General features: G+C 71.2%; 57 protein-coding genes, 2 tRNA genes and 1 other RNA gene (1 of these 60 cut by a window edge). 23 read left to right on the top strand and 37 right to left on the bottom strand.

The annotated features are described in order from the left end of the window. Positions 1–101: 101 nt before the first annotated feature. The 11 genes from AB0A65_RS25565 to AB0A65_RS25615 form a co-directional block, all read right to left on the bottom strand. Positions 102–1,379 carry a thymidine phosphorylase gene (locus tag AB0A65_RS25565; RefSeq protein WP_359955322.1) on the bottom strand — a complete coding sequence of 426 codons (1,278 nt, stop codon included), beginning with the start codon at positions 1,377–1,379 and terminating at the stop codon, positions 102–104. Positions 1,380–1,407: 28 nt separating this feature from the next. Continuing rightward, positions 1,408–1,800, bottom strand: coding sequence for a cytidine deaminase (locus AB0A65_RS25570; RefSeq protein WP_359955325.1), 393 nt, complete (start codon positions 1,798–1,800; stop codon positions 1,408–1,410). Between the two features lie 2 nt (positions 1,801–1,802). Then, the gene (locus AB0A65_RS25575; protein ID WP_359955328.1) at positions 1,803–3,071 is read right to left on the bottom strand and encodes an ABC transporter permease; all 1,269 of its coding nucleotides are present in this window, start codon (positions 3,069–3,071) and stop codon (positions 1,803–1,805) included. Between the two features lie 5 nt (positions 3,072–3,076). Beyond that, positions 3,077–4,363, bottom strand: coding sequence for an ABC transporter permease (locus AB0A65_RS25580; protein WP_359955331.1), 1,287 nt, complete (start codon positions 4,361–4,363; stop codon positions 3,077–3,079). After that, positions 4,360–5,922, bottom strand: a complete 1,563-nt coding sequence (locus tag AB0A65_RS25585; protein WP_359955334.1) for an ABC transporter ATP-binding protein — start codon at positions 5,920–5,922, stop codon at positions 4,360–4,362. The genes AB0A65_RS25580 and AB0A65_RS25585 overlap by 4 nt, the downstream gene beginning before the upstream one ends. A 40-nt stretch (positions 5,923–5,962) precedes the next feature. Then, on the bottom strand, positions 5,963–7,066 hold the full coding sequence (locus AB0A65_RS25590; RefSeq protein ID WP_359955337.1) for a BMP family ABC transporter substrate-binding protein: 1,104 nt from the start codon (positions 7,064–7,066) through the stop codon (positions 5,963–5,965). A 198-nt stretch (positions 7,067–7,264) separates the two neighbouring features. Continuing rightward, positions 7,265–7,612: a hypothetical protein gene (locus AB0A65_RS25595; protein WP_359955340.1), complete on the bottom strand. Its 348-nt coding sequence runs from the start codon at positions 7,610–7,612 to the stop codon at positions 7,265–7,267. Between the two features lie 125 nt (positions 7,613–7,737). Beyond that, positions 7,738–8,877 carry a galactokinase gene (gene galK, locus AB0A65_RS25600; protein ID WP_359955343.1) on the bottom strand — a complete coding sequence of 380 codons (1,140 nt, stop codon included), beginning with the start codon at positions 8,875–8,877 and terminating at the stop codon, positions 7,738–7,740. After that, positions 8,864–9,835 carry a UDP-glucose 4-epimerase GalE gene (galE, locus tag AB0A65_RS25605; protein ID WP_359955345.1) on the bottom strand — a complete coding sequence of 324 codons (972 nt, stop codon included), beginning with the start codon at positions 9,833–9,835 and terminating at the stop codon, positions 8,864–8,866. Before galE ends, galK begins: the two co-directional genes overlap by 14 nt. Next, complete coding sequence (gene galT / locus AB0A65_RS25610) at positions 9,832–10,941, bottom strand: galactose-1-phosphate uridylyltransferase (protein ID WP_359955348.1); 1,110 nt, start codon at positions 10,939–10,941, stop codon at positions 9,832–9,834. Before galT ends, galE begins: the two co-directional genes overlap by 4 nt. Continuing rightward, complete coding sequence (locus tag AB0A65_RS25615) at positions 10,938–11,729, bottom strand: DeoR/GlpR family DNA-binding transcription regulator (RefSeq protein WP_106363212.1); 792 nt, start codon at positions 11,727–11,729, stop codon at positions 10,938–10,940. Before AB0A65_RS25615 ends, galT begins: the two co-directional genes overlap by 4 nt. 104 nt (positions 11,730–11,833) lie before the next feature. Here AB0A65_RS25615 and trpS point away from each other — a divergent pair, with 104 nt between their 5' ends. Genes trpS through AB0A65_RS25635 form a run of 4 tightly spaced genes read left to right on the top strand, consistent with a single transcriptional unit; the run spans position 11,834 to position 14,008 of the window. Beyond that, positions 11,834–12,850: a tryptophan--tRNA ligase gene (trpS, locus tag AB0A65_RS25620; protein WP_359955351.1), complete on the top strand. Its 1,017-nt coding sequence runs from the start codon at positions 11,834–11,836 to the stop codon at positions 12,848–12,850. Beyond that, on the top strand, positions 12,850–13,434 hold the full coding sequence (locus tag AB0A65_RS25625) for a 2'-5' RNA ligase family protein (protein WP_359955353.1): 585 nt from the start codon (positions 12,850–12,852) through the stop codon (positions 13,432–13,434). The genes trpS and AB0A65_RS25625 overlap by 1 nt, the downstream gene beginning before the upstream one ends. Positions 13,435–13,466: 32 nt before the next feature. Continuing rightward, positions 13,467–13,691, top strand: coding sequence for a hypothetical protein (locus AB0A65_RS25630; RefSeq protein WP_359955356.1), 225 nt, complete (start codon positions 13,467–13,469; stop codon positions 13,689–13,691). Continuing rightward, positions 13,688–14,008, top strand: coding sequence for a type II toxin-antitoxin system PemK/MazF family toxin (locus tag AB0A65_RS25635; protein ID WP_359955359.1), 321 nt, complete (start codon positions 13,688–13,690; stop codon positions 14,006–14,008). Before AB0A65_RS25630 ends, AB0A65_RS25635 begins: the two co-directional genes overlap by 4 nt. Here the strand turns inward: AB0A65_RS25635 and AB0A65_RS25640 are convergent. Next, complete coding sequence (locus AB0A65_RS25640) at positions 14,005–14,373, bottom strand: zf-TFIIB domain-containing protein (RefSeq protein WP_359955362.1); 369 nt, start codon at positions 14,371–14,373, stop codon at positions 14,005–14,007. The two genes, AB0A65_RS25635 and AB0A65_RS25640, sit on opposite strands and share 4 nt — an antisense overlap. 195 nt (positions 14,374–14,568) lie before the next feature. Between AB0A65_RS25640 and AB0A65_RS25645 the strand changes: the two genes are divergently transcribed. Further along, a complete protein-coding gene (locus AB0A65_RS25645; RefSeq protein WP_359955365.1) occupies positions 14,569–14,901 on the top strand; it encodes a hypothetical protein in 333 nt (110 codons plus the stop codon). Between the two features lie 89 nt (positions 14,902–14,990). On the opposite strand, the gene purH is transcribed toward AB0A65_RS25645, so the two are convergent. The 4 genes from purH to AB0A65_RS25665 all read right to left on the bottom strand — a co-directional run bounded on the left by purH (position 14,991) and on the right by AB0A65_RS25665 (position 19,249). Further along, positions 14,991–16,532 carry a bifunctional phosphoribosylaminoimidazolecarboxamide formyltransferase/IMP cyclohydrolase gene (purH, locus tag AB0A65_RS25650; RefSeq protein WP_359955368.1) on the bottom strand — a complete coding sequence of 514 codons (1,542 nt, stop codon included), beginning with the start codon at positions 16,530–16,532 and terminating at the stop codon, positions 14,991–14,993. Between the two features lie 118 nt (positions 16,533–16,650). Then, positions 16,651–17,283, bottom strand: coding sequence for a VanZ family protein (locus AB0A65_RS25655; RefSeq protein ID WP_359955371.1), 633 nt, complete (start codon positions 17,281–17,283; stop codon positions 16,651–16,653). A 5-nt stretch (positions 17,284–17,288) separates the two neighbouring features. After that, a complete protein-coding gene (purN, locus tag AB0A65_RS25660) occupies positions 17,289–17,894 on the bottom strand; it encodes a phosphoribosylglycinamide formyltransferase (protein WP_359955374.1) in 606 nt (201 codons plus the stop codon). Beyond that, complete coding sequence (locus AB0A65_RS25665; RefSeq protein WP_359955377.1) at positions 17,891–19,249, bottom strand: DUF6350 family protein; 1,359 nt, start codon at positions 19,247–19,249, stop codon at positions 17,891–17,893. The genes purN and AB0A65_RS25665 overlap by 4 nt, the downstream gene beginning before the upstream one ends. A gap of 96 nt (positions 19,250–19,345) precedes the next feature. On the opposite strand from AB0A65_RS25665, the gene AB0A65_RS25670 reads away from it, so the two are divergent. Continuing rightward, positions 19,346–19,774 (top strand): thermonuclease family protein, encoded by a 429-nt coding sequence (locus AB0A65_RS25670; RefSeq protein ID WP_359955380.1) that lies wholly within the window; start codon positions 19,346–19,348, stop codon positions 19,772–19,774. Between the two features lie 56 nt (positions 19,775–19,830). On the opposite strand, the gene AB0A65_RS25675 is transcribed toward AB0A65_RS25670, so the two are convergent. From AB0A65_RS25675 to AB0A65_RS25685, 3 genes are all read right to left on the bottom strand, one after another. Continuing rightward, entirely contained in the window at positions 19,831–20,535 is a 705-nt protein-coding gene (locus AB0A65_RS25675) for an MIP family channel protein (RefSeq protein ID WP_359955383.1), read from the bottom strand. A 113-nt stretch (positions 20,536–20,648) separates the two neighbouring features. After that, positions 20,649–21,296 (bottom strand): response regulator transcription factor, encoded by a 648-nt coding sequence (locus tag AB0A65_RS25680; RefSeq protein WP_359955386.1) that lies wholly within the window; start codon positions 21,294–21,296, stop codon positions 20,649–20,651. Next, positions 21,284–22,594 (bottom strand): sensor domain-containing protein, encoded by a 1,311-nt coding sequence (locus AB0A65_RS25685; protein WP_359955388.1) that lies wholly within the window; start codon positions 22,592–22,594, stop codon positions 21,284–21,286. Before AB0A65_RS25685 ends, AB0A65_RS25680 begins: the two co-directional genes overlap by 13 nt. A gap of 213 nt (positions 22,595–22,807) precedes the next feature. Between AB0A65_RS25685 and AB0A65_RS25690 the strand changes: the two genes are divergently transcribed. After that, the gene (locus AB0A65_RS25690; RefSeq protein ID WP_359955391.1) at positions 22,808–23,530 is read left to right on the top strand and encodes an ATP-binding cassette domain-containing protein; all 723 of its coding nucleotides are present in this window, start codon (positions 22,808–22,810) and stop codon (positions 23,528–23,530) included. 71 nt (positions 23,531–23,601) lie between these two features. Here AB0A65_RS25690 and AB0A65_RS25695 read toward each other — a convergent pair whose 3' ends face one another. After that, entirely contained in the window at positions 23,602–25,056 is a 1,455-nt protein-coding gene (locus AB0A65_RS25695; RefSeq protein WP_359955393.1) for an MFS transporter, read from the bottom strand. A gap of 140 nt (positions 25,057–25,196) precedes the next feature. On the opposite strand from AB0A65_RS25695, the gene AB0A65_RS25700 reads away from it, so the two are divergent. From AB0A65_RS25700 to AB0A65_RS25725, 6 genes are all read left to right on the top strand, one after another. Beyond that, positions 25,197–25,529, top strand: a complete 333-nt coding sequence (locus AB0A65_RS25700) for a MarR family transcriptional regulator (RefSeq protein WP_359955396.1) — start codon at positions 25,197–25,199, stop codon at positions 25,527–25,529. Positions 25,530–25,671: 142 nt separating this feature from the next. Then, on the top strand, positions 25,672–26,715 hold the full coding sequence (locus AB0A65_RS25705) for a hypothetical protein (protein WP_359955399.1): 1,044 nt from the start codon (positions 25,672–25,674) through the stop codon (positions 26,713–26,715). A 111-nt stretch (positions 26,716–26,826) separates the two neighbouring features. Continuing rightward, the gene (locus AB0A65_RS25710) at positions 26,827–27,258 is read left to right on the top strand and encodes a cobalamin B12-binding domain-containing protein (protein WP_359955402.1); all 432 of its coding nucleotides are present in this window, start codon (positions 26,827–26,829) and stop codon (positions 27,256–27,258) included. 618 nt (positions 27,259–27,876) lie between these two features. Next, a complete protein-coding gene (sucC, locus tag AB0A65_RS25715) occupies positions 27,877–29,055 on the top strand; it encodes an ADP-forming succinate--CoA ligase subunit beta (RefSeq protein WP_359955405.1) in 1,179 nt (392 codons plus the stop codon). A 4-nt stretch (positions 29,056–29,059) separates the two neighbouring features. Then, positions 29,060–29,947, top strand: coding sequence for a succinate--CoA ligase subunit alpha (gene sucD, locus AB0A65_RS25720; protein WP_359955408.1), 888 nt, complete (start codon positions 29,060–29,062; stop codon positions 29,945–29,947). Positions 29,948–30,031: 84 nt separating this feature from the next. Further along, the gene (locus tag AB0A65_RS25725) at positions 30,032–30,754 is read left to right on the top strand and encodes a hypothetical protein (protein ID WP_359955411.1); all 723 of its coding nucleotides are present in this window, start codon (positions 30,032–30,034) and stop codon (positions 30,752–30,754) included. Here AB0A65_RS25725 and AB0A65_RS25730 read toward each other — a convergent pair. Continuing rightward, on the bottom strand, positions 30,751–31,239 hold the full coding sequence (locus AB0A65_RS25730; protein WP_359955414.1) for a cupin domain-containing protein: 489 nt from the start codon (positions 31,237–31,239) through the stop codon (positions 30,751–30,753). The genes AB0A65_RS25725 and AB0A65_RS25730 overlap by 4 nt on opposite strands. Before the next feature lie 108 nt (positions 31,240–31,347). Between AB0A65_RS25730 and AB0A65_RS25735 the strand changes: the two genes are divergently transcribed. The 6 genes from AB0A65_RS25735 to AB0A65_RS25760 all read left to right on the top strand — a co-directional run bounded on the left by AB0A65_RS25735 (position 31,348) and on the right by AB0A65_RS25760 (position 34,933). Then, a complete protein-coding gene (locus AB0A65_RS25735; protein WP_359955417.1) occupies positions 31,348–32,577 on the top strand; it encodes an amidohydrolase family protein in 1,230 nt (409 codons plus the stop codon). Between the two features lie 92 nt (positions 32,578–32,669). Beyond that, the gene (locus AB0A65_RS25740; protein ID WP_359955420.1) at positions 32,670–33,098 is read left to right on the top strand and encodes a YbaB/EbfC family nucleoid-associated protein; all 429 of its coding nucleotides are present in this window, start codon (positions 32,670–32,672) and stop codon (positions 33,096–33,098) included. Then, entirely contained in the window at positions 33,098–33,430 is a 333-nt protein-coding gene (locus AB0A65_RS25745; RefSeq protein WP_359955423.1) for a hypothetical protein, read from the top strand. The genes AB0A65_RS25740 and AB0A65_RS25745 overlap by 1 nt, the downstream gene beginning before the upstream one ends. Beyond that, entirely contained in the window at positions 33,430–33,924 is a 495-nt protein-coding gene (locus tag AB0A65_RS25750; RefSeq protein WP_359955426.1) for a hypothetical protein, read from the top strand. The genes AB0A65_RS25745 and AB0A65_RS25750 overlap by 1 nt, the downstream gene beginning before the upstream one ends. A 9-nt stretch (positions 33,925–33,933) precedes the next feature. Beyond that, on the top strand, positions 33,934–34,458 hold the full coding sequence (locus tag AB0A65_RS25755; protein ID WP_359955429.1) for an EndoU domain-containing protein: 525 nt from the start codon (positions 33,934–33,936) through the stop codon (positions 34,456–34,458). Between the two features lie 31 nt (positions 34,459–34,489). Next, a complete protein-coding gene (locus AB0A65_RS25760) occupies positions 34,490–34,933 on the top strand; it encodes a hypothetical protein (RefSeq protein ID WP_359955432.1) in 444 nt (147 codons plus the stop codon). Between the two features lie 83 nt (positions 34,934–35,016). Here AB0A65_RS25760 and AB0A65_RS25765 read toward each other — a convergent pair whose 3' ends face one another. The 8 genes from AB0A65_RS25765 to AB0A65_RS25800 all read right to left on the bottom strand — a co-directional run bounded on the left by AB0A65_RS25765 (position 35,017) and on the right by AB0A65_RS25800 (position 44,121). Next, positions 35,017–36,078 (bottom strand): oligopeptide/dipeptide ABC transporter ATP-binding protein, encoded by a 1,062-nt coding sequence (locus tag AB0A65_RS25765; protein ID WP_359955435.1) that lies wholly within the window; start codon positions 36,076–36,078, stop codon positions 35,017–35,019. Next, positions 36,075–37,160: an ABC transporter ATP-binding protein gene (locus AB0A65_RS25770; RefSeq protein ID WP_359955438.1), complete on the bottom strand. Its 1,086-nt coding sequence runs from the start codon at positions 37,158–37,160 to the stop codon at positions 36,075–36,077. The genes AB0A65_RS25765 and AB0A65_RS25770 overlap by 4 nt, the downstream gene beginning before the upstream one ends. Further along, positions 37,160–38,122, bottom strand: coding sequence for an ABC transporter permease (locus AB0A65_RS25775; protein WP_359955441.1), 963 nt, complete (start codon positions 38,120–38,122; stop codon positions 37,160–37,162). The genes AB0A65_RS25770 and AB0A65_RS25775 overlap by 1 nt, the downstream gene beginning before the upstream one ends. Then, a complete protein-coding gene (locus AB0A65_RS25780) occupies positions 38,119–39,126 on the bottom strand; it encodes an ABC transporter permease (protein WP_359955444.1) in 1,008 nt (335 codons plus the stop codon). Before AB0A65_RS25780 ends, AB0A65_RS25775 begins: the two co-directional genes overlap by 4 nt. Before the next feature lie 21 nt (positions 39,127–39,147). Next, complete coding sequence (locus AB0A65_RS25785; RefSeq protein ID WP_359955447.1) at positions 39,148–40,890, bottom strand: ABC transporter substrate-binding protein; 1,743 nt, start codon at positions 40,888–40,890, stop codon at positions 39,148–39,150. 212 nt (positions 40,891–41,102) lie between these two features. Next, a complete protein-coding gene (gene recR / locus AB0A65_RS25790; protein ID WP_359955450.1) occupies positions 41,103–41,699 on the bottom strand; it encodes a recombination mediator RecR in 597 nt (198 codons plus the stop codon). Positions 41,700–41,735: 36 nt separating this feature from the next. Continuing rightward, positions 41,736–42,062 carry a YbaB/EbfC family nucleoid-associated protein gene (locus AB0A65_RS25795; protein ID WP_359955496.1) on the bottom strand — a complete coding sequence of 109 codons (327 nt, stop codon included), beginning with the start codon at positions 42,060–42,062 and terminating at the stop codon, positions 41,736–41,738. Positions 42,063–42,174: 112 nt separating this feature from the next. Continuing rightward, positions 42,175–44,121 (bottom strand): DNA polymerase III subunit gamma and tau, encoded by a 1,947-nt coding sequence (locus AB0A65_RS25800; RefSeq protein WP_359955453.1) that lies wholly within the window; start codon positions 44,119–44,121, stop codon positions 42,175–42,177. Between the two features lie 212 nt (positions 44,122–44,333). Between AB0A65_RS25800 and AB0A65_RS25805 the strand changes: the two genes are divergently transcribed. Next, a complete protein-coding gene (locus AB0A65_RS25805; RefSeq protein ID WP_359955456.1) occupies positions 44,334–45,818 on the top strand; it encodes an RICIN domain-containing protein in 1,485 nt (494 codons plus the stop codon). A gap of 81 nt (positions 45,819–45,899) precedes the next feature. Here the strand turns inward: AB0A65_RS25805 and AB0A65_RS25810 are convergent, their stop codons facing one another. The 4 genes from AB0A65_RS25810 to AB0A65_RS25825 are packed head-to-tail and all read right to left on the bottom strand — an operon-like array spanning position 45,900 to position 49,479. After that, positions 45,900–47,114, bottom strand: a complete 1,215-nt coding sequence (locus AB0A65_RS25810) for an ABC transporter permease (protein ID WP_359955459.1) — start codon at positions 47,112–47,114, stop codon at positions 45,900–45,902. Next, the gene (locus AB0A65_RS25815) at positions 47,115–47,819 is read right to left on the bottom strand and encodes an ABC transporter ATP-binding protein (RefSeq protein ID WP_359955462.1); all 705 of its coding nucleotides are present in this window, start codon (positions 47,817–47,819) and stop codon (positions 47,115–47,117) included. After that, positions 47,816–48,910, bottom strand: a complete 1,095-nt coding sequence (locus tag AB0A65_RS25820) for a peptidoglycan-binding domain-containing protein (protein ID WP_359955465.1) — start codon at positions 48,908–48,910, stop codon at positions 47,816–47,818. Before AB0A65_RS25820 ends, AB0A65_RS25815 begins: the two co-directional genes overlap by 4 nt. Then, positions 48,910–49,479, bottom strand: a complete 570-nt coding sequence (locus AB0A65_RS25825; RefSeq protein ID WP_359955468.1) for a hypothetical protein — start codon at positions 49,477–49,479, stop codon at positions 48,910–48,912. The genes AB0A65_RS25820 and AB0A65_RS25825 overlap by 1 nt, the downstream gene beginning before the upstream one ends. Before the next feature lie 141 nt (positions 49,480–49,620). Here AB0A65_RS25825 and AB0A65_RS25830 point away from each other — a divergent pair, with 141 nt between their 5' ends. Together AB0A65_RS25830 and AB0A65_RS25835 are read left to right on the top strand one after the other, a co-directional pair. Next, positions 49,621–50,277 (top strand): response regulator transcription factor, encoded by a 657-nt coding sequence (locus AB0A65_RS25830; RefSeq protein WP_359955471.1) that lies wholly within the window; start codon positions 49,621–49,623, stop codon positions 50,275–50,277. Beyond that, on the top strand, positions 50,274–51,416 hold the full coding sequence (locus tag AB0A65_RS25835; protein WP_359955474.1) for a HAMP domain-containing sensor histidine kinase: 1,143 nt from the start codon (positions 50,274–50,276) through the stop codon (positions 51,414–51,416). The genes AB0A65_RS25830 and AB0A65_RS25835 overlap by 4 nt, the downstream gene beginning before the upstream one ends. A 46-nt stretch (positions 51,417–51,462) precedes the next feature. On the opposite strand, the gene AB0A65_RS25840 is transcribed toward AB0A65_RS25835, so the two are convergent. From AB0A65_RS25840 to AB0A65_RS25850, 3 genes are all read right to left on the bottom strand, one after another. Further along, positions 51,463–51,535, bottom strand: a tRNA-Thr gene (locus tag AB0A65_RS25840). Beyond that, positions 51,533–51,626: signal recognition particle sRNA small type (ffs, locus tag AB0A65_RS25845), an RNA gene on the bottom strand. Before ffs ends, AB0A65_RS25840 begins: the two co-directional genes overlap by 3 nt. A 236-nt stretch (positions 51,627–51,862) precedes the next feature. Further along, on the bottom strand, positions 51,863–53,017 hold the full coding sequence (locus tag AB0A65_RS25850) for a transposase (protein WP_359955477.1): 1,155 nt from the start codon (positions 53,015–53,017) through the stop codon (positions 51,863–51,865). 162 nt (positions 53,018–53,179) lie between these two features. Between AB0A65_RS25850 and AB0A65_RS25855 the strand changes: the two genes are divergently transcribed. Continuing rightward, positions 53,180–53,267, top strand: a tRNA-Ser gene (locus AB0A65_RS25855). Between the two features lie 96 nt (positions 53,268–53,363). Here the strand turns inward: AB0A65_RS25855 and AB0A65_RS25860 are convergent. Continuing rightward, positions 53,364–54,781 carry the 3' portion of a protein kinase gene (locus tag AB0A65_RS25860; RefSeq protein WP_359955480.1) on the bottom strand. Its footprint extends 130 nt past the window's final position, so the window shows 1,418 of its 1,548 coding nt (coding positions 131–1,548); its start codon lies off the right edge, out of view; the stop codon is at positions 53,364–53,366.

The raw sequence follows: 54,781 nt of genomic DNA on the forward strand, positions 1-54,781 counted from the left end.
CGTCGCTATTGCACAACCGGTTTTTTTTCTCTTCGGTGTCCCCGCGCGATCCGGGGTAGGGGGGGCCGCGCGCGGCGCCCCCCCCCTTCCGGTGGATCGGGTTATGCGGTGACGCGGTCGAGGATGATGGGGCCGCGGGGGGCGGGGCGGGTGCCGATGGACCACTGGCCGGCGAGGGCCTCTTTGGCGGCGGGGATGCGGTCGGGGGTGTCGGTGTGGAGGCGGAAGACGGGGTCTCCGGCCTTGACGGGTTCGCCGACAGCCTTGAGGATCTCGATGCCCGCGCCGAACTGGACGGGCTGGCCCTGGCGCTCGCGGCCCGCGCCGAGGCGCCAGGCGGCGACGCCGACGGCGTAGGCGTCCATGGCGGAGACGAAGCCGTCGGTGTCGGCGGTGATCTCCTCGGTCTCGCGGGCGATCGGCAGGGGCGCGTCGACCTCGCCGCCCTGGGCGGTGATCATCTTGCGCCAGGCGTCCATCGCGCGGCCGTCCTTGAGCGCGGCGGCCGGGTCCGCGTCCGGCTGGCCCGCGGCGGCGAGCATCTCCTTGGCGAGGGCCACGGTCAGCTCGACCACGTCGGCGGGGCCGCCGCCCGCGAGGACCTCCACGGACTCGCGCACTTCGAGGGCGTTGCCCGCGGTGCGGCCCAGGGGGATTGACATGTCGGTGAGGAGGGCGCGGGTGTCCACGCCGTGGTCGGTGCCGAGGCGGACCATGGTCTCGGCGAGCTCGCGGGCCTTGGCGAAGTCCTTCATGAAGGCGCCCGAGCCGACCTTGACGTCGAGGACGATCGCGTCGGCCCCTTCGGCGATCTTCTTGCACATGATCGAGGACGCGATGAGCGGGATCGACTCCACAGTGGAGGTGATGTCGCGGAGCGCGTACAGCTTCTTGTCGGCGGGCGCGAGGTCGCCGGTGGCGGCGCAGATGACCGCGCCGATCTCCTTGAGCTGCTCGATGACCTGGGCCTCGGACATGTCGACCTGGAAGCCGGGGATCGACTCCAGCTTGTCGAGCGTGCCGCCGGTGTGGCCGAGGCCGCGGCCCGAGAGCTGCGGGACGGCCACGTCGAAGACCGCGACGAGCGGCGCGAGCGGGAGGGTGATCTTGTCGCCGACGCCGCCGGTGGAGTGCTTGTCGACGCACTTCTTGCCCACGGCCGCGAGGTCGAGCGTGATGCCCGAGCGGATCATCGCGGCGGTCCAGTCGGCGATCTCGCGGGGCTTCGCTCCATTGAGGAAGATCGCCATGGCGAGAGCCGACATCTGCTCGTCGGCCACATCGCCCTTCGTGTAGGCGTCGATGACCCAGTCGATCTGCGCGGACGACAGCTCCCCGCCGTCCCTTTTGGTGCGGATGACGTCGACGGCGGTGATCATTGGCTTTCCCTCACTACAAGAAACAGGTTCAGTTGGCGGACAGGTGATCCGGGCCGAACGCACCGGGGAGCAGGGCCCCCACGGTGGTCGTCCCGGACTCCTCGTCCACGAGGCAGTCCGGGCCGCCGTGCTCGAACAGGAGCTGGCGGCACCGTCCGCAGGGGGTGAGGGGTTCCCCTGCGCCGTCGACGCATGCGATCGCGACCAGGCGCCCGCCGCCCGTGGCGGCGAGCTCGGAGACCATGCCGCACTCGGCGCACAGGGTCAGGCCGTACGAGGCGTTCTCGACGTTGCAGCCGGAGACGATCCGGCCGTCGTCGACGAGCCCCGCGACCCCGACCGGGTACTTCGAGTACGGCACGTACGCGTGCGCCATGGCCTCGCGGGCCTTGGCGCGCAGCGCCTCCCAGTCGACGTCCATGCCTACTTGTCCCCCGGGTTGTACGGTACGCCGTCGGCCGCAGGGGCCTTGGCCTTGCCGATCAGGCCCGCCACGACCACGAGCGTGACCGCGTACGGGAGCATCTGGAGGAACTCGCCGGGCACGGAGGACCCGGCGGCGGAGAGGTCGCGGGCGATCTGGGTGGTGAACCCGAAGATCAGGGCCCCGGCGAGCACGCCGAGCGGGTTCCAGCGGCCCACGATCATGACGGCGAGCGCCACGAAGCCGAGCCCGGCGGTCATGTTCTTGTTGAACGCCAGGGAGTTCCCGAGCGTGAACCAGGCGCCGCCGAAGCCCGCGAGGAGGCCCGCGGCGACGACGTTCCAGTAGCGGAGGCGGTTCACGTTGACGCCCATGGAGTCCGCGGCGGCCGGGTGCTCGCCGACCGCGCGGGTGCGCAGGCCCCAGCGGGTCCGGTAGAGCAGGAACCAGACGACGGCGACCATGACGATGCCGACGTACACGAACAGCTTCTGCTGGAACAGGACCGGGCCGATCACGGGGATGTCCGCGAGCGGGCCCCAGGTGATGACCGGGACGGAGAACGCGTCGTTGAAGCCCTCGGCCTTCTTCAGCTGGTCGTACATGAAGCTGGTGAAGCCGAGTGCGAGCAGGTTGAGGATGACGCCGACGACGACCTGGTTGACCTGGTACTTCGTGGCGAGGAGCGCGAGGAGCATGGTCGAGAGCGACCCGGCGATCATGGCGCCGAGGAGCCCGGCGTAGATGCTGCCGGTGATGTTCGCGACGAGCACGCCCGTGAAGGCGCCCATGAGGAACTGGCCCTCGATGCCGATGTTGATGACGCCGGAGCGCTCGCAGACGACGCCCGAGAGCGCGCCGAAGATGTACGGCATCGACAGGAACAGGGCCCCGGCGAGGATCGACTCGGCCCGGAAGACCGTGCCCTCCTGGGAGTAGGCCCAGAACAGCAGCGACAGCACCAGCGCAGCGACGCCTACAGTGGACGCCAGCTTGAACTGGCGCTGCGGGAGGCCCACGAGCATCCAGGCGCCCGCGGCGGCGCACAGTAGGCCGAGGACGAGGACGGCGCCGAAGGTCGGGACGGACCAGGAGGCGTCGGTGAGGGTCTTGTCGAACGCGATCACGGTGGTCTTGCCGCCGAGCCACGCGAACGCGACGGCGACGAGCAGGAGCCCCAGGACCGCGTAGACGGTCCCGGCCCTCGCGTGGCGGACCGGGGCGCGGTCGTCGACCAGCGCGGGCGCGGGCGCGGTGTCCACTGCCATGGGGCTCACCAGCCTTTCGCTTCGAGAGTGACCAGGCCGCCGCGCGGGGTGCGCAGGTGGAGGATCGCCTTGACCAGGGCCGGTGCGGCGATGAACAGCACGATGGTGGCCTGGAGCAGGGTCGAGATGTCGACCGGGACGTCGGGCTGCGCCGAGAGGGCGCCGGCCTTGAGCGCGCCGAAGAGGAGCGCGGAGGCGACGATGCCGCCGGGGTTGGCGCGGCCCAGGAGCGCGACGGTGATGCCGCTGAAGCCGTAGTCGAGGGCGGTGTTGGTGGTGATGCCGCCGGAGGAGACGCCGAGCGCGAGCGCGGCGCCGCCGAGTCCGGCGAGGGCGCCCGCGGCGGCCATCGTCGTGGTGTACGTGGAGCCGATGCGCATGCCCGCGGTGGCGGCGGCGTTCTCGTTGAAGCCGACGGCGCGGATGCGGAACCCGAACGTGGACTTGGAGAGCAGCCACCATGTGAAGACCGCGGCGGCGAAGCCGATGATCAGGGCGAGGTTGACGCGCAGGCTCGGGTTGAGCGAGGACAGGAGCCCGGGGAGCATCGCCGAGTCGTCCACGGGCTTGGAGACCAGGTCGGACTTGGTCTCGGAGTGGAGGAAGCTCGTGCCGAGGGCCCAGACGAGGAACAGCGCGGCGATGTTGTTGAGCATGATCGAGGAGATGACCTCGTGCGCGCCGGTGCTGGCCTTGAGGACGCCGGGGACGGCGCCGAACGCGGCGCCCGCGATGCCGCCCGCGATGATCGCGAGGGGCAGGTGGATCCAGATCGGCAGGTCGAGGCTGAAGCCGACGACGAGCGCGCCCACCATGCCGAAGATCAGCTGGCCCTGGGCGCCGATGTTGAACAGCCCGGCGCGGAACGCGAGGCCGACGGCGAGGCCGGTGAAGATGAGCGGCGTCGCGTAGGTGAGCGTCTCGGACAGGGGCCGCAGGAGGTTCCCGAAGTCGGCCTGCCCGGCCTGGTAGGACTCCAGGGTGTTCAGGTTGAGGATCGCGCCCTCGAAGAGCGCGGTGTAGGAGTCGCGCACGAGGTACCAGGAGGCGAGGAGCGCGTCCTGGGGGCGGGCGAAGAAGTAGGAGAACGTGGAGCGGGTGTACTCGTCGGAGACGATGAGGAGGATCGCGCCGATGAGGAACGCCAGCAGCAGCGAGTAGACGGTGACCATGACCGAGTTGGCCTCGGTGAGGTAGCCGCCGAAGACCCGCATGAAGTTGGGCTTCGACTCCGATTCCTCAACTGGCGCGGGCGGTTCGGCCGGGGCCTCGGTGGTGGTGCTGTCGCTCATCGGTCACCTCCGTTGGCGTCCTCGTCGGCGGGGTTCTCAGGGATGCTGGTCTCGGGGGCCGCGGAGGCGCCGACCATGAGCCGGCCGATGACCTCGCGGGGGGTGTCGGGGGCGACCTCGCCGACGATGCGGCCGTTGTAGATGACGGCGATGCGGTCGGCGAGGGCGTAGATCTCGTCGAGTTCGGACGAGATGAGGAGGACCCCGGTCCCGGTGTCGCGCTCGGAGATCAGGCGGGAGTGGATGAACTCGGTGGCGCCGACGTCGACGCCGCGGGTCGGCTGCGCCGCGACGAGGAACCGGCGGGGCCGGGAGAACTCGCGGGCGATGATGACCTTCTGCTGGTTGCCGCCGGAGAGGGACGACGCGCTCTCGTCCGGGGACTGGGTGCGGATGTCGAACTCGGCGATGGAGTCGACGGCGCGCTTGTGGACGGCGGCGGCGTCGACGACGCCGCCCTTCGCGTAGGGCGCGTCGCGGTACTGGTTGAGCACGATGTTCTCGGCGACGGAGAACTCCGAGACGAGGCCGTCGCGGCCGCGGTCCTCGGGGATGTAGCCGAGGCCGTCGGCGATGCGCCGGGCCGGGGAGCGGCCGTGGACGTCGTCGCCGTCCACGGAGATGTGGCCCTCGTCGGGCTTGACGAGGCCGAGGATCGCGCGGGCGAGCTCGGTCTGGCCGTTGCCCTCGACGCCCGCGAGGCCGACGATCTCGCCGGAGTGCACGGTGAGTTCGAGGCCGTCGAGGACCTTGACGCCGGCGTCGGAGACGACGGTGAGGTCCTTGACCTCCAGGCGGGGCTCGCCGGGGGCGGCGGGGGTCTTGTCGACCTGGAGCGACACGGCGCGGCCGACCATGGCCGAGGCCATCTCGGACTCGGACGCGGTGGGCTCCAGTTCGGCGACGACCTTGCCGCGGCGGATCACGGTGATCTTGTCCGCGACGGCCTGGACCTCTTTGAGCTTGTGCGAGATGAACAGGATCGACGTGCCGGACGCGGCGAGGTTCCGCATGATCTGGAGCAGCTCGGTGATCTCGGCGGGCGTGAGCACCGCCGTCGGCTCGTCGAGGATGAGCAGCTCGGTCTTGGGGCCCGAGAGGGCCTTGACGATCTCGACGCGCTGCTGGACGCCGACGGGGAGGTCTTCGCAGACCGCGTCGGGGTCCAGCCGGAGCCCGTACTGCTCCGACACGTCCAGGACGGCTTTGCGCGCGGCCCTGGCCGAGAGCACCCCCGCACCGCGGGTGTGCTCCCGGCCGAGCTGCACGTTGTCGGCGACACTGAAGGGACCGACGAGTTTGAAGTGCTGGTGGACCATTCCGATCCCGGCGGCGATGGCGTCGCCCGGACCGGAGAAGGACACCGGCTCCCCGTCGATGAGGATCTCCCCGCTGGTGGGCTGGAGGATCCCGTAGAGCATGTTCATGAGCGTCGACTTGCCCGCGCCGTTCTCACCGAGAACCGCGTGAATCTGGCCGGGCTCGACCGCGAGGTCGATGTCGTCGTCGGCGGTGAACGAGCCGAACTTCTTCGTCAGGCCCTTCAGTTCGAGTCGCAATGCACGTCCCTTGTGAAATGGAAGCCGGTGTGCTGGATCGCTACGGGGCGACCGGGCTGGCCGGCGACTCGACCACGAGCGTGCCGTCGATGATCTGCTGCGTCAGGGCCTCGACCTCGGCCTTGGTCTCGTCGGAGACCGCGGCGTCGAAGTCGTGGAACGGGGCGATGCCGACGCCGCCGTTCTCAAGGGTGCCGACGTAGGTGCCGTTGCCGGCGTCCCCGTCGTAGGCCGCCTGGACGGCGTCCTGCACGGCCTGCGCGAGGCCCTTCTCGGCGGAGGTGATGAGCTTCGAGCCGTAGTCGGTGGACTCGAACCCGTCGGTGTCGACCCAGATCGCGTTGACCGCGTCGCCCGCTTCCTCGGCAGCCGTCAGCGCGCCGATGCCGGCGGGGCCGGCGACCGGGAAGAGGATGTCCGCGCCCTGGTTGATGAACGTGTCCGAGGTGGACTTGCCGGCGGCGGCGTCCTCGAAGCTGTTCAGGAACGTGCCGGTCTGCGCGGCCTCGTCCCAGCCCAGGAGCTTGACGTCGGTGCCCTTGTCCTCGTTGTGCTTGGCGATGCCCTCGGCGAAGCCGTCCATGAAGATGGTCACCGGCGGGATCTGCATGCCGCCCCAGGTCGCGACGGTCCCGGTCTGGGTCTGCGCGGCCGCGATGTACCCGGCGAGGTACGCGGACTGGGCGGTGTCGAACTGGATCGAGTACACGTTCGAGGTGTCGACCGGGGCGCCCTCGGCGTCGGACGGCGAGCCGTCGACGATCGCGAAGCCGACGCCCTCGTTCGCCAGCGCGGCGGTGGTGACGTTCGCGGACATGAGGCCGCCGACGCCGACGATGAAGTCGCAGCCGTCGTCGACCGACGCCTGGAGGTTCGGGTCGTAGTCGTCGGTGTTCGAGGACTCCTTGTAGGAGACGTCGATGTCCTTGTTCGCGTCGGAGACGGCTTCCATGCCGGCCCATGCGGACTCGTTGAACGACTTGTCGTCGATGCCGCCCGAGTCGGTCACCATGCAGGCTTTGAACGACGCGTCGGCGTTGTCGCCGCCGTTCGAGTCGGACGGGGCGTCGCCGCAAGCGGCGAGGGCGGCGAGGCCGAGGGCGGAAAGGCCCGCCACAGCCAGCTTGAACGGCTTGACAGCCATTACGGTCTCCTTTGACGATTCAAGGGGGTAAGTCGATACCCGCCTAATCATGGCCGCACTTGATGGCCTCTGACACTGACCTTGATGATTTCGTTACCGAAACATCCTATGACTGAGACCAGGAGTGAACTGGTGTTTCGCTCCTAATACGGACGCATTGCGGCGGCGGTCGTTACGGACGGGTGAACGAGGACGGGGCTATTGCCAGAAGACGGCCACGCCCGCGGTCACCGCGATGAGCCCGCCGGTGGCCCAGAAGTGCCCGGCCGCGACCCGGTCGCGCTTCTTCCAGACCGGGATCGCGATCATGACTGCGAGCAGCAGCGCGAGCAGGAACTTGACGCCGAGCTTCGCGTGGTTGGCGTCCCCTGCGGCGGCGACGAGCCCGTACAGCACGATGCCGGTGGCGAGCTGCACCGCGATCCCGTAGAGCATCGCGGTGTTGAAGTTGAACCTGCCCGACAGCCACGACACCAGCCAGCCGCCGAAGACCGCGGCGAAGCCCAGGAGGTGGAGGTAGCGCAGCACGAGGTGTACGAAGTCCATGCCGCGGAGTATTCCAGAGTGCGGGAACCGTGACACCGCAGCGTCACCGGTCCCGAAGCCGCAGTCACATCGGGCGCGGGAAGGGGGGCCGGGCGTGTGCCCGGCCCCCCTTTCTGCATGCGTGCTTATGCGACGCGGTGGGCGCCCTGGGCCGCGCGGGCGGTGAAGATGCGCGGGGCCGGGAGGCCCGCCTGGGCGGCGGCGCCGGTGACGGCGTCCTCGATCTTGGGGATCGCGTCGGCCTCGACGAGGGCGATGGCGGAGCCGCCGAAGCCGCCGCCGGTCATGCGGGCGCCGAGGGCGCCCGCGCCGAGCGCCGCGTCGACCGCGGAGTCGAGCTCCACCGAGGAGACCTCGTAGTCGTGGCGCAGCGAGGTGTGGGAGGCCGTGAGCAGCTCGCCGATGCCGCGGACCTCGCCCGAGCGGAGGATCGCGGCGGTCTTGAGGACCCGCTCGTTCTCGGTGACGACGTGGTGCATGCGCCGGTTGAGGCGCTCGTCGTCGAGCTTCGCGTGCTTGGGCGCGTCGCGCAGGGACGCGACGCCGAGCTGGCGGGCGGCCTCCTCGCAGTCGGCGCGGCGCTGGGCGTACTCGCCGTCGGCGTGCCGGTGCGGCGCCTGCGTGTCGACCACGAGCATCGCGAGGCCCTCGGCGGCCAGGTCGAACGGGACCTGCTCGCGCGAGAGGTCCCGGCAGTCCATGAACATGACGTGCCCGGCCTCGCAGAGCAGCGACGCCGACTGGTCGAGGACGCCCGTGGGCGCGCCCACGTACTCGTTCTCGGCCTTCTGCGCGATGCGCGCGGCCTCCGCGCGGTCGATGTCGTGGCCGTACAGTTCCGCCAGCGCGATGAGCACGGCGCACTCGATGGCGGCCGAGGACGACAGGCCGCCGCCGACGGGCACGTCGGAGTGGAGGGCGAAGCGGGTGGGGCCGACGGGGTAGCCGGACTCGTTCAGGGCCCAGGCGGTCCCGGCGAGGTAGGCGGCCCAGCCTTCGAAGCCGTCGAGGCTCGGGCCGCCGAGGGTCTGGCCGTCGCCGTACGTGGAGTGGAAGGACCACTCGTCGGCTTTGGAGGCGGCGACGACGGCGTAGAACGGCAGCGCGAAGGGCATCACGAAGCCGTCGTTGTAGTCGGTGTGCTCGCCGATGAGGTTGACGCGGCCGGGCGCGGCCCACAGGCCCTCGGGTTCGGTGCCGTAGACGTCGCGGAAGGCGGCCGCGGCGGTCCCGGCGAGTTCGAGGGCGTGGTTATCGGCGGGCATGCTGGTAGTACTCCCAGGCGTCGGCGACCATGCGGTCGAGGGTGTCGCGGCTGGGCTTCCAGCCGAGTTCGGTCTTGGCGCGCTCGGAGGAGGCGACGAGCTCGGCGGGGTCGCCGGCGCGGCGGGGGCCGGTGGTGACGGGGAAGTCGGTGCCGGTGACGTCCTTGACGGTGGCGACGACCTCCTTGTTGGAGAAGCCGTTGCCGTTGCCGAGGTTGTAGATCTTGTGGTCTCCGGCCGCGGCGGCGCCGAGGGCGAGGAGGTGGGCTTCGGCGAGGTCGGCGACGTGGATGTAGTCGCGGACGCAGGTGCCGTCGGGGGTGGGGTAGTCGTCGCCGAAGATCGCGAAGGACTCGCGGCGCCCGGAGGCGGCGTCGAAGGCGATGGGGATGATGTGGGTCTCGGGCTCGTGGTTCTCGCCGTGCCAGATCCCCGACCGGTCCTGGTAGGCGCCGACGACGTTGAAGTAGCGCAGGGAGACCGCGGCGAGGCCGTGGGCGGTGGCCTCGGACTGGATGGCCATGTCGCTGGAGAGCTTGGTGGCGCCGTACGTGGAGGTGGGGGCCTTGACGGCCTCCTCCTTGATGGGGACCTCCGTGGGGTTGCCGTAGACGGCGGCGGTGGAGGAGAACACGAGGGTGCGGACCCCGGCGGTGCGCATCGCGTCGAGGAGCGCGAAGGTGCCGTTGGTGTTGGCCTCCCAGTAGATCTCGGGCTTCTCCATGGACTCGCCAGCGGCGATGAGCCCGGCGAAGTGGAGGACGCCGTCGAACGTGCCGTCGAGGACCTCGGCGACCTGCTGCACGCTCTTGTGCACGAGGTCGGCCCCGGCGGGGACGCGCTCGGCGGCGCCGGTCGAGCAGTCGTCGAGGACGACGACCTCGTGGCCCGCTTCGAGGAGCATGGTGGCGACGATCGAGCCGATGTAGCCGGCGCCGCCGGTCACGAGGTATTTCACTGTGCCTCCTTGAGACTGTTCTTCTGCAACAACGCCGCCGAGGTCTCGGGCCCGAGGTCGTGGACCCATCCGCCCATGACGGACTCGGAGGAGGCCAGGAACTTGACGCGCCCGGGGCCGCGGCGGATCGAGACGAGCTCGAAGCGCAGGCGCCCGAGTTCGCGGTCCTCGCCGACGGGGGCCTGGTGCCAGCCGGCCATGTACGGCATCTGCTCGCCAGGGTAGGCGGCGTCGCAGCGTTTGAGGACCTCCAAGTAGAGCGGCGCGAACGCGTCGATGTACTCGTCGGGCAGTTCGGTGAGGTCGGCGAAGCGCTCGTTCTTTGGGTAGAGGTGGACCTCGAAGGGCCAGCGGGCGGCGTAGGGGGTGAACGCGGTCCAGTGGTCGTTCTCGGCGATGACGCGGGGGCCGCGGCGCTCGGATTCGAGGATGTCGTCGAAGAGGTCGCGTCCGGTGGCGGCGCGGTGGCGGCGGTTCGCGTCGAGGTGCCTGCGGGTCTGGGGGGTGGTGTATGGGTAGCCGTAGATCTGCCCGTGGGGGTGGTGGAGGGTCACGCCGACTTCGACGCCGCGGTTCTCGAAGCAGAAGACCTGCGCGACGTCGCCGCGGGCGTGCAGGGCGGCGGTGCGCTGGGCCTGGGCGCGGACGATGAGGGCGACGCGCTCGGGGCTGAGGTCCACGAGGGAGGAGTCGTGGTCGTCGGAGAAGACGACGACCTCGCAGCGGCCGGAGGCGGGCGCGGAGGTCTCCATGCCGGTGACTTCCGTGGGGGGCAGGGGGCCGGGTCCGCCGAAGCCGCCGAAGGACGGGAAGCGGTTCTCGAAGACCGCGACCTCGTAGTCCGGGGCGGGGACCTCGGTCAGCTCGTCGCCGTCGGAGGGGCACAGCGGGCAGGCGACGGGGAGGTTGGGGCGGCCGGACCGCCCGGCCGAGACGGCCACCCACTCGTCGCGGAGCACGTCGTACCGGATCTCCCCGGCGCTGACGCGGTCGCCGAGGTCGCGCTTGTCGGCGAACGAGGCGCGGCCGGCGTCCGGGGCGGTGTTGAAGTAGAGGATCTCGCGGCCGTCGGCTAGGCCGCCGGTCTCCACGGAGTACGGGGTCATGGTCTCTTCTCGATGTGGACTGGCGCGAGCACGACCTGGTCGACGTGCTCGCCGAGCGTGCGGCGGGCCTCCTCGTCGAGGAGGGAGTCGGTGACGACGACGTCGGCGCTGTCGAGGGACGCGACCGTGGCGATGCCGACGACGTCGAACTTGGTGTGGTCGGCGACGACCACGAGGCGGCGGCCCTTGGAGGCGAGGGTGGCGACGGTCTCGGCTTCGAGGAGGTTCGGGGTGGTGAACCCGGCGCGCGCGGACATGCCGTGGACGCCGAGGAACACGGTGTCGACGTTGACCTTCTCCAGGGAGGCGACGGCGAAGGGCCCGACGAGCGCGTCGGAGGGGGTGCGGACGCCGCCGGTGAGGATGACGGTCTGGTCGGGCCGCCCGGCCCGGTAGAACACGTCGGCGACGGGCACGGAGTTGGTGACGACGGTGAGGTCGGGGACGTCGGTGAGGCGGTGCGCGAGGGTCCACGTGGTGGTCCCGGCGGAGAGGGCGATGGCCTGGCCGGGGCCCACCAGGGTGGCGGCGGCGTCGGCGATGGCCTGCTTCTCGGGCTCCTGGCGGACCTGCTTGACGGCGAACCCGGGCTCGGAGGTGGAGCCGAAGTCGACGGCCGTGGCGCCGCCGTGGACCTTGGCGACCAGGCCCCGGTCGGCGAGGGTTTCGAGGTCGCGGCGGATGGTCATGTCCGAGACGCCGAACTCCTCGACCAGCTCGGCCACGCGGACCGCCCCGGTCCGGTGCACGCGTTCGGCGATCCGGCTCTGTCGCTGCTGCGCCAGCATCGGCGACTCCCCTTCCCTCAAGATCCAACACAATTAAACATCAGGATCGGCGGGGCCGCAATACCGGGTGGCCGCCGTCTCGGCCCGGATGTCAGAATCGGTCCATGACCACTGCCGACCGCAAGCCCCGCGTCTTCTCAGGGATCCAGCCCACCTCGGACTCGTTCCACCTCGGGAACTACCTGGGGGCTCTGCGGCAGTGGGTGGCGATGCAGGACACCACGGACGCGCTCTACTGCGTCGTCGACCAGCACGCGATCACCGTCGATCACGACCCAAAGGTATTGCACGAGCGCTCACGCGTGAGCGCCGCGCAGCTCCTCGCGCTGGGCCTCGACCCCGAGCGGTGCACGCTGTTCGTGCAGTCCCAGGTCCCCGAGCACGCGATGCTCGCGTGGATCCTCGGCTCCGAGACCGGGTTCGGCGAGGCGAGCCGCATGACCCAGTTCAAGGACAAGTCCGCCAAACAAGAACGCACAACGGTGGGGCTGTTCACCTACCCGATCCTCATGGCCGCCGACATCCTCCTGTACCGGACCGACCAGGTCCCCGTCGGCGAGGACCAGCGCCAGCACCTGGAGCTCACCCGCGACCTCGCGATCCGCTTCAACGGCACGTACGGCGAGACGTTCACCGTCCCCGAGCCGTACATCGTCAAGGCCACCGCGACCATCAAGGACCTCTCCGAGCCCGAGAAGAAGATGTCGAAGTCCTCTTCGGGCCCGCGCGGGTGCCTGTACCTGCTCGACGAGCCGAACCAGATGCGCAAGAAGATCAAGAGCGCCGTCACCGACTCCGAGGCCGAGGTCCGGTTCGACCCCGAGCACAAGCCGGGCGTGTCGAACCTGATGAACATCTACACGGCCCTCGCGGGCACGTCGATGGAGAAGCTCGAAGCGGAGTACGCCGGGCGCGGCTACGGCGACTTCAAGGGCGACCTCGCCGAGGTCGTCGCCGACACGCTCGGGCCGGTCGCGGTGCGCACCAAGGAGATCCTCGCCGACAAGGCCGAGCTGGACCGCGTCCTCACGATGGGCGCCGAGAAGGCCCGGCACCTCGCGGTCCGCACGATCGCCAAGGCGTACAAGAAGGTCGGCTTCTATCCCCCGGTGGCGCTTTAGTGGCGGACACCGGCGGGAGGACCGTCACGGTGGGGGTGGCGATCCCGGTGCCCCCGCCGTGGGGCGAGATCCTGGACCGCGCCCGCATCGCCTCCGGCGACGCCCTCGGCGGGATCGTCCCGGCGCACCTGACGCTCCTGGGGCCCACCGAGATCCCGGCCGATGCACTCGACGCGTTCCGCACCCATCTCGCGGCCGTCGCGGGCTCCTGCCCGCGCTTCGACCTGCACCTGCGCGGCACCGGCTCGTTCCGGCCGGTCACCGAGGTCGTGTTCGTGGCCGTCGCCGACGGCATCGCGATCTGCGAGCAGCTCGAAGCGGCCATCCGCACCGGCCCGGCCGAGCGCGAGCGCACGTTCCCGTACCACCCGCACGTCACGGTGGCCCAGAACGTCGGCACCCCGGCCCTCGACCACGCCTTCGCGGCCCTCGCGGGCTTCGAGGCGAAGTTCCGCGTCGAGTCCTTCACCCTCTACACCCACCCGAGCCCGGGAGCCTGGACCTTCGAGACCCTCGCCGGAGCCCCGGTCCCCTGGACCCCCCGAGCGGTCTTCCCGCTCGCCACGCCTGACCAGCGAAGGTAATACTGTATTACATTTCGTGATACAATTGCCGCATGTCGATGCTCAACGTCCGCACCGATGCCGCCATGGATCGGGCACTCGCCGCACTGACCGCCGAAGGACGCACGAAGACCGAGGCGGTCCGCTACGCGTTGCTGCGCGCCTACCGTGAAGACCTCATCGATCAGGCGAAAGCCGACGCCGAACGGCTTGCGGACGATCCTGACGATCGCGCCGAGATGCTGGCCATTATGCGGTACATGGGGACCATGGAGTGATCTTCCGCGGGGCGATCTACGAAATCAGGCCCGCGAAGCAGAGCAGCGGCCACGAACAGCAGGGCCGCCGTTTCGGCGTCGTGATCCAATCCGACGCGTTCGCATGCAGCACGGTCACAGTCGCTCTGACTTCGGCCAGCGCGGGTCAAGCGATCTACCGACCGGAGATCGAGTTCCTCGGGTCGAAATCTCGAATCCTGACCGACCAGGTCTTCTCGGTCGACCACGCCAGACTCGGAGAATTCAAGGGAGCGCTCGACTCCGATGAGATCGACGCACTTGACCGCGCGCTGCTACTGAAGTTCGGCCTGCTCTAGAAGTCGAAGAGGTCCTCGAAGACGCTCTTGCGCTTCTTCTTCTTGTAGTGGTAGTCGTCGCCGTGGTGGCGGCGGTCGTCGTAGTGGTCGTCGCGGCGGCGGTCGTCGTGGCGACGGTCGTCCCTGCGGTCGTCATAGCGGCGGTCGTCGCGCCGGTCGTCGTAGCGGGGCTGATCGCGCGGCGCGGGGCCGGGGGGCGCGACGGGGGCGCCGCGCTGGAAGGACGACTCGGCGGTCATCAGGTGTTCGAGTTCCCCGCGGTCGAGGAAGATGCCCTTGCATTCGGAGCACTGCTCGACGACGACGCCGTTCCGCTCGTACTGGTGCATCGGGTTCTGACATTTCGGACAGAGCATCTGCATCATGACATCAACCTATCGTGAAACGGCCATGGATGCCCAACCGGAAGCGGGCCTCCCACCTGTGAGTTCTCTCAGCTAGAACGCCCTCGGTAAGAATCCCGACCATCGGCGTTCGGGCCTCGACGGGGCCGCCGGTTCCGTGAAAGCGTCATCGTGGCGCGGGCAATCCCCGCGAAACATGACGAAATGGAGTGGAACGTGAAGCGATTGACGACGGCGGTCGCGGCCCTGGCGGCCGCGGCGGCGTTCACGACCGGGTTCGCCGGGGCGGCGCAGGCGGCGGACCTCGACGCCGCCGCGGCCTGCTCGGCCGTGGCGGTCGAGAACCGCTCGGTCTGGGCCGGGCCGGGGGCCTCAACCGGCGAGGTCGGGTCGGTGACCGCCGGGAGCACCTACGACGCGGACTGCGCCCTCGTCCCCGGCGCCTCGTACACCGCGTGCGGCGGGACCACCGACCAGTGGGCCCGCGTCAACTACTCCGGCGACGACTGGGGCTACCTCCCGGGGACCTGCGTCTCCTGGGCCTCGTAGCGACGGCGAAGGGCCGCACGGGTTCCCGTGCGGCCCTTCGGTGTACGTGCTAGTGCGTACTGCGCTTCCCGCTTCCCGCACTTCCTCCGTCAGTGCGTGAAGTGGCGGGTCCCGGTGAAGTACATCGTGATGCCCGCTTCCTTCGCGGCGCTGACGACCTCTTCGTCGCGGACGGAGCCGCCGGGCTGGACCACGGCCTTGACGCCCGCGTCGATGAGGATCTGGAGGCCGTCGGGGAACGGGAAGAACGCGTCCGAGGAGGCGACCGAGCCCGCGGCGCGGTCGGCGCCCGCGCGCTCGACGGCGAGCTTCGCGGAGTCGACGCGGTTGACCTGGCCCATGCCGACGCCCACGGAGGCGCCGCCGGAGGCGAGGAGGATCGCGTTGGACTTCACGGAGCGGACGGCGCGCCAGGCGAATTCGAGGTCCGCGAGCGTCGCGTCGTCGGCGGGCGCGCCGGTCGCGAGCGTCCAGTTGGAGGGCGAGTCGCCGTCGGCGTCGACCCGGTCGGGGCGCTGCGCGAGCACGCCGCCGGAGATCGGCTTCAGCTCGATCGCGGCGGGCGCCCACTCGGGGGCCCGCAGGAGCCGCAGGTTCTTCTTCGCGGTGAGTATCGCGAGCGCCTCGTTGGTGAACGACGGGGCGACGACGACCTCGGTGAAGATCTCGGCGATCTGCGCGGCGGCCTCGGCGTCGACCTCGGCGTTCGCGGCGATGACGCCGCCGAAGGCGCTCAGCGGGTCGCACGCGTGGGCCCGGCGGTGGGCCTCGGCGATCGAGGCGCCGACGGCGATCCCGCACGGGTTGGCGTGCTTGATGACCGCCACCGCGGGCGCGGTGAAGTCGTGCGCGGCGCGCCAGGCGGCGTCGGCGTCGGTGTAGTTGTTGAAGCTCATGGCCTTGCCGTGGAGCTGCTCGGCCTGCGCGAGGCCGGGCGCGCCCGGGACGGCGTACACGGCCGCGTCCTGGTGCGGGTTCTCGCCGTAGCGCAGGTCCGCGAGCTTCGCGGCGGGCAGGGCGAGGAAATCGCCCAGACCATCCGCGGCCTGCTCGGCGAGCCAGGTGGCGACGGCGGCGTCGTAGGTCGCGAGGTGCGCGAACGCCTTGGCGGCCAGGCGAAGCCGCTGCTCGGCGGTGGTGCCCTCCTTGGCGGCGTCGCGGATCCACGAGTAGTCGGCCGGGTCGACGACGACCGCGACGTTCGCGTGGTTCTTGGCGGCGCCGCGGACCATCGAGGGCCCGCCGACGTCGATCTTCTCGACGATGTCGTCGAAGCCCGCGCCGGAGGCGACGGTCTGCTGGAACGGGTACAGGTTCCCGACGAGCAGGTCGAACGCCTCGATGCCCAGCTCGGCGAGCTGATCGCGGTGCGACTCGCGGCGGACGTCGGCGAGGAGGCCGCCGTGGACCTTCGGGTGGAGGGTCTTCACGCGGTCGTCGAGGATCTCGGGGAACCCGGTCAGGTCCTCGACCTTGGTGACGGGGATGCCGGCCTCGGCGATGCGCGCCGCGGTGGAGCCGGTGGAGACGAGCTCGACGCCGGCGGCGTGGAGGTCGCGGGCGAGGTCGATGACGCCGGTCTTGTCGAAGACAGAGACGAGGGCCCGCTTGATGAGCTTCCGCTCGGACATGAATGCACTGCTCCTGGTTGTCTAATGACTGCGGCCCAGGCGTTCGACCGCAGTAACAGGTTCAGCAGTGCCGCTCCCTGGTGGTACTCCACCCGTGGCGTCTTCTGAAGGTTCCCCCTCAACAACGAGCTGCCCGGTCCGTGCCACGGGAAACCTCGAAAGACGTCACTCGCCAGTCGCGACCAGCCGAGCGTAACACGCTCGTCGCGGGCTCCCGGGCGGCGACCGCGCGTGACGCCCGCCACCAGTGCCGCGAGGCCAGGGCGCCGAGCAGCGCGCCGAGGGCGTTGAGGAGGATGTCGTCGACGGAGGCGACCCGTCCGGTGCCGAACGCGAACTGCGCGGCCTCCACGAGCGCGGCCCCGGCCGCGCCGAGCCCGAGGACCGCCCACGGCCCCAGGGGGAACCGGATCGGCAGGAACACCCCGGCGAGGAAGAACAGCAGGAGGTTCCCCACGAGCTGCTCCACGATGGTGCGCGGGTCGGCCCCGGCGAGGTCGACCAGGTCGGCGAACGGGACGAGTTGCAGGCCGCCGTCGCCGCCGCGGGGCGTGAGCACCAGGAACAGCCACGGGAGCGTCCCGAACACCATGCCGACCTCGGCGACGGAGTCGCGCCGGGGGTGCGGGCGGCCGCGGCGGGTGCGCAGCGCGGCGAGGGCCCAGGCGAGGAGGAGCCCGAGCGGGATGAGCGCGAAGGAGGCCCAGACGGTGGCGGTCTCCAGGGCGTCGATGGCGAGAGGGGTGCCCACGGCGCCTACCCGAGGATCACTCTGCGGCCCTGGACCTTCCAGCCGTCGCGCATCATGCGGCCGACCGACTCGACCAGCTGGGCGCGCTCGGCCTCCTTGATGCGCTCGGTGAGCGAGTCGACGGTGTCGTCGTCCTCGACGGGCACGGCGCACTGGGCCACGATCGGGCCGGTGTCGACGCCGGAGTCGCAGACGAAGAGGGTCGCGCCCGCGATCTTGACGCCCGCGGCGAGGGCCTCGCCGGGGCCGTTCATGCCCGGGAACGCGGGGAGGAGCGAGTTGTGGGTGTTGACGTAGCGGCCGGGGAACGCGTCGAGGAACCGCGGCCCGCAGAGCTTGAGGAACCCGGCCGAGACGACGAGGTCCGGCCGGTAGGAGGCGACTTCGGCGGTGAGCGCGGCGTCCCACTCGTCGCGGGTCGCGTAGTCCTTGACCTTGTGCACGAACGTGGGCACGCCGAGCTTCGCGGCGCGCTCGGCGCCGAAGGTCCCGTCGCGGTCGGCGCCGACGGCGGCGACCCGCGCGCCGTAGGCGGGGTCGGCGCAGGCGTCGAGGAGGGCCTGGAGGTTGGAGCCGGAGCCGGAGACGAGCACGACGAGTTCAGCGGTCACGGGTGAAACGGTAACCCGTCGTCGCGGCCGGGCGCGGGTTCGGGGATGACCACCGTGTCTCGCCGCACGAGCTCGGCTTCGGCGGCGCGGCGGTGGACGGCGAACAGGCGTGCGACGAGGGCGGCGCCCACGAGGCCGATGAGGAACTGGACCCCGGCGACGCCCGCGACGGCGACCGGGTCGGGCCCGAGGTCGGCGAGGAGGTCCTGCCCGGCGGCGCCGCCGGAGAGGTACGCCAGGAGCGCGAGCGCCAGGGCCGCGGTCGCGGCGGCGACGATCGACGCGGTGGTGACGCGCGGCAGCCGCAGGTCCGGGGAGCGGTACGTGAGGATCACGCCGAACACGGCCGCGAGCATGAGCGGCAGTCCGACCAGGACGGTGGCGTACTCGGGCAGCGGCGCGGTCGGCACGGCCGCGAACACCGGGAACGCCGGGAGCGGGCCGATCGCCACGAGCTCGGTCTGCACGGCCGTCCCGGCGCCGACGGCGAAGCCGGGGCCGGCGAGGTACGCGGCGGCCCACACGGCGAGGTTCGGCAGGTAGAGCAGGCTCATGAGCGCCACGATCCACGACGCGTTCCCGTACAGCCCCATGGTGTCGGCGACGATCGGGCCGCGGACGGCGAACGCCGCGCCCGTGGCGGCGGCGCCGAACGCGAGGAGCGCCCCGGCCGTGATGAGCCCGGTGCGCAGGCCCCGGCGCAGCCACACCGACGCGGTGTCCCAGGGCAGGACCCCGGCCTCGCGGGCGGACCCGAACGCGGTGGCCGCCACGACGAGCGGCACGGCGTGCAAGAGCGCGGGGAGCATGTCGATCTCGAAGGGCCCGCGGGCGCTCAGCGCGGCGGCCCCGGCGACGAGTCCGGTATAGAGGATCGAGACGAGCCCGGCGGCGGCGCGCACGGCCGCGGCGTCGCGGCCGCCGATCGCGCGCGTGGTCCCGGCGGCGGCCTTCGCGAGCCGCCAGGCGATGAGGACGGTGAGGGCCAGCGGCGTGACGCTCAGGTGGACCGGTCCGATGTCGACGGGCACGCCGTGCCCAGAGAGCCAGGCCGTTCCGGCCGCGGCCGCGACCACGGAGACCGGGCCCTGGGCCCCGGCCTGCCACCAGCCCGCGATGACGCACACCAGGATCGGCGTGAACACCACCGTCGCGCACCACACGGTCGTGGCCAGCGCGGACGCGAACAGCGCGCGGGGGCGCCGGGCGCGGGGGCGCGCGCCGGTGTCGATGACCTCGGTCTCGCGGTCGTTCTCGCTGCGGGGCTGGCGGGGCGGCGCCGAGGCGTCGATGCGCACGGTGTGGCGCTGCGCGGACCCTGTGCTGCCAGGGCGTCGGTTCGGTCGTCGCTCCACGCCGACCAGTCTGTCACAAGGGCGCCGGGCGCAGCGCCTTCCCGGCACTGGCGGGCCGGTGCGAGGATGGGTCGACTTCAGAGTGAGGAGACTGGCATGGATGGTCCGGGCGAGTTCTACGCCACCGCGGAGGCGTACGACGTGATCGACGGCGACACGTTCCGGGTGCGGATCGACGGCGAGGCGATCCGGGTGCGGGTGCTGGGCATCAACGCGCCCGAGTCGGGCGGGTTCCGCGAGGAGCAGGACTGGGGCGAGGAGGCGAAGGACTATGCGCGCGAGAAGCTCCAGGGGCGGACGGTCCACTTGTTCACCGACCCGGGCGCGGAGGTGTACGACCAGTACGACCGGCTGCTCGCGCACGTGGTGATGGAGAACGGGATCAACTACGCGGTGCTGGCGGTGGCCGACGGCATGGCCGAGGCGTACGTGCTGCGGCACCAGGACCTGACGATCGGCGACACGCTGGAGAAGGCCGAGGACCTCGCGCAGGCGGCGGACCGCGGCATGTGGCAGGACGACTGAGACGCAACGGATGAGGGACGGCCCCCGGCGGGGGCCGTCCCTCGTTCGCGTCTCGGTTACAGGGCTTCTGCGGTCTGGTGGTCGGTCTCCTTGGGTTCGCGGCCGTAGAGCCAGGGCTGGACGGCCGCGGCGAGGATGCCGCCGACGAGCGGCGCGACGATGAAGACCCACAGGTGCTCCAGGGGCGCGCCCCCGGCGAACAGGGCCGGGCCGAGCGAGCGGGCCGGGTTGACCGAGGTCCCGGTGAGCGGCAGGCCGACCAGGTGGATGATGACGAGGACCAGGCCGATGGCGGCGCCCGCGGCCGGGGTGGCGCCCTTCTTGCTGGTGACGGCGAGGACGGTGAAGACGAGCAGGAACGTCAGGAGCGCTTCGATGACGATGGCGCCGGTGAGGTTCACGGTGGCGCCGTAGTCGTTGGCGCCGAGCGCGCCGGTCTGGTCGGTGACGTCCCCGGCGGTGGTCATGAACTTGAGGAGCGCGGCGGCGGCGATGCCGCCGGCGAACTGGGCGATCCAGTAGCCGACCGCGGTGGCGGTGTCGACGCGGCCGGTGAGGAGCGCGCCGAGGGTGACGGCGGGGTTGACGTGGGCGCCGGAGATCGGGCCGATCGCGTAGGCGAGTGCGAAGAGGACGAGGCCGAAGGCGAAGGCGACGCCCACGAATCCGATGGCTTCGCCGTTGATGCCGTACACCGCCGCGCCGACGGCGAAGAAGACCAGGCAGAAGGTGCCGACCAGTTCGGCCCAGATCGCGCGCATGACGTCCTCCTCGAAACCGTTTCCTACGTCTGTTCCAGAGGATGGCAGGATTGGGGCGACTTCGTGAGCGTTTGCGCTATTTGGACTGACTTGCGCCGTGGTTCGGGTGCGGGTCAGGCGCGGTCGAGGTAGTGGAGGACGGCGGCGACGCGGCGGTCGGTCTCGTCGTCGGGGGTGAGCCCGAACTTGAGGAAGATGTTGCGGATGTGCTTGTGGACGGCGTTCTCGGTGATGAACAGCCGCTGGGCGATCGCGCCGTTCCCCAGGCCCTCGGCCATGACCGACAGGACCTCCTTCTCGCGGGGCGTGAGGCGTTCGACCGGGTCGTCGGCGCGGCGCTGCGCGAACAGCTGCGCGACGACCTCGGGGTCGATGGCGGTGCCGCCGCCCGCGACGCGGTGCAGGGCCTCGACGAACGCGTCGACGCGGCCGACGCGCTCCTTGAGGAGGTACCCGACGGCCCGGGCGCCGTCGGCGAGCAGGTCGGTGGCGAACGACTGCTCCACATAGGCGGAGAGCACGAGGACCGCGAGGCCCGGGTGGGCGCGGCGGGCCGCGACGGCGGCCTTGATGCCCTCGTCGGTGTGCGTGGGGGGCATGCGGACGTCCACGACCGCGACGTCGGGGCGGTGCTCCTCGACGGCGGCGAGGAACGCGGCCGGGTCCCCCACGGAGGCGACGACGTCGAAGCCCTCCCCGCGCAGGACCAGGTTCAGGCCCTCGCGCAGGAGGGTGTCGTCCTCGGCGATCACGATCCGCACGGCAGCTCCACTCTGATCTCGGTCGGCCCACCGGGTGGGCTGGTCACGGTCGCGGTCCCGTCGAGCGCCTCGACGCGCCGCGTGATGCCCGCCAGGCCCGATCCGGCCCCGGCGTCGGCGCCGCCGCGGCCGTCGTCGACCACGGCCACAGTGAGGGTATTCCCCCGCCGCGTCACCTCCACCGACGCGCTCGTCGCACGGGAGTGCTTGGCCACGTTGGTGAGCGACTCGGCGACCACGAAGTACGCGGTGGCCTCGACGCTCGCCGGGCACCGGCCCGGCACGTCCACGGCCACCGTGCAGGGCACGGCGCAGTCCGAGGCCAGTGCGTTCAGGGCCCCGGCGAGCCCGCGGTCCTCCAGGACCGGCGGGAGGATCGAGCGGACGACGGCGCGCAGTTCGGCGAGCGCGTCCTCGACGGTGTCCTGGGCGCGGCCGAGGATCTCCACGGCCCGGTCGGGGTCGCGGGGGACCTCGCGCTTGGCGGCGCCGACGAGGACGGCAACGGCGACGATCCGGTTCTGGGCCCCGTCGTGGAGGGCCCGTTCGATGCGGCGCAGCTCGACGGCGTGCGCGTCGAGGGCGGCGGCGCGGGTCGCGGTGAGGCGGGCGACGCGCTCGGACAGGTCGATGTCGGGGTCGGGCCCGAGGAGGTTGACGCCGGGCCGGGCCTGGATCTCCAGGAGCTTGGGGCCGAACAGGAGCCACAGCGCGAACACGGCGATGCCGGTGGCGAAGCCGAGGGCCGCGGCGGGCGCGGTGTGCGCGTCGAGCATCCCCGAGAGGATCTGCTGCTCCGAGGCCGGCGCGAACGCCCACCACAGCGGGTAGGTCGCGTCGCGGACGGACACGAACGGCATGTTGATGAGGGTCGCCCCGAGGATGAGGCCCCACGTGCCGTGGAGGAACACCCACATGAGGTCGCGGCGCGCGGTCGGGTCGGCGCGCAGTTCGCGCAGGCTCCGCGGGGCCTCGGCGTCGGGGCCCGAGTACGGGGACTCGACGTCGTGGCCGAGGCGGTGCAGGCGCCGCCGCTCCAGGCCCGCGAGCATCCGCACCCACTGCATGGTCGGGTGGACGAGGAACCGCCCGGCGCCGAGCAGCGAGAGGAAGCCGACGAGGACCGCCACGGGGATCGTGTAGAGCGCGAGGATGCCGAACCCGGCGCCGACGGCGCCGTACCCGGAGGCGCGCAGGGCCGCGGCGAGCACCGAGCCGAGCCCGGACCTTCCCTCGCCGTCCGGGCGCAGCTGCGCGTCGAACCACGCCTGCACGCGCTCACGCCTGCCGATCGCCATCGCTTCCTCCAAGAACTCGCTTGGAAACGTACCCGCGGCGGGCCCGCGCCGTCGCTACAGCCTGCTGTACAAGGCGGAACGGGCCGGTACTACAGCTGGCTGTACCCGCCCGGTTCCGGTTGTCCCCACCCCTGTTCCGGCAGCTGACCGCATTGGAAACGGACACGGAACGCCATAGCGTCGTCGGTACCAAGGAAACCCGGAGGCACACCGATGACCACCACCCTCGCCGCTCCCCCGAGCAGGCGCCCCGCGACCGCCGCACCCGCGCTCGCCCTGAGGGAGATCACGAAGACCTACGACGGCGCGCACACCGTCCTCGACCGCGTCAGCCTCGACGTGCCCGGCGGCGCGCTCATCGCCGTCATGGGGGGACCGGGGGCCGGGAAGTCCACGCTCGTGCACTGCGCGGCCGGGCTCGACGACCCCACCGGCGGGGAGGTCCGCATCGCCGACCGGCGCATCACGGGCCTCGAAGAGGCGAAGCGGACCCTGCTGCGGCAGGGCCGGGTCGGGTTCGTGTTCCAGTCGTTCAACCTGCTGCCGTCCCTCACGATCGAGGAGAACCTGGCGATGCCGCTGCGCCTCGCGGGCGAGGCCGAGGACCGCGACTGGCTGCACCACCTCGCCGAGCGCACCGGCGTCAGCCGGCTCCTCCAGCGCCGCCCCGGGGACCTCGTGCCGGTGCTCCAGCAGCGCGCGGCCGTCGCGCGGGCCTTCGCGTCCCGTCCCGACGTGGTCGTCGCCGACGAGCCGACCGGCGCCCTCGGGCCCGCGGACGCCTCGGAGGTCCTCGACCTCATGCGGTCCCTCGTGGACGAGTGGGCGCCGGGCCTGCTCATGGTCACGCAGGACCCCGCGGCCGCCTCCCGCGCGCACGCGACGTTCGCCCTCGAAGGGGCGCGCCTGCGCCCCGTCCTGACTTCCACTCGGTAGCAAGGGGAAACAGCAGGGCCCGCCGATTCTCGGCGGGCCCTGCTGTGCGGGTGTTTGTTTCTCAGTGGTGCTTACGCGGCTTCGACGACCTCGGGGGCGCGGCGCCCCATGAGGGCGGTGGCGCTGGCGAGGAGGCCGACCGCGGCGACCGCGGTCACCAGGTACAGGCCGGGCCGGTACTGGGCGATGCTGGTGGCGGTGCCCCCGGCGATGAGGCCGGTGACGATCGCGAGGACCACGGCGCCGCCGATCTGCCCGGAGGTCTGGACCAGGCCGGAGGCCAGGCCCTGCTCGTCGTCCGAGATGCCCTCGGTGGCCTGGACCATGACCGACGAGAAGCCGATCGCGAAGCCGAGGCCCAGCAGCAGGAACGCGGGCAGGTAGTCGGTGAGGTAGTTCGGCTGGGCCGAGCCGCCGCGGACGATGAACCACAGGTAGCCGAGGACGAACGCGGCCATCGAGGCGATGATCATCGACTTGGTGCCGTAGCGGTCGATGAACTTGCCCGCGAGCGGCGACAGGATCGCCACGATGATCCCGGCGGGGGCCAGGGCCAGCGCCATCTGGATCGGCTCCCACCGGAGCGTGTTCTGGAGGTACAGGGACACGATCGTCTGGAAGCTGATGTAGGACCCGAAGATCGCAAGCGCGGCCAGGTTGGCGCGGACGATCGACTTGACCTTGAAGATGCTCAGGCGCACCAGCGGGTGGGCGACCTTGTTCTCGATGACGAAGAACGCGCCGAGGAGCAGGACCGCGGCCGCGGTGGTGGCGGTGACGAGCGGCGTGAAGCCGGTCTCGGGGACCGTGACGATCGTGTAGACCGCGGCGAGCATGCCGCCGGTGAGCGTCGCGGAGCCGAGGAAGTCGATGCGCCCCTTCTCGCGCTCGGTGTTCTTGGGGACCACCACGAACGCGGCGATGAGCACGCCGACCACGACGATGACGGGCGCGAAGAACGTCAGGCGCCAGTCGACGCTGGTGAGCAGGCCGGAGGCGATGAGGCCCGAGGCGTACCCGGTGGCGCCGAAGACGGTGAAGATCGACAGGGCCTTGTTGCGGTCGTGGCCCTCCTTGAACGTGGTCGTGATGATCGACAGCGCGGCCGGGGCGGTGAACGCGGCGGCGACGCCCTTGACGATGCGCGAGGCGATGAGCAGGCCCTCGTGCTCGACGAGCCCGCCGATGAGCGAGGCGGCGCCGAAGACGACCAGCGCGGTGAGGAAGACCTGGCGGCGTCCCAGCAGGTCGGCCATGCGTCCGCCCAGGAGGAGCAGGCCGCCGTAGCCGAGGATGTAGCCGTTGACGATCCACTGGAGCGAGGCCGTCTCCAGGCCCAGCTCGGCACCGATGGACGGGAGCGCGACGCCGACCATGGAGACGTCGAGGGCGTCCAGGAACATCGCGAGGCCGGCCACGAACAGGACCGCCCACAGCTTTGGACCCCATCGGCTCGGGGTGTGTGAAGGTGTATCGATGCCGGTCGAAGTCGAGGTGGGGAGGGGTTTCGGTTCGGTGATCGTCATGCCGAGAAACTTACATGCACGTGCATTGGATGTCAACACATCAAATGCGTAGACATTAAATGTCTTGACATGGTAATCTCCTGGTCATGGAGGCCGAAGTATCCGAAGACGTGTGCACCAAGTGGTCTGAAACACTTCGCGTGTACCACACCACATCCTGCGAGCTGGAGAACGAGCTCCAGGACGGGCACGACCTGGGACTGAGCGAGTTCGAGGTCCTCAAGATCCTGTCCAGCAAGTGCTGCGACAGCACCGGCAAGGCCAAGATGAAGGACCTCGAAGCCGAGATGTACCTCAGCCAGAGCGCCCTCTCGCGCACCGTCACGCGCCTGGAGAAGGCCGGCCTCGTCACGCGCGCGACCTGCGACTTCGACCGCCGCGCCATGTTCCTCATGCTGACCCCCGCGGGCCAGGAGCGCTACGAGGCCGCGCAGCCCACGTACCGGGGCGTGCTGCTCCGCCACTTCGCCTGAGCCGCTTCGCGATCCGTCGCTGAAACGGTTCAATGCGCGCGCTCTGGGGCCCGCTTCGGACGGCATACCCCCTTGCGGCGTGACGGTCGGTAAGGTGAGGTGGAGAGCAGTCACAACCGATCCGGCATGGAGAGTGGATGTCATGACTCCCCCAGAGAACGACCGACCCGACGACGAGGACGGCGGCACCTTCAAGCTCAAGCCCGGCGCGCAGCCGCCCGCCGCGGCCCCTGAAGGAGGGGAGGAGGCCGGACTCGACCGCACCATGAAGATCAACCGGGTCGAGGCCCAGCAGGGCACCCCGCCCCCGCCGCCCTCGCCGCTCGGGAACCCGACCGGCCCGTCGGACCCGCCGGCCGCGGAGTACGCCCAGACCACGGTCATGCCGCAGACGGGCTCCCAGACCGGGTTCAACCCGTCCGGGACCCCGCAGCCGCCGCAGCCGAACCCGCTCGGCTCGGGCCAGCTCCCGCAGTCCGCGCCCGGCCAGCAGCCGTACGGACAGCCCGGCCAGCAGCCCGGCGGCTACCCGCCGCCCCCGCCCCAGGCGGGCTTCCCGCAGCCGCAGCAGACCGGCGCCGTCGGCGCGGTCCCCGAGGGCATCAAGCGCATCGGCCTCATGGCCCTCATCGGCGCGGGCATCGGCGTCGTCTCCGCGGTGTTCTCGTTCATGAACCCGTACGGGGCCTTCGCCGGGGTCATCGGCCTCCTCGTCGCCGCCGCGCTCGCCTGGTACGGCTGGGCGCTGCCGAAGGGCCAGGTCACCTCCGGCGGCCTGCGCCTCACCGGCGTCATCCTCATGATGGTCGGCGCGGGCTTCGGGGTCATCGGGGCCCTGTCGAGCCTCGCGGCCATCGCGATCGTCGGCGGGATCATCTTCCTGACGCTCATCCTCAACCTCGCCGCCGCCGGCGCCTACGGCTACGCGTCCTTCATCTACATCAAGGACCCGGAGGTCAAGGCGTACATCAAGGGCGCGCCGACCGCCCCCGCGGGCTACCCGCCGCCCGGGTACGGCCAGCCGCAGCAGGGCTACGGCCAGCCCGGCGCGTACCAGCAGCCCGGCCAGCCCCCGCAGGGCTACGGCCAGCCGCAGGGGCAGCAGCCCGGCGGGTACCCGCCGCCGCCTCCCGGCTACCCCCAGCCGGGCCAGCAGCAGCCGCCGCAGCCGCCCTACGGCCAGTAGGACTTCCAACCCGCACCGGTCGCGACTAAGCTCACTCGTATGAACTGGCCGCGGCGCCGACGATCGCCACGAGCGACGCAGGCGCCGCGGCCTCCGTACGAGGAGGTACAGATGACTGCAACCGGGGCGCCCATACGCGTCGTCGTCGCCAAGGTCGGGCTCGACGGCCACGACCGCGGAGCGAAGGTCGTGGCGCGCGCGCTGCGCGACGCGGGCATGGAGGTCGTGTACACGGGCCTCCACAACTCCCCCGAGCAGGTCGTCGCCACCGCCCTCGCCGAGGACGCCGACGCGATCGGCCTGAGCATCCTCTCCGGCGCGCATATGACGCTCTTCCCGCGGGTGCTGAAACTCCTCGACGAAAACGACGCGCGCGACATCGTCGTATTCGGCGGCGGCATCATTCCCGACGAGGACGCCGCGCAGTTGCGCGAGGCCGGAGTAGCGCAGATATTCGGCCCCGGCGCCTCGACCCAGGTGATCGCCGAATGGGTCCGCGGCCATGTGCCCTCACCCGATCAGGGCAGCCCCGCGGCCGTTTGAGCGGCCCTGGCCTGCGGATACGTCCGCGGCAAAAAATTCTTTGGGGAGACCGTAACCGCGCCTGGCGGCCCTCGTTCTTATAAGTGTCGGACGCGGAAGCAACACCGCGGAAGACGCATCAGCAGTCGGCCGAAAGGCCGCCGGGCAATAGCGCAGAGGCTTCACCGGGAGTTCACTTCCGAAGCGTCGTGCAATTGAGCTGTGCCACAAGCTGCCGATGCCCTGTCGATTGAGGGGTGGCGATAGGGCATCGTGCCTAAGGGAATCAAGCCATTGAGGGGTGGGCTTGGTTCCCGCTAAGGGGACCGGACGCCTGAGGGGTGCGTCCGGTCCCCGCCTCTTTCCCCACGAGTTCCCCACCGGCCGCACCAGTGCCCCGCAGGAACGCGAATCGCCTGCAAGGGCCCGGCAAGCGGCCTCCCGAGCCTGACTCGTCACACCCGCCGCCCGCCCGGGTCCCCGGCGCCTCGCCGCGCGTTACCCTGCGATAACGGGCGCCTGTAGCTCTCCCCCGCCTGACCGGACCCGGTTCGCCGAGGCCGCGGCCCGCACCGGGCCATGGCGGGGAGGGGCGGGCCGTCCGGTCAAGGAAGACTAGCTAGTGGAGCGGACTCTACAGTGGATCTGTACGAATACCAGGGCCGCGCACTGTTCGCCCGGCACGGAGTGCCGGTTCTGGACGGCGGCGTCGCCACCACACCGCAGGAGGCCGTTGCGCTCGCAGAGCGCCTCGGCGACCGGGTGGTCGTCAAAGCGCAGGTGAAGGTCGGCGGCCGCGGGAAGGCCGGCGGCGTCAAGCTCGCCGACACCGTGGACGAGGTCAACACCCACGCCACGAACATCCTGGGCATGGACATCAAGGGCCACACCGTCGAGAAGGTCATGCTCACGGTGACCGCCGACATCGACGAGGAGTACTACTTCTCGTACCTGCTCGACCGCGCGAACCGCACGTTCCTGTGCATCGCGTCGACCGCCGGCGGCATGGAGATCGAAGAGGTCGCCCACACCGCCCCCGAGAAGGTCGTGAAGCTCCCGATCGACGCCGGTGTCGGCGTCACCCCGGAGATCGCCGACGGCATCGTCACCCAGGCGGGCTTCCCCGAGGACCTCCGCGAGCAGCTCGTGGACGTGTTCGTGAAGCTCTGGGGCGCCTTCGTCGCCGAGGACGCGACCCTCGTCGAGGTCAACCCGCTCGTGCGCACGCCCGAGGGCAAGGTCCTCGCGCTCGACGCGAAGGTCACGCTCGACGAGAACGCGGACTTCCGCCACCCCGACAACGCCGAGTTCGAGGACAAGTCCTCGGTCGACCCGCTGGAGCAGCGCGCCAAGGACTCCGGCCTCAACTACGTGAAGCTCGACGGCTCCGTCGGCATCATCGGCAACGGCGCGGGCCTGGTCATGTCCACCCTCGACGTCGTGTCGTACGCCGGGGAGAACCACGGCGGCGTCAAGCCCGCGAACTTCCTCGACATCGGCGGCGGCGCGTCCGCGGCCGTCATGGCGAACGGCCTCGAAGTGGTCCTGTCGGACCCGCAGGTCAAGGCCGTGTTCGTGAACATCTTCGGCGGGATCACCGCCTGCGACGAGGTCGCCCGCGGCATCCTCGGCGCGCTCCAGACGCTCGCCGACCGCGGCGAGGACGTCACCAAGCCGCTCGTCGCCCGCATCGACGGCAACAACGCCGAGGAGGGTCGCAAGATCCTCGCCGACGCGAACCACCCGCTCATCACCGTGGTCGAGACCATGGACAGCGCGGCCGACAAGGCCGCCGAGCTCGCGAACAAGGGGGCCTAGTCCAATGGCGATCTTCCTCAATGAGAACTCCAAGGTCATCGTCCAGGGCATGACCGGCTCCGAGGGCATGAAGCACACCCGCCGCATGCTCAAGGCCGGCACCGAGATCGTCGGCGGCGTGAACCCGCGCAAGGCCGGCACCAAGGTCGACGTCGACGGCGTGAGCCTCCCGGTGTTCGCCTCCGTGCAGGAGGCCATGGCCGAGACCGGCGCGAACACCTCCGTCGTGTTCGTGCCCCCGGCCTTCTCCAAGGCCGCCGTGGTCGAGGCGATCGACGCCGAGATCGGGCTCGTCATCGTCATCACCGAGGGCATCCCGGTGCACGACTCGGTGACCTTCTGGAACTACGCCGAGTCCAAGGGCAACAAGACCCGCATCGTGGGCCCGAACTGCCCCGGCATCGCCAGCCCCGGCAAGTCGAACGCGGGCATCACCCCCGCCGACATCACCGGGACCGGCCCCATCGGCCTCGTCTCCAAGTCGGGCACGCTGACCTACCAGCTCATGTACGAGCTGCGCGACATCGGCTTCTCGACCTCCGTCGGCATCGGCGGCGACCCGGTCATCGGGACCACCCACATCGACTGCCTCAAGGCGTTCGAGGAGGACCCCGAGACCAAGGCGATCGTCATGATCGGCGAGATCGGCGGCGACGCCGAGGAGCGCGCGGCCGAGTACATCAAGAACCACGTGACGAAGCCGGTCGTCGGCTACATCGCCGGGTTCACCGCCCCCGAGGGCAAGACGATGGGCCACGCCGGCGCCATCATCTCCGGATCGGCCGGCACCGCCGAGTCGAAGAAGGAGGCCCTGGAGGCCGCGGGCGTCAAGGTCGGGAAGACCCCGAGCGAGACCGCCCGCCTCATGCGCGAGGTCGTCGAGAACCTCTAAGCACCGCAAGCGAAAGGGCCGGGCGGTTCGCCCGGCCCTTCGTGTTCCCCGGGGCCCTCGCACCGGGCCGATACGATCGGGGCCATGCCCGCGACGCCCCCGCCCCCGAATCCGCCGACCCCGCCCCGCGGCCGCGGCACGGCCACCGTCGCGTGGGCGCTGCTGCCGCTCCTCGTGCCCGGAGCCGGTGCGCCCCTGGCGTTGGGGATCGCCGCCGGGCGGCGGCCCTCGGCGAGGACGGTGGCGCCGCTGGTCGTCTACACCGCCGCGTTCCTGGGGTTCTTCGCGTTCATCCTCCCGTTCGACGTGGGCACGACTCCGGACTGGGCGCTGTGGAGCTCGTTCGCGACGCTGCTGGTCTCCACGGTCGGCGCCGCCGTCCACCTGCTCGCGATCCGCCGGTACGTCTGGGCGCCGAGGGGCGCCGGACCCGAGCCGAAGCCCGCGCCGCCGCCGAAACCGGTCCCGGTCGGGGACTGGGTGGCCCCGGCCCTCGACCAGGCCGCGCGGCTGCGCGAAGACGCCCGGCGGCTCGCCGAAGGCGATCCGTCGCTGGCGAAGCGCAGCGGCGTCGGCCGCCCCGACCAGCCGCGGCACCTCGACGACGGCGGGCTGGTCGACCTCAACCACGCGCCCGCCGCCGTCCTGGGCGACCTCCCCGGGTTCAACGCGGCGCTCGCCGAGCAGGTCCGCGAGCGCGTGGAGCGCCTGGGGCCGTTCCAGAGCCTCGACGAGGTGATCGTGGAGGTCGGCGTGGCGCCCGGGTTCGAGCGGCACCTGCGCGAGTACGCGGTGCTGATCCCCTAGGACTCCTCGATCCAGAAGTTGTCGTGCTCGGCGAAGAACGCCTTCCGCTCCTCGTCCGAGAGCTCCCCCAGGGTCAGCAGGCCCTCGAAGTAGTCCTCGCGGGGGGCGCCGGGGTGGAACATGAGGAGCATCGAGGCGGGTTCGCCGGACTCGTTGCGGAAGCCGTGGACGCCGCCTTCGGGGACGTGCACGAAGTCGCCGGGTTCGTGATCGACCCACTTGGCGCCGTTGTAGATCCGGATCGTGCCGGTGAGGATGTAGAAGGACTCCGAGATGGTGCGGTGGAAGTGCGGGTCGGGCCCGGACCGGGCGCCGCTCATGTTCCACTGGTAGAGGCCGAACTGGCCGTTGGTGGTCGCGCCGGTCGCCAGGTACCCGGCGGACCCGCCGTTCGGGTACGTCAGGTCCGGCGCCTGCCCGGCGGGGCGGAAGTACGCGCTGATCTCGCCTTCGTCGCCGAAATAGCGCGGTTCGGGATAGGACATGCGGCTCGCTCTCTCTCATGGACGGGGCCCGTGTCCGACGCTACCGGGCGGTCCGGCATATTGGTAGCGTCCTAGCCGAGCGGCTAGTCCCGACCGTGAGGAGACGCCATGTCCGAGACCGTGCTGTTCGTGGACGCGGCGGTGCTCGACACCGTCGCGGGAGTGCTCGTGGACGGGCAGCGGGTGCTGGTGCGGGACGGGGCGATCGCGGCCGTCGGGGCCGAGGTCGAGGCGTCGGACGCGAGGGTGGTGGACCTGGGCGGGCGGACGCTCATGCCGGGGCTGATCGACTGCCACGTGCACGTCAACGCGCACACCGCGGACCTGGCGGGGCTGGGCGACCAGTCGCCCGCGTACGTGGCCGTCAAGGCCGCGATCGAGCTGCGGGAGATGCTCGGGCGCGGGTTCACGACGGTGCGCGACCCCGGCGGGGCGGACTTCGGCATCCACGACGCCGTGGCCGAGGGGCTCATCGACGGGCCGCGGGTCTTCTTCGGCGGCAAGGCGCTCTCGCAGACCGGCGGGCACGTGGACATGCGCCCGCGCGGGCGCGCCGTCAGCGACGACCACCACTGCTGCCCCGACCTGGGGCTCGTGTGCGACGGCGTGGACGGGGTGCGCAAGGCCGCCCGCGAGCAGCTGCGCACCGGCGCCCACCACGTCAAGATCATGCTGTCGGGCGGCGTCGCGTCCCCGACCGACCGGATCGACTCGACCCAGTTCTCCGTCGAGGAGATCCGCGCGATCGTGGAGGAGGCGGAGGCGGCCAACCGGTACGTCGCCGGGCACGCCTACACCGCGCGGGCCATCAACCGCGGCCTGGAGGCGGGCGTGCGGTCCATCGAGCACGGGAACCTCCTCGACCGGTCGAGTCTTGACCTGTTCCTGGAGCACGACGCGTTCCTGGTGCCCACCTTGGTGACCTACCGGCGCATGTCGATCGAGGGCGCCGACTACGGGCTGTCCCCGGCGAACCTGGCGAAGAACGAGATCGTGCTCGGCGCCGGGCTCAAGGCCCTCGAACTCGCGCACGAGGCGGGCGTGAACCTCTGCTACGGCTCGGACCTGCTGGGCGGCATGAGGAAGCACCAGCTGGACGAGTTCGCGATCCGCGGGGCGGTCATCCCCGCGGCCGACGTGATCCGGTCGGCGACCGTGACCGCCGCGCGGCTCCTCGGGGAGGAGGACCGCATCGGGCGCATCAGCCCCGGGTTCGCCGCGGACCTGCTCGTGGTCGACGGCGACCCGCTCGCCGACATCGACGTGCTCACCGACCCCGGCACCAACCTTGACCTGGTGATGCAGGGCGGCAAGGTGAAGGCGGGCACCCTGGGCTGACCGCCACACGGCGGGAGCGCTGCGCAGCGTCCGTAACAAAGGTTTGCTAGGTTCAAGTCGCTCCACATCAGCCCCGGACGCGAGGAGCCTCCTTGAGCAGTTCACCTGAATCCAACGGCATCGCCGAGGCCCTCGGCAAGGCCCTCGCGATCGCGCGCGACGCGCAGCGGGCGCAAGAGGAGAGCGGTGCGCAGACCGTCGAGGTCGAGGCCGCCGACGGCATGATCAGGGTCTCCGCGACCACGGCCGGCAAAGTGGCCGTGGACATCGTCGACCCCCGCGCGGTGCGCCTGAGCAAGGAGCAGCTGAGCGAGGAGATCACCGCGGGCGTCAACGCCGCGCTCGACGCCGCCCGCGAGCAGGCCGGCATCCCCGGGGCGATCGACCTCGAAGGGCTCAACGAGAAGGTCGAGGAGCTCCAGCAGCAGTCCGTGCAGCGCCTCAGTTCGTTCATGAACACCCTCACCGAGTCCCACGCGCGGATCGTGCAGACCGCCGCCGACGGCCGGGGCCTGAGCTGATGCCCGACCTCAGCATCGACCCCGACGCCCTCGACCAGAGCGGGCAGCGCATCGAGGGCACCGCGGAGAAGTTCTTCACCGCCATCGACGAGTTCGCCTCCAGCATCGAGGGCGTCACCGCCGCGTGCGGGAGCGACCAGATCGGCGGGCTCATCGAGCAGGCGCACCAGGCGGTCTTCGAGTTCGCCAAGGAGTGCTTCACCGAAGCGGCCCAGTCGATGGCCGACGCCGGGGTGGACGTGCGCGACTTCGCGGCCCAGCACCTCGACGCCGACAACGCGGTGTCCCAGGCGTTCGCGCAGATCGCCTCCGAGATCGGCGGTGGCGCCTGATGGCGATCACGCTGCCCTCCGAGCTCGCGAGCCTCCTCGGCATCCTCGGCTACGACTGGCCCCAGTCCAATGAGGACAACCTCATGGACTTCGGGCAGGCGTGGATGGACTTCGGCGGCAAGCTCGGGGACCTCAACGGCGAGTCCGCCGAGAACGCCGCCTCCGCGTGGACCGAGCAGGTCGGCAAGGACATCGACGCGTTCCAGGCATGGTGGGAGAGCGAGGACGGCCCCCAGAAGATCATCGGGGACGGCTCCGTCGGCTCCATGATCGCGGGCGTCGGCCTCATCATCTGCGCCGTCATCGTGCTGTGCCTCAAGATCATGGTCATCGTGCAGCTGGTGATCCTCGCCGTCCAGATCGCCATGGCGATCGCCGAGGCCGCCGTCACCTTCGGCGCGTCCCTGCTCCAGGTCCCGATCTTCCAGCAGATCTCGCGGACCGTCGTCGGCAACCTCGTGCAGGAAGCCATCTTCAAGCTCATCGACGCATAGGCGCGGCCCGTGGGAACCGGAAAGAAAAGCGGCGGCAAGCTCATCAGCGCCGCCCTGGAGTTCTTCCAGAAGGCGAAGAAGCAGCGCGCCGGGCGCGCCCAGCAGAACAAGATGGACTACGACAAGCTCCAGCACGCCCTCGTCGGCGACGTCCGGCCCGGCCGGCCCTCCGGCTCGGGCTACCACTGGCGCCCCGGCGGCAACGACTTCGACGGCCGCCGCATCAGACCCGACTCCAAACGGCCCGTCGGCGACAACGGCGTCTACCAGGCCGACCCCGAGTTCTTCGACGCCGGACCGCCGCCCATCTGGAAACCCAAGGGCGGCAACGGCGGCACCTCCACCTTCTTCCCCGACTCGTGGACCGGCGCCGACGTCGACAAGAACATCGCCACCGCGTTCCGCAAGAGCCAGCCGCACCCCACCGACCCGAACATGTGGGTCGGGGAGTCCGGCGGCGTCAAGATCAGCGGCTACTATGACGGCAACAACGGCCGCGGATACACGCACGGCTTCCCATCTGACCAGCAGTAACGAAAGGCACCGCTGAACAATGCGCTTCAGAATGGACGACTACTTCGGCCCGGTCGTGGACGCCGCGCCCGCCGGCCAGGACGTCCTCGCCGCCTGGATCTGCACCGACATCGGCCGGAAGTTCCGCGTGCTCCTCGACGCCCTCGCCATGATCGACGACGTCCGCAGCGGCGGGCAGCCGTTCGAGCAGTGGGACTCCGAGGGCTGGGACGTCGAGTTCGACCCCTCCGGCGTCACCATCCAGGCCGTCTACGGCAACCGCCAGCGCGCGGAGTACGACGTCGAGACCGTCAGGACCGCGCTGGAGGACTTCTGGCAGTTCATGGTCGAGACCCCCGAGCGCGCCAACGCGCCCCGGACCTACCGGCCCGACCTCGCCGAATGGCAGGAGGGCCTCCTCCAGTGGGAGGCGTCCTGGCAGATCCGCCACCCGTACCGCGGGCGCATGGGCATCCCGGAGCAAGGGCCCGCATAAGCAACTGATGACGAAGGCGCGGAACGCAATTGCGGTCCGCGCCTTCGTCATCTCGTCCTACAAGTAACTGCGCCTCTGTTCGATCAAAGATCGAAGTGGCAGGCGACCTTGTGGCCGCTCGCCGCCTCGCGCCACTCCGGCTCCTGCTCCGCGCAGATGTCCTGCGCCCACGGGCAGCGGGTGCGGAAGCGGCAGCCCGAGGGCGGGTTCGCCGGGGACGGCAGGTCGCCCTTGAGGATGATGCGCTCGCGGGTGGCCTCCTTCTCCGGATCGGGTTGCGGCACAGCCGAGAGCAGCGCCTTCGTGTACGGGTGGCGGGGGTGCTCGTAGATCGAGGCCGAGTCGGCCTCCTCCACGAGCTTCCCGAGGTACATGACCCCGACCCGGTCCGAGAGGTGCCGGACCACCGCCAGGTCGTGCGCGATCACCAGGTACGTCAGCCCGAACTCGCCCTGGAGCTCGTCGAGCAGGTTCATGACCTGGGCCTGGATCGACACGTCGAGCGCGGAGACCGGCTCGTCGCACACGATCAGGTCCGGCCGCAGCATGAGCGCCCGCGCGATGCCCAGCCGCTGGCGCTGGCCGCCCGAGAACTCGTGCGGGAACCGCTCCAGCACCGTCTTGGGCAGGCCCACCGCGTCGAGCGTCTCGACGGCGAGCTTGCGGCGCTCGGCCTTCGAGCCGACCCCGTGGACCTTGAGCGGCTCCGCGAGGAGCATGTCCACGTTGTGGCGCGGGTTGAGCGAGCCCAGCGGGTCCTGGAAGACCATCTGCATGCGGGAGCGGAACTTCCGCAGCCGCTCGGGCTTCAGGGTCGTCACGTCGTCGTCGCCGAGGCACACGCGGCCGGCCGTGGGCTCCTCCAGGCGCAGCACGGCCCGCCCGAAGGTGGTCTTGCCGCAGCCGGACTCGCCCACGAGGCCGTACGTGCCGCCCTGGGCCACTCGGAGGCTCACGCCGTCGACCGCGCGCACGTGGCCGACGACGCGCTCCACGAGCACGCCGCGGCGGATCGGGAAGTGGACCTTCAGGTCCTCGACCTCCAGCAGCGCGGGCTCGGAGGCGGACGGGTCCGGCTCCTCGGCGCGCTGCGCGGGGACGAGCGGCTCCGCCACTTCGGCGAGGTCCTCGGGCTCGGTGCTCATGCGACCTCCTCGGCCATGACGCAGCGGTGGGCGTGCTCGCTCCCGATGAGCGCGGGCTCGCCCGCGACGCACGCGTCGGCGACGCGGTCGCAGCGGGGCGCGAACGCGCAGCCGTCCTTCCAGCGGATGACGTCGGCGATCGAGCCGCGGATCGGCGTCAGCGGCTCGTGCAGCGGCAGGTCCAGGCGCGGGATCGACCCGAGCAGCCCCACCGTGTACGGGTGCGTGGGCCGCGCGAACAGCTCGCGCACCGGCGCCGACTCGACCACGCGCCCCGAGTAGAGCACGTTCACCTCGTCGCACATGCCCGCGACGACCCCGAGGTCGTGCGTGATCATGAGCAGCGCGGTGCCCTCGTGGTCGACGAGGTCCTTGAGCAGCTCCAGGATCTGCGCCTGGATCGTCACGTCGAGCGCGGTCGTCGGCTCGTCGGCGATGAGCAGGCGCGGGGCGCACGCGACGGCGATCGCGATGAGCACGCGCTGGCGCATGCCGCCGGAGAGCTGGTGCGGGTACTCCTTGAGGCGGCGGACCGGGTCGGGGATGCCGACGCGGTCGAGGAGGGCGGCGGCCTCCTTGTTCGCCTTGTCGCCCTTGAGGCCCCGGTGCCGTTCGAGGACCTCGGTGATCTGCCGTCCGATGGGGACGACCGGGTTGAGGCTCGACAGGGGGTCCTGGAAGACCATGGCGAGGTCCTTGCCGCGGCGGCGGCGCATCTGGGAGGCGGGCAGCGACAGGAGGTCGGTGCCGTCGAAGACGGCCCGGCCGCTGACGTCGGCGCCGCCGCCCTTGCGGCGCCCGCCCCCGGCCGGGACGGCCTGGGGCGCGGCGACACTGGCCTTGACGGACCCGGGCGACGCCTCTTCGGCGGCGGCCTGGACCGGCTGGTCCCCCTTGCGGGCCTTGGCGGCCCGGCCCCTCGGGAGGAGGCCCATGACGGCGAGGCTGGTGACGGACTTGCCGCACCCGGACTCGCCGACGAGGCCGACGATCTTCCCCTGCTCCACGGAGAAGGAGACGCCGTCGACGGCGGTGGACGCCCCGAACGCGACCCGCAGGTCCTCTACTTCGAGCAGTGCCACTACTCCTGCCTCCTCAGCCTCGGGTCGAGCGATTCGCGCATGGCCTCGCCGAGGAGGGTGAACCCGAGCGCGGTCACGATGATGGCGACCGCCGGGTAGATGGCGAGTTGCGGTGCCCCCGAAAGGAACCGCTGCGCGTCGGCGAGCATGGTGCCCCATTCGGCGCTGCCGGGGTCGGGGTTGCCCAGGCCCAGGTAGGACAGCGCGGCGGCCTCGATGATCGCGGTGGCGAGCACCAGGGTGGCCTGGACGATGACCGGTCCGAGCGAGTTGGGCAGGATGTGCGAGACGACGATCCGTCCCTTGGGGACGCCCAGGGAGACGGCGGCGAGCACGTAGTCCGAGTGCGCCTGCGCCAGCATCGATCCGCGCAGCAGCCGCGCGAAGATCGGGATCTGGGCGACCCCGACTGCGACCATGACGGTGCTCAGCGACGGGCCCAGGAGGGCCGCGACGCTCAGGGCGAGCAGGAGCATCGGGATGGCGAGGGCCACGTCGACGGTGCGCATGAGGACGGCCTCGATACGCTCGCCCCAGCGGCCCCCGAAGGTGCCCGCGGCGGCGGCGACCCCGCCGATGACCGCGCCCGCGACGAAGCCGATGAGCGTCGCGACGACGCCCACCAGGAGCGTCTGGCGGGCCCCGACGATCATGCGGGAGAACATGTCCCGGCCCAGGTGGTCCAGGCCGAACCAGTTCTCCGCGCGCGGCCCGGGGAAGATGTTCCGGTTGAGGAACACCTCGCGGCCCCAGGTCTGCGCGGTCGGGTCGTACGGGGCGATCCACGGCCCGAGGACCGCCACGATCACGAACAGGCCGACGATGACGCCGCCCGTGACGGCCATCGGGGAGCGCTTGAGCCGCCGGAACGACTGGCGCAGCAGCGAACCGGTCTGCGCCTCGCGGGCGGAGACGCTCGCCTCGATGAGCCGGTCGAGCTTCTCGATCTTCGCGACGGTCATGACCGCACCCGCACTCTCGGGTCGAGGAGCCCGTACGACAGGTCCACGATCAGGTTGATGGCGACGTAGAACATGGCGATCACGAGGATGAAGCCCATGAGCGCCGGGTAGTCGCGCTCGGTCGTCGCCTGGTACACGAAGGAGCCGATGCCGCCGAAGGAGAACACCGACTCGGTGAGCACGGCGCCCGCGAACAGGCTGCCCAGGAGCAGGCCGATGATCGTGGCGATCGGGAGCATCGCGTTGCGCATGACGTGGCGGCCGCGGATCACGGAGGGCTTGAGGCCCTTGGCGTCAGCGGTGCGCACGTAGTCCTCGCCGACGACGTCGAGGACGCTGGCGCGGGTGATGCGCACGATGACCGCGAGCGGGATCGACGACAGGGCTATCGCGGGCAGCACCAGGTGCAGCACCGCGTCCCAGGCGATGTCGAACTCCCCGGTTATCAGCCCGTCGATCACTCTGAGGCCCGTGACCTCCGTGTAGTCGGCCCCGGCGGAGAGCCGGAACGTCGTGGGGAGCCACCCGAGCTCCTGCGCGAACACCACTTTCAGCATGGCGGCGAGGAAGAAGATCGGGATGCACGTGCCCAGGAGCGAACCGGAGACGGCGGTGAAGTCCAGCCACGTCCCGCGGCGCCTGGCCGCGAGGTAGCCGAGCGGAATGCCCAGGCCGACGGCGATGATCATCGCGGCCAGGGACAGTTCGATGGTGGCGGGCAGCCGGTCGGCGAGCTCCGTGGCGACGGGCCGCCCGCTCGACAGCGAACTGCCGAAGTCGAAGCGGACGATCCGTCCCAGGAAGTCCCCGTACTGGACCCAGACGGGCTCGTCGAGCCCCAGGGCCGCCCGCAGCGCCTCCCGCTGCTGGTCCGTGGCGTTCTCGGGGAGCAGCCGGTTCTCGGGTCCGCCCGGAAGGGCTTTGAACCACGCGAAGAGCAGCAGCGAGAGTCCCAAGAGGGCCACGGCCAGTTGCAGGAGGCGCTTGACGGTGTAGCGCAGCATGTTGTGCTAGTCGGGATTCGGTTAGGAGCCGGTGGTGAAGTAGACCTGCGCGAAGTTCTCCTGCGTCAGCGGGGAGACGGTCGGCGGGTACACGTTGGCGGCGAAGGCGATCGACGGCGGGGAGGACGACAGCGGCAGGCCCGGGAGCTCTTCCATCACGGCCTCGTTGGCGGTCTTCCACAGGTCGACGCGGGTGGCCTCGTCGGGCTCGGTGTTGGCGGCCGCGATCGAGTCGAAGACCTCCTGGTTGTCGAAGCCCCACTCGGTGGACTCGGCGGCGAACCAGGTGCCGAGGAAGTTGTACGGGTCGCTGAAGTCGCCGGTCCAGCCGAGCAGGTACAGCGGGCACTCGCCGGAGCGGGTGGTCGGGATGTACTCGACCCAGGTGATCGGGCGGGCTTCGACCGTGACGCCGGCCGCTTCGAGGTCGGAGGCGATCATGTCGAAGATGTCCTTCGGCGCCGGCATGTACGGGCGCGACACGTCGGTCGGGTAGCAGAACGTCAGCGTCAGGTCCTCCTGGCCGGCCTCGGCGAGCAGGTCCTTGGCCTTGTCGACGTCGTAGTCGTAGGTCTTGACGTCGTCGGAGTAGCCCTCCAGGCTCGGCGGGATGAACTGCGTGGCGACCAGGCCGCCCGGCGGGAGCACGTTGTTGACGATGCGCTCGCGGTCGACGGCGTAGGACAGGGCCTCGCGGACCGCGTGGTCCTCAAGGGGCGCCTGGCCCTGCGTGTACGCGAGGTACAGCAGGTTGAACACGCCGCGGACGGGGACCTGGAAGCCCGCGTCGATGAGCGGCTGCACGTCGGCGGGGGCGGCGAGGTCGTAGCCCTGGATGTCGCCGGCCTCAAGGGCCTGGCGGCGGGCGGTCTCGTCGGAGATGGTGCGGAAGATCAGGGTCTTGACCTTCGCGGCCTCGCCCCAGTAGGTGTCGTTGCGCGTCAGCGTGACCTGCTGCTCGCTGTGGTCCCAGTCGGTGAGGACGTAGGGGCCGGTGCCCGCGAGGGTCCCGGCGGTCTGCGAGTAGTCGGGCAGCGGCGAGTCCGCGGCGGCCAGCTCGACGTCGGCGATCGCCTCAAGGGAGGCGGGGCTGATGATCGAGAAGGAGCTGAGGGAGAACGCGCCCGGGAAGCTGGAGGTGTACTGGCTCAGCGAGATCGTCGCGTCCAGTCCGTCCGCGGTGCAGCCCTGGTAGATCGGGTCGGCCTCGATGCCCATGGCCGGGTCGTTCTCGGTGAAGCCGCCGAAGATCGCGGAGTAGTAGTAGGTGAAGTTCGGGGACTGGTAGCCGCCCTTGAAGTTCGCCCACCGCTCGAAGTTCGTGCAGACCGCGGCGCCGTCGAGGGCGGTGCCGTCGCTGAAGGTCACGCCTTCACGCAGGTGGAAGGTCCACTCGGTGCCCTCCGGGTTCTGGTCCCACGACTCGGCGAGGCCCGGCACGCTGTCGGTGCAGTCGGTGTCGACGAGGGTCTCGTAGATCTGGCGGGTGACGCGGAAGGTCTCGCCGTCGGAGGCGAGGACCGGGTCCATGCTGGTCGGGTCGCCCGGGGAGCCGAAGACGAACGGCTGCGACTCGTTGGCAGCGGTGTCCGCCTCGGGGGTCCCGTCGGTCCGCTCCGGGCAGGAGAAGTCGAAGTCCTCGGCGGATTCGGCGTCGCCGCCGTCATCGCCGTCGGAGCCGCAGGCGGCGAGGATGCCCACTGCCATCGCGGCGCTCGCCGCGGCGGCCAGGGCGCGCCTGACTGGGGTTGGGGACGTGCGCATAGGTTGTCTCACCCGTCGGTCGTTGGGTATTCGGAGGTACCAAACAGACTAGAACACGGTGAGTTACACCACTGTTAAGCGTTATGTGATCGTGACCGTTCCGCGGGCTATTGTTACCGAATCCGCATCAACCATGCGCAAGTGAAAAGCGTTGTGCGACAACGCCTTTCAAAACGGACTACGCGCGGCGCGGAACGGCGCCGGGGGTCCACTCAGTCCATGGCCCGGCGGCCCGAGAAGGCCCGCCCGAGGGTCACTTCGTCGGCGTACTCCAGGTCGCCGCCCACGGGCAGGCCGCTGGCCAGCCTCGTCACCTTGAGCCCCATGGGTTTCAGCAGCATCGCCAGGTACGTGGCGGTGGCCTCCCCCTCGGTGTTCGGGTCGGTGGCGATGATGAGCTCGGTGGTCTCCCCGGCCTGGAGCCGCACCATGAGCTGGCGGATGCGCAGGTCGTCGGGGCCGATGCCCTCCAACGGGTTGATGGCCCCGCCGAGCACGTGGTACCGGCCGCGGAACTCGCCGGTGCGCTCGATGGCGAGGACGTCCTTCGGCTCCTCCACGACGCAGATGAGCGCCTCGGAGCGGCGCGGGTCGCGGCAGATGCCGCACTGCTCGCCCTCGGTGACGTTGCCGCACGTCTCGCAGAACCGGACCTGGGCCTTCACCCGCTCCAGCGCCGAGGTGAGCCGCTCGACGTCCGCGCTCTCCGACGCCAGCAGGTGGAAGGCCAGCCGCTGCGCACTCTTCGGGCCGATCCCGGGCAGCTGCCCGAGCTCCTCGATGAGGTCGCCCAAAGCCCCGTCGTACAAGGATTCTCCTCCGTGGTTCCGCGTGGTGGGGCCGGGCTACATGCCCGGGAGGCCCATGCCGCCGAGGGCGTCGCCGAGCGGGCCCATCTTCTGGGCCGCGAGGCGCTTCGCGTCGGCGCCGGCGGCCTGGACGGCCGCGACGATGAGGTCTTCGAGGGTCTCGACGTCCTCGGGGTCGACCGCCTGCGGGTCGATCTTGACGGCCTTGAGCTCGCCGTCGCCGGTGACGGTGGCGGAGACGAGCCCGCCGCCCGCGGCCGCGGTGACCTCGCTCTCGGCCAGTTCGGCCTGGGCCTTCAGCATGTCGGCCTGCATCTGCTGGGCCTGCTGGAGCAGCTTCTGCATGTCTCCGCCCGGGAACATGTCCATGTCGTCTCCTCGCCTTCGGTTTCCGGTTCTCCTGGTCTGGCGGCAAGCCTAGCCGCACGGGGCGACGGCGGCCGTGGAGCACGCCCGGACCGTCGGGTCCGGCGGGTCAGCGCGCGATCTGCTTGGCGCCGAACGCGGAGGTGATGAGCTTGATCGCCTGCTCCTCGCTGGTCCCGAAGCCGCCGGGGGCCACGGGGTCGTCGGGGCTGGGCTCGTCGTAGTCGTCCGGCGGGGGCTCCTCGACGGCCTCGGCCACGGGCGCCGCGGCCTGGCGGCCGGGTGCGGCGGGCCGGGACGCGGGCGCGGCGGACCTAGGCGCCGGGGCCGGCGCCGCTCCCCCCGGGGCTTTTGGGAGGGTCCCCGCCTCCCCCACCTCGCATCGGATCTTCCAGGTGCCGCCGAGGACGTCGCCGAGGACGCCCACGACGATGCCGTAGGCGGGCTCCTTCTGGAGGTTCTCCGCGTGGAACGCGTGCTTGAAGGTGAGGACCAGCTCGCCCGCGGCGGCGTCGGCGATGGTGGCGTCCTGGAGGAGCGCGGCGGTGGTGCGCTTCTTGTCCTTGACGGCCATCATGATCCGGTCCCACTGGCGGCGCACCGAGGCGGCGGAGGTGCCGCCTCCGGCGGGCTCGGGCTCGTAGACGGGGGCCGGCGGGGGCGCGGTCCACTCCTCGGCGGGGGGCTCCTCCGCGGGCGCGGCGGGCGCGGGTTCGGGCGCTTTCGCCTGCGGCGCTTCGGCGTCGTCCCACGGCGGGACCGCGGCCTGCGCGGCGGCGGGCTCGGGGGCCGGTGCGGCGGGGGCCTCGGCGGGCTTGGCGGGCGCGGGGCGGACCGCGGCCGGGGCGGGCTCGACGGGTGCCGCGACGGGCCGCGCGGGGGCGGCGAGGGCCGCTCCGGCGGCGCGCTGCTCCAGCGTTTCGAGGCGCTGCATGAGCCCGGCCATGGACTCGTCGGAGCCGGGGAGGATCGCGCGCACGCACGCGAGTTCGAGGAGCAGGCGCGGCGCGGTGGCGCCGCGCATCCCCGCGAGCCCGGCGGCGACGACCTCGGCCATGCGCGCGAGCGTCGAGGTGCCCATGCGGGTGGCCTGGCTGGTCATCTTCCCGAGCTGGTCGGCGGGCGCGTCCACGAGGCCGTTCGCACCCGCGTCGGGGACCTGCGTGAGGACGATGAGGTCGCGGAGGCGTTCGAGGAGGTCCCCGGCGAAGCGGCGGGGGTCGTGGCCGCCTTCGACTACGCGCTCGACCACTTCCATGACGGCCGCGCCGTCGGCGGCGGCGAACGCCTCGCACATCTCGTCCAGGAGCCCGGCGTCGGTGACGCCGAGGAGCCCGGCGGCCCGCTCGTACGTGACGCCTTCGGGCCCGGCACCGGCGATGAGCTGGTCGAGCACGGAGAGCGTGTCGCGCGCGGAGCCGCCCCCGGCGCGGACGACGAGCGGGAGCACGTCGTCGGCGACGACGGCGCCCTCCTCGTCGCAGAGCTTGCGGCACAGCTCGCGCATCGCGGGCGGCGGGATGAGCCGGAACGGGTAGTGGTGCGTGCGGGAGCGGATGGTCGGGAGGACCTTGTCCGGCTCGGTGGTCGCGAAGATGAAGAGCACGTACTCCGGCGGCTCCTCGACGAGCTTGAGCAGCGCGTTGAAACCGGCGGCGGTGACCATGTGCGCTTCGTCGATGATGTAGATCTTGAAGCGGGAGTCCACGGGCGCGAAGACGGCGCGTTCGCGCAGCTCGCGGGCGTCGTCCACGCCGCCGTGGCTGGCGGCGTCGATCTCGATGACGTCGACCGAGCCGTGCCCGGCGGCCGAGAGCGCGACGCACGAGCGGCACTCGCCGCACGGCTCGGCGGTGGGGCCCTGGGCGCAGTTGAGGGAGCGGGCGAGGATGCGGGCCGAGGAGGTCTTGCCGCAGCCGCGGGGCCCGGAGAAGAGGTAGGCGTGGTTGAGGCGCCCGGCGGTGATGGCGTTGATGAGGGGTTCGGTCACGTGCTCCTGGCCGACCACTTCCGCGAAGGTCTGCGGCCGGTACTTGCGGTAGAGCGCGAGTGCCACGTTCTCCTCCTGCTGATCGCCCCTCGGCGGCGCCGCTGCACGGCGCGCCTCAAGCCAGGGTACGGGCTGGGTCCGACGTTCTGCGGCTGACCGGGGGTCTTGGTGCGGCGGTCATACGCCCGTCGTCGCGAGGGGTGGATCAGAACGGATGAAAGCGGTATCCTCTTACAATCGCAAGACATTTAAACGTTTCAATGTAAAGGAGCTCCCCCTTGCGCACTCCCGCTCCGACCCGCCGCGCGCGGCTCGCCCGGTGGCTGGCCGCCGCCGTCGCGGCCGTCTGCACCGCGGCCGGGTTCACCGCCCTCGGCGCCGCCCCGGCGGCCGCCGTCGAGACCGGCACCTGGTACCGGATCGTCAACGACTTCTCCGGCCTCGCCGTCAGCATCCAGGACGCCTCCACCACGACCGGCGCCGCCGCGGTCCTCGCCGCGCCGTCCTCGGCGACCAACCAGCAGTTCCGATTCGTCGACTCCGGCAGCGGCTACTACCGGATCCAGGCCCGGCACTCGAATCAGGTACTCGACGTCTACGCCAAGTCCACCGAGAACGGCGCGAACCTCGTGCAGTGGACCGACAACAACGGCACCAACCAGCAGTGGCAGGCCAACACCCAGTCCGACGGCTCCGTCGAACTCGTGAACCGCAACTCCGGCAAGGCCCTCGACAACTGGGAGTGGGCCACCAGCGCGGGCCCGCGCGTCTCCCAGTACGACCGCAACAACCTCGAATCGCAGCACTGGAAGCTCGTCCCGATCGCCGCGGCCGGGAACGGCGCGGTCAACGACCCGAACCTCCAGTACTACGGCCGCTGGAACACCACCGACGCGTCGTTCTACACGATGGGCTGGGCCGGCGGCTACGTCGAGGGGGCCTTCACCGGCTCCTCCATCGGCGTGAAGCTCCGCAACACGATCGACCTGTACTACTCGGTCGACGGCGGCGCCGAGACCTGGCTGCGGGCCGTCTCCGGGAACGTCACGATCCGCACCGGGCTCTCCTCGGGGACCCACACGATCCGCATCGGCTTCCGCGAGAAGGCCGGGTCCTACACCGGCGACCCGGCGTTCGGCGGCCTCATCCTCGCCTCCGGCGGCGCCACCAGCGCGATCAGCCGCCCGGCGAACTTCATCGAGTTCATCGGCGACTCCATCACCGTGGGCCAGCCCAACGGGAACCGGCCGTTCACGGCCTACCCGTACCTGGTGGGCGACAACCTGAACGCGGGCCACACGCAGGTCGCGCAGGGCGGCGCGTGCCTCGTCAGCACCTCGGACGGGTGCTGGGGGATGATGGACTGGTTCCGCCGCACCTCCATGGCGTCCACTTCGGACGACTGGAACTTCTCGCGGTACCAGGCCACGGCCGTCGTGATCAATCTGGGCACCAACGACGTCGGACACGGGGTCTCCACGACCACGTTCCAGGCCAACTACATCACCATGCTGGAGCGGGTCCGCCAGGCCTACCCGAACGCGCACATCTTCGCGCTCCAGACGTTCCGCGGCCGCTACGTCCCCGAGACCCTCGCCGCCGTCAACGCCCGCACCAGCGCCGGCGACTCCAAGGTCCACTTCGTCGACACCACCGGCTGGCTGCCGGACGCGGGCGACCTCGTCGACTCGGTCCACCCGAGCGACGCCGGCCACCTCAAGATCGCCAACCGCCTGACCCCGATCATCGACCAGTACATCTAGAACGCGGCGGTGCCCGCCCCGGCTTCGGGGCGGGCACCGCTCTTCCCTGCGGAAAACCCTATATCCTATAGGATATAGGATCTATTGCGCGGTAAGGGCTTCCGTGGGCGAGAGCCGCGAGGCCCGCACCGCCGGGTAGAGCCCCGCGACCGCGCCGATGAACAGCGTCGCGGCCACGCCGCCGACGCTCGCCCAGTACGGGACCACCGTCGGCCACTCGCGCACCGCCGCGAACACCGCGGTCACCGCCGTCCCCAGCAGCACCCCGCCGACACCCCCCAAGGCGCTCAGCAGGAGCGACTCCGCGAGGAACTGCACCCGGATCTGCCCCTTCGTCGCGCCGAGCGACCGGCGCAGGCCGATCTCGCTGCGCCGCTCCAGGACCGAGATGACCATCGTGTTCGCCACCCCGACCCCGCCGACCAGCAGCGCCACCCCGCCCAGGCCCAGCAGCATCCCCGTGAACGCCGTGTCCACGGCGTTCTTCGCCGCCAGGGCGTCCGAGGGCCGCGACACCGACGTCTCGTCGGGCGCCTCCGGGTTCGCGGTCGCCGCCAGCACGCCCGCCACCTGCTCCACGTACTGCTCCTCCGCGCGGGCGTACACCGTCGTCGGGTGCCCGTCGAAGCCCAGATACGTTGCGGCCGCGTCCCATCCGACCAGGACCGCGAGGTCCAGCTCCGGCGCGAGCGCCACGGGTTCGAGGATGCCCACGACGGTGAACCAGCGGCCCCCGACGTACACCTCCACGCCCCCGTCGACCGAGGTGATGCCCAGCTGCTCCGCAGCGGTGGCCCCGAGGACCACCGCGGGGTACTGCGCGGTCGCCCCGTTGAGCCACACGCCGTCCGCGAGCTCCGCGCCGATCGTGTCGAGCACGTCGAGCTCGGCGGCGCTCACGGTGATCCCGCCGGAGCGGCCCTCCGGGATGTGGTCGGAGCGGTACACGTTGGCGTCCGAGACGGCCCCGGTCGCCGCCACGGCGTAGACCGGATCGATCCGCGCGACCATCGCCGTCGCCTCGTACGGCAGGACGCCCTCCTCGCCCGAGAGCATCGACGTCCCGGGCTGGACCCGGAGCAGGTTCGTGCCGAGCGCCGCCAGCTGCCGGTCGAGCTCGGCGCGGCTGGAGGAGGAGATCCCCACGACCGCGATCATCGCGGCGATGCCGATCGCGATGCCCAGGGCCGAGAGCCAGGCCCGCAGGGGGCGCGTCCGCAGGCCGGTGGCGCCGGTCTTGAGGACGTCGCCCGGTCGCATCCGGGCCGGGCGCAGCGCCCGGTCGGCGAGCGCCATTCAGACCACCCGCCCGTCGCGCATCGCGACCTGCCGCGGCAGCGAGTCGGCGATGTCGTGGTCGTGGGTGATGACCACCACGGTCGTTCCGGCGCCGTGGAGTTCGTGCAGGAGCTCCATGACGCCAGCGCCGGAGACCGAGTCGAGGTTCCCCGTGGGCTCGTCGGCGAGGAGGAGCGCGGGGTTGCCGACGACGGCCCTGGCGATGGCGACGCGCTGGCGCTCGCCGCCGGACAGCTCGTTGGGGAGGTGGTCGATGCGGTGATCGAGGCCGACGCGGGCGAGGGCCTCGGCGGCGCGGGCGCGCCGTTCCGGTGCGGCCGTTCCGGAGTAGAGGAGGCCGTCGGCGACGTTGTCGAGGACCGGCTGGCCCACGGCGAGGTGGAACTGCTGGAACACGAAGCCGATCCGGCTCGACCGGAGCGCCGAGAGCTGCTTGTCGCGGAGCTTCGCGACGTCGAACCCGTCGATGCGCACGGTCCCGGTGGAGGGCCGGTCGAGCGTGCCGATGAGGTGCAGCATCGTGGACTTCCCGGACCCGGAGGGGCCGACGATCGCGGTCATCTCCCCCGGGTCGATCCGCAGTGAGACCTCGCGGAGGGCTTGGACGCCGCCCGGGTAGGTCTTGGAGACCGCGTCGAGCTCCACGACCGGGTGGGGCCCGGCCTGCGGCTGCGCCGCGGCGGCTTCGGCGAGGACCGTCATGAGGGCACCACCACGGACTGGCCCGCTTCGAGGCCCTCGCCGCTGACTTCCACGAAGCCGTCGGCGAACAGGCCCGTGTCCACGGCGACGATCTCGGTGGTGTCGCCGTCCACGACCTCGACGCCGTAGCCGCCCTCGGCGAGGCCGAGGAGGGCCTCGACGGGGACGGCGAGCACGTCCACGGCGCTGTCGCCCGCGAAGCCGACGTCCACGCTGGCCTGGTCGAGCGCGTCGAAGACCGCGGCGTCGTCGGCGGCGACGGTGACGTCCAGGTAGGTGACGTCCTCGGTCTCGCCGCCCTGGCCGGTGTCCTGCGAGACTGCGGTCTCGGAGGCGGTGACGGTCCCGGTGGCCTCGGTGCCGTCGGGGAGCGTGATGGCGACGGGGTCGCCGACGACCACCAGCTCCTGGTAGTCGAGTTCGACCTCCACGCTGACGACCTTGTCGAGGCCGGTGTAGGTGAGGAGCGTCGAGCCGGGCTGCGCGGCGGCGCCGAGCTGGAGGTCCACGGTGTCGACGCGCACGGCGTCGGGCGCGAACACGATGCGGCCCAGTTCGATCGCGCCGGTCTCGTCCAGGCCCAGGTCCTCCTGCCACTCCTCGACCGCTTCGGCGGTGGCGTCGGTGTACTCGTCGTCCACGGTGAACCCGTCGTAGCCGAGCGCGGCGAGGTTCTCCTCGAACTGCTCGACGTCGGCGCCCTCGGTGCCGACCTGGAGGGGCCGGTACGCGGGGAGCGCGCCGTACATGAGGACCACGGGCGTGTCGTCGACCGCGTAGAGCCGGTCGCCCCGCTCGATGACGTCGCCCGCGGACGGCAGGTCGGTGACGGTGCCGCTGAGGAGGCAGCCCAGGTCGAGCGCGTCGCCGTAGCCGAGGTCCCCGGCGATGGCGACGGTCTCGGTGAGGGTCGTCTGCGTGACCTCGGCGGTCTCGGGGGTCTCCTGCGTCGCCTCGGCCTCGGGGCGCTCGAAGAACGAGCGGAGGTCCACGCCGAGCGCCGCTGCGACCGCCGCGGCGGCGGCGACCGCGATCGCCGCGCCTGCGACGACTTTGCCCGTGCGGCCGCGGCCGCGTCGACGGCCCGCCATCACTCGTCACCGCTGTCGTTGGAGGCGCCGGGGCCCTCGGGGGCCAGGTCCTGGCAGGCGGCCTGGGCGTCCTTCATCTCCTGGCCCTGCGGGTCCACGCCGAGCTCGTCGCCGTTCATCATGATGCCGCCGTTGGGCTCGGGGTCGGGGAAGCCGGGGACGCCGTTCTCGCGCATGCACTCCGAATACGCCAGGAGCGCCTCGTACAGCTCGGGGTCGATGGTCGCGTTCTCGTCGGGGCCGGGCATCTGGTCCTCGCACGCCTCTTCGGCGGCCTTGAACGTCTCGTCGTCGGGGTCGATCCCCTCGGGCAGGCCGAGGCTGATGCCGCCGTCGCCGTTCTGCTCGGGGTCGGGGAAGTCGGTGACCCCGTTGTCGCGCATGCACTGCGAGTACGCGAGGGCCTCTTCGAAGCCGCTGAGGTCCTCGCCGTCCCCGCCGCCGTCGTCGGCGGACTCGGAGGCGTCGCCGTCCACGGAGGCCACGCCCCCGTCGTCGGCGTCGTCGCCGCAGGCCGCCGCCGTCAGGGCGGTGAGGCACAGGAGGAGTGCGATGAGGTATCGCCGCATCGGATTGCCTTTCGTGAGTAGTGGCGCGGCCGGGGGCGGGAGGCGCCCCGGCCGCGAAGCCAGTACAGCGAACGGGGCGTTGCGCGGCCGTAATCCGAAACGGCAATGCCGCGGCAACACCGGACGCGCCAAGATGGGGGCATGAGGATCCTGGTGGTGGAGGACGAGCCCCTCCTGGCCGACGCGGTCGCGGAGTGGCTGCGCGGCGACGCGCACGCCGTGGACGTCGCCGCGGACGGCGGCGCGGCCCTGGAGCGGTTCGCCGTCAACGAGTACGACGTGGTGGTCCTCGACCGCGACCTGCCCGTCGTCCACGGCGACCAGGTGTGCCGCGAGATCGCCGCCGCCGGGGGCGACACCCGCATCCTGATGCTCACGGCCGCTTCGGACATCGACGACCGCGTCACGGGCCTGTCCCTCGGCGCGGACGACTACCTGCCGAAGCCGTTCGCGTTCCGCGAGCTCGCCGCCCGCGTCGCGGCCCTGGGCCGGCGCTCCCGCCGCGCCGCGCCGCCGGTCCTCACCCGCGCCGGCATCACCCTGGACGTCCACCTCCACCAGGTGTTCCGCGGCGGACGCTACGTCCCCTTGTCCCGCAAGGAGTTCGCCGTCCTCGCGGAGCTGCTGCGCGCCGACGGCGCGCCCGTCTCGGCCGAGCAGCTCCTCGAAAAGGCGTGGGACGAGCACACCGACCCGTTCACGCAGGCCGTGCGCATGACGATCCTGAAGCTGCGCCGCAAACTCGGGGACCCGCCGGTGGTCCTCACCGAACCCGGAGTGGGGTACCGCATCCGATGACGCTCACCTTGCGCAACCGCCTCACGCTCGTCTACGGCGTCCTGTTCGTCCTCGGCGGCATCCTCCTGCTCGCCCTGACCTACAGCCTGGTCGCGAACACCACGCCCGGGCCCGGCACGATCCAGGGCTCGTACAACGAGGCGCCCGTGCCCGGGCCCGGCGAGACCGCGGTCTCCCAGGAGCAGTTCCGCGTCCTCCTCACCGAGGACATCTGGGACAACGCCCTGGAGGCGGTCAAGACCCAGGGGTCCCTCGCGCTCGGCCTCGTCTCGATCGGCACGATCGCCCTCGGCTGGCTCATCGCCGGGCGGATGCTCCGGCCGCTCTCCCGCGTCACCGACACCGCAGCCCGCATCGCCGAGGCCCCCGCCGCCGGGCAGGGCCTCCACGAGCGCATCCACATCGAAGGGCCCCAGGACGAGCTGCGCGAACTCGCCGAGACCTTCAACCGGATGCTGGAGCGCCTCGACCACTCCTTCGACGGCCAGCGCTCCTTCATCTCCAACGCCTCCCACGAGCTCCGCACGCCCCTCACCGTCACCCGCGCGCTCCTGGAGGTCGCGGTGAACCGCAAGGGCGCCTCGGCGGACGTGCGGCAGCTCGGCGAGACCCTCCTGGAAGTGAACGCCCGCCACGAGCGCCTCATCGACGGCCTGCTCTTGCTCATGCGCTCCGACCGGGAGCTGCGCGAGCGCTCCTACCTCGACCTCGCCGACATCGCCGCCCACGTCACGGCCCAGACCCCCGCCCCGGGCCTCGCGGTCACCGCCGACTGCGCCGAGGCGCCCGCCCGCGGCGAGCCCGTCCTCCTGGAGCGCATGGTCCAGAACCTCGTCGAGAACGCGATCCGCTACAACCTCCCCGAGGGCGGCTGGGTCACGGTCGCCACCCGCACCCTCGACGGCCGCGCCGTCGTCGAAGTCGCCAACTCCGGCCCGGTCGTCCCCGCCTTCGAGGCCCCGGGCCTCTTCGAGCCCTTCCGCCGCCTCGGCACCGAACGCCTCGCCACCGCCTCCAAAGGCGCCGGCCTCGGCCTCTCCATCGTCCGAGCCGTCGCCGAAGCCCACGGAGGAGAGGCCACCGCGACCCCCCGCCCCGAAGGCGGCCTCATCGTCACGGTCTCGCTCCCGGCCGCCTAGCGGAGACGCAAAAAGACCCCGGTGGGAACCGGGGTCTTTCCGTCTGAGCCGCCTGTCGGAATCGAACCGACGACCTTGTTATTACGAGTAACACGCTCTGCCGACTGAGCTAAGGCGGCTGGGTCTCCCACACACCCGCCAGAGCCCGCTTATCCTTGCTGCCTTCCGGCCCTGGGGAGGTTCACAAGATGACGCCGCGTGGGAGACGGGCAGAAGTTTACCGCATCGGACTCGCATCGCCGACCCGGGCGAGCCCTCATCGTCACCGAGGTCACGGCCCGTCGGCGCCGGGTCGGCGACCCATTCATCACGATTGGCGTCCTCTCCGTCCCGTTCGGGACGGAGATCCCCGGCTCGGCCGCCGCTTGCGGGCGGCGCTACGGGAGGGTTCCTGGTTCGACGCCCGCCGCCCGGACTCCGGGTCTGACGCGGGCTCCGCAGGCGTTTCACGTGTCCGCACGCCCTGCGGCCACGAGACGTCGGCCTTCACGTCTGATGTTGATCTCGGCGTTGGCGTCGCGGTCGTGCACCGCGCCGCACCCGCAGCGCCACTCCCTGACGCCGAGTCCGGCAAGGCCCTGCGGGCCGGTCAGCGCACCGCAGGCCGAGCACAGCCTGGTGGAAGGGAAGTACCGGTCCACGCGGACGAAGGTGCGTCCGGCCCGGGCGGCCTTGGAGGCGAGCCGGTTCAGGAACATCCCGAATGCGGCGTCGTGCACCGATTTCGCCGACCGGCCCCGCGCGAGGGCCCCGACATGCAGGTGTTCGACGTAGAGGGCTTGGTTCTCGCCCACCAGCGCCGCCACCTGCTTGTCGATCCAGTCGCCCCTGGTGCGCCTGATCTTCTCGTGGACTCCGGCCACCCGGAGGCGCGCCTTCTCGCGGTTGGCCGATCCCGCGGACTTCCGCGAGAGCGTCCGCTGCGCCTTCCGGAGCCGCCGCTCCATGCGTTTGAAGAACCGCGGGTTCTCGATGACCCTGCCGCCGCGGAGGACGGCGAAGTCCTTCAGGCCCAGGTCGATTCCGGTCTCCGCATCGGGGTCGGGGATCGGGTCCAGCAGCTCGGCGCCGTCGTCGACCGCGACGACGAACGAGGCAAAGTACTTGCCCGTGGGGGTCTTGACGATCGTCACGCTCGACGGCGCCGAGGGGAGTTCCCGGGACCAGGCGATCTTGAGGTTCCCGATCTTCGCCAGGTAGAGGCGACCACCGGCGGGCAGCGCGAACCCGCGCCGGGTGAACCGTGCGGACTGGGTGCCGGTCCTCCGCTTGAACCGCGGCGGCCCGACCCTCGGCCCGTTCCGCCGCCCGGTCGCCGAGTCGAAGAAGCTCCGATAGGCCGCGTGGCAGTCCCGCAGCGTCTGCTGCAACGGCACCGTCGACACCTCGGCGAGCCAGGACCGGTCCGGTCGCCGCTTCGCCCGGGTGATCAGCGCCTTGTCGAGCACCGCGGTCGACGGGTACGGCAGCCCGGCCGCGTACGCGGCCCTCCGGGCCGCCACGGCGTCGTTCCAGACCGTCCGCACGCACCCGAAGGTCCGCGCGAGCATGTCCCGCTGCGGGGCCGTCGGATAGACCCGGAACCGGTAGCGCAGGTGCACACCCGCTCAACGACCATGCCGCCCAAGACGAAACGGCCTCACTCTCATGACAGCGCTCACATGCGCACGCTTTCCAAGCGTGCGCACTCCGCGGACTGCAACGCAGGTCACCTCGATCAACCCGGTTGGAGGACGTTCGCGGCGTCGGGTAAGGTACTCCGCGGAGGATTCGCATAGTGGCCTAGTGCGCACGCTTGGAAAGCGTGTTGAGTGAAAGCTCTCAGGGGTTCGAATCCCCTATCCTCCGCCACGGGGCATCGGGAACGCACACGGTGCCCGCAATAGTGAGAGCTCGTTCTTCGACGCGTCGTGCATGCACGGCGCGTCAGTTCGTATCCATGCACGGTCAGGCGCAGTCGTCATTCGCGCCGACTTGGACGTAGTAGCCGACTCGTATCTGGGCGGTGTAGGCGGCGGTGGTCCCGGCCGCGGGTTCCTGCGCGACGACCTCGCACTGGCCCGGCTGCAGTCCGATCCAGCTCACCGCCTGGTTGTAGAGCGTGACGAGTTGGAATCCCTGCGCCTCAAGCAGGTCGCGGGCGGCGGACGCGGACATGCCGCCGATGTTCGGGACCTGGCCGCTCTCAGGGGCCGCCTCGACCGGGTCGGGTTCCTCCGGGGCGCCGTCGGCATCGTCGTCGGGCGTATCGGCCTCTTCGGTCAGCTGGGCCGCGGACGATTCGGTGCCCGCGGGCGTCTCGGCGACCGCAGACGTCGGGGCGCCGGTCGATGCCGCGGCGGTCGACGGGTCGGTTCCGCCTCCGGTGCCCGAGGCGGTGGCGGTGGGGTCGGCGCCGATGCCCTGCGCGACGGGCCCCTCATCCGGGCCCCAGCCGTCCCAAGGACTCATGATCAGGGTCGTCGTCGCCGGGAACACCAGGACTATGGGCACAGCGAGGAGCAGCAGCCGGTTTCTGCGCCGACGCCGCGGCTGCCGCTCTTCACCGGAAGTCGCGCGATCGTGCAGAACAGCGGTCGGCCCGGTGGAGACGGGTGCCGCTGCCAGAGGGGGCATCGGTGCGGTCCGTTTCGGCGCCGCCGCCTCGCGGCGACCGTTCAGCGGGACGGTGGTCCCGGCGTCGATCGCGGCGCGGCAGGCTTCGGCGAGCTCGGCTCCCGACCCCCACCGGTCGACGGGCTCCTTGCGCAGGGCGCAGGTCACGACCTCGGCCACGGCGGGCGGGACCGTGGCGGGGAGGGCCGGGGGTTCGAGGTTGAGGTGTGCGTGGAGGACGCCGGGGAGGTGATCGGACTCGAAGGGCGGGCGGCCCGTGAGGCATTCGTAGGCCACCACGCCGAGCGAGTAGAAGTCCGCGGCGCTGGTGACCTCCCGGTCGGCGATCTGCTCGGGCGCGACGTAGGTCACGGTTCCCAGGACGGTGCCGGTGGTGGTCAGGGCCGAGGCGTCCGACAGCGTCGCGATGCCGAAGTCGACCAGGCGTACACGGTCCTCGGCGCCGACGAGGATGTTGCCCGGTTTGATGTCGCGGTGAACGATCCCGTTGCGGTGGACCTCGTCGAGTGCTTCGGCGACGCCGGCGACGATCCGCATCGTCCGGTCCGGCGGCAGCGGGCCGCTTGCCAGCAGCGCCGACAGCGAGGACCCGTCGACGAACTCCATGACGATGAAGGGCATCACGGCGTCGCCGTCAGAGGTCTCGCCGAGGTCGTAGACCTCGGTGAACCAGTCGCCGTCGAGGCTCGCCACGGTGCGGGCCTCGCGTTCGAAGCGGTCGCGCCAGGCCCGGGGCCGGTCGAGTCCGC

This window comes from Glycomyces sp. NPDC047010 (assembly GCF_040644205.1).
Classification (GTDB): domain Bacteria; phylum Actinomycetota; class Actinomycetes; order Mycobacteriales; family Micromonosporaceae; genus Glycomyces.

What these genes read in the sequence shown, in the direction of transcription:
- AB0A65_RS25565 (WP_359955322.1), bottom strand. Translation starts at nt 1,379, where the DNA reads ATGATCACCGCCGTCGACGTCATCCGCACCAAAAGGGACGGCGGGGAG.
- AB0A65_RS25570 (WP_359955325.1), bottom strand. Translation starts at nt 1,800, where the DNA reads ATGGACGTCGACTGGGAGGCGCTGCGCGCCAAGGCCCGCGAGGCCATG.
- AB0A65_RS25575 (WP_359955328.1), bottom strand. Translation starts at nt 3,071, where the DNA reads ATGGCAGTGGACACCGCGCCCGCGCCCGCGCTGGTCGACGACCGCGCC.
- AB0A65_RS25580 (WP_359955331.1), bottom strand. Translation starts at nt 4,363, where the DNA reads ATGAGCGACAGCACCACCACCGAGGCCCCGGCCGAACCGCCCGCGCCA.
- AB0A65_RS25590 (WP_359955337.1), bottom strand. Translation starts at nt 7,066, where the DNA reads ATGGCTGTCAAGCCGTTCAAGCTGGCTGTGGCGGGCCTTTCCGCCCTC.
- AB0A65_RS25595 (WP_359955340.1), bottom strand. Translation starts at nt 7,612, where the DNA reads ATGGACTTCGTACACCTCGTGCTGCGCTACCTCCACCTCCTGGGCTTC.
- galK (WP_359955343.1), bottom strand. Translation starts at nt 8,877, where the DNA reads ATGCCCGCCGATAACCACGCCCTCGAACTCGCCGGGACCGCCGCGGCC.
- galT (WP_359955348.1), bottom strand. Translation starts at nt 10,941, where the DNA reads ATGACCCCGTACTCCGTGGAGACCGGCGGCCTAGCCGACGGCCGCGAG.
- AB0A65_RS25615 (WP_106363212.1), bottom strand. Translation starts at nt 11,729, where the DNA reads ATGCTGGCGCAGCAGCGACAGAGCCGGATCGCCGAACGCGTGCACCGG.
- trpS (WP_359955351.1), top strand. Translation starts at nt 11,834, where the DNA reads ATGACCACTGCCGACCGCAAGCCCCGCGTCTTCTCAGGGATCCAGCCC.
- AB0A65_RS25630 (WP_359955356.1), top strand. Translation starts at nt 13,467, where the DNA reads ATGTCGATGCTCAACGTCCGCACCGATGCCGCCATGGATCGGGCACTC.
- AB0A65_RS25640 (WP_359955362.1), bottom strand. Translation starts at nt 14,373, where the DNA reads ATGATGCAGATGCTCTGTCCGAAATGTCAGAACCCGATGCACCAGTAC.
- purH (WP_359955368.1), bottom strand. Translation starts at nt 16,532, where the DNA reads ATGTCCGAGCGGAAGCTCATCAAGCGGGCCCTCGTCTCTGTCTTCGAC.
- AB0A65_RS25670 (WP_359955380.1), top strand. Translation starts at nt 19,346, where the DNA reads ATGGATGGTCCGGGCGAGTTCTACGCCACCGCGGAGGCGTACGACGTG.
- AB0A65_RS25675 (WP_359955383.1), bottom strand. Translation starts at nt 20,535, where the DNA reads ATGCGCGCGATCTGGGCCGAACTGGTCGGCACCTTCTGCCTGGTCTTC.
- AB0A65_RS25685 (WP_359955388.1), bottom strand. Translation starts at nt 22,594, where the DNA reads ATGGCGATCGGCAGGCGTGAGCGCGTGCAGGCGTGGTTCGACGCGCAG.
- AB0A65_RS25690 (WP_359955391.1), top strand. Translation starts at nt 22,808, where the DNA reads ATGACCACCACCCTCGCCGCTCCCCCGAGCAGGCGCCCCGCGACCGCC.
- AB0A65_RS25695 (WP_359955393.1), bottom strand. Translation starts at nt 25,056, where the DNA reads ATGACGATCACCGAACCGAAACCCCTCCCCACCTCGACTTCGACCGGC.
- AB0A65_RS25705 (WP_359955399.1), top strand. Translation starts at nt 25,672, where the DNA reads ATGACTCCCCCAGAGAACGACCGACCCGACGACGAGGACGGCGGCACC.
- AB0A65_RS25710 (WP_359955402.1), top strand. Translation starts at nt 26,827, where the DNA reads ATGACTGCAACCGGGGCGCCCATACGCGTCGTCGTCGCCAAGGTCGGG.
- sucD (WP_359955408.1), top strand. Translation starts at nt 29,060, where the DNA reads ATGGCGATCTTCCTCAATGAGAACTCCAAGGTCATCGTCCAGGGCATG.
- AB0A65_RS25725 (WP_359955411.1), top strand. Translation starts at nt 30,032, where the DNA reads ATGCCCGCGACGCCCCCGCCCCCGAATCCGCCGACCCCGCCCCGCGGC.
- AB0A65_RS25730 (WP_359955414.1), bottom strand. Translation starts at nt 31,239, where the DNA reads ATGTCCTATCCCGAACCGCGCTATTTCGGCGACGAAGGCGAGATCAGC.
- AB0A65_RS25735 (WP_359955417.1), top strand. Translation starts at nt 31,348, where the DNA reads ATGTCCGAGACCGTGCTGTTCGTGGACGCGGCGGTGCTCGACACCGTC.
- AB0A65_RS25745 (WP_359955423.1), top strand. Translation starts at nt 33,098, where the DNA reads ATGCCCGACCTCAGCATCGACCCCGACGCCCTCGACCAGAGCGGGCAG.
- AB0A65_RS25750 (WP_359955426.1), top strand. Translation starts at nt 33,430, where the DNA reads ATGGCGATCACGCTGCCCTCCGAGCTCGCGAGCCTCCTCGGCATCCTC.
- AB0A65_RS25760 (WP_359955432.1), top strand. Translation starts at nt 34,490, where the DNA reads ATGGACGACTACTTCGGCCCGGTCGTGGACGCCGCGCCCGCCGGCCAG.
- AB0A65_RS25765 (WP_359955435.1), bottom strand. Translation starts at nt 36,078, where the DNA reads ATGAGCACCGAGCCCGAGGACCTCGCCGAAGTGGCGGAGCCGCTCGTC.
- AB0A65_RS25775 (WP_359955441.1), bottom strand. Translation starts at nt 38,122, where the DNA reads ATGACCGTCGCGAAGATCGAGAAGCTCGACCGGCTCATCGAGGCGAGC.
- AB0A65_RS25780 (WP_359955444.1), bottom strand. Translation starts at nt 39,126, where the DNA reads ATGCTGCGCTACACCGTCAAGCGCCTCCTGCAACTGGCCGTGGCCCTC.
- AB0A65_RS25785 (WP_359955447.1), bottom strand. Translation starts at nt 40,890, where the DNA reads ATGCGCACGTCCCCAACCCCAGTCAGGCGCGCCCTGGCCGCCGCGGCG.
- AB0A65_RS25795 (WP_359955496.1), bottom strand. Translation starts at nt 42,062, where the DNA reads ATGTTCCCGGGCGGAGACATGCAGAAGCTGCTCCAGCAGGCCCAGCAG.
- AB0A65_RS25810 (WP_359955459.1), bottom strand. Translation starts at nt 47,114, where the DNA reads ATGGCGCTCGCCGACCGGGCGCTGCGCCCGGCCCGGATGCGACCGGGC.
- AB0A65_RS25815 (WP_359955462.1), bottom strand. Translation starts at nt 47,819, where the DNA reads ATGACGGTCCTCGCCGAAGCCGCCGCGGCGCAGCCGCAGGCCGGGCCC.
- AB0A65_RS25820 (WP_359955465.1), bottom strand. Translation starts at nt 48,910, where the DNA reads ATGGCGGGCCGTCGACGCGGCCGCGGCCGCACGGGCAAAGTCGTCGCA.
- AB0A65_RS25825 (WP_359955468.1), bottom strand. Translation starts at nt 49,479, where the DNA reads ATGCGGCGATACCTCATCGCACTCCTCCTGTGCCTCACCGCCCTGACG.
- AB0A65_RS25830 (WP_359955471.1), top strand. Translation starts at nt 49,621, where the DNA reads ATGAGGATCCTGGTGGTGGAGGACGAGCCCCTCCTGGCCGACGCGGTC.
- AB0A65_RS25835 (WP_359955474.1), top strand. Translation starts at nt 50,274, where the DNA reads ATGACGCTCACCTTGCGCAACCGCCTCACGCTCGTCTACGGCGTCCTG.